At 58.9% G+C, this 57,671-nt stretch carries 47 protein-coding genes, 1 pseudogene and 1 other annotated feature (1 of these 49 running past the window's edge); of the genes and pseudogenes, 24 read left to right on the top strand and 24 right to left on the bottom strand.

Annotated elements, in window-relative coordinates; genetic code table 11:
* The 5 genes from C8J36_RS22870 to C8J36_RS22850 form a co-directional block, all read right to left on the bottom strand.
* A protein-coding gene (locus C8J36_RS22870; protein ID WP_132537600.1) for a type II toxin-antitoxin system Phd/YefM family antitoxin crosses the window boundary here: on the bottom strand, positions 1-128 show its 5' portion. It extends 118 nt beyond the left edge of the window; only the first 128 of its 246 coding nucleotides appear in the window; it begins with the start codon at positions 126-128; its stop codon lies beyond the left edge, outside the window.
* A gap of 168 nt (positions 129-296) precedes the next feature.
* Positions 297-1,250: a zincin-like metallopeptidase domain-containing protein gene (locus C8J36_RS22865; protein ID WP_132537599.1), complete on the bottom strand. Its 954-nt coding sequence runs from the start codon at positions 1,248-1,250 to the stop codon at positions 297-299.
* Between the two features lie 294 nt (positions 1,251-1,544).
* Entirely contained in the window at positions 1,545-2,126 is a 582-nt protein-coding gene (locus C8J36_RS22860) for a hypothetical protein (protein WP_132537598.1), read from the bottom strand.
* Between the two features lie 626 nt (positions 2,127-2,752).
* Entirely contained in the window at positions 2,753-3,526 is a 774-nt protein-coding gene (locus tag C8J36_RS22855) for a hypothetical protein (RefSeq protein ID WP_207897606.1), read from the bottom strand.
* A gap of 154 nt (positions 3,527-3,680) precedes the next feature.
* A complete protein-coding gene (locus tag C8J36_RS22850) occupies positions 3,681-5,399 on the bottom strand; it encodes a ParB/RepB/Spo0J family partition protein (RefSeq protein WP_245506711.1) in 1,719 nt (572 codons plus the stop codon).
* 329 nt (positions 5,400-5,728) lie between these two features.
* On the opposite strand from C8J36_RS22850, the gene ligD reads away from it, so the two are divergent.
* Positions 5,729-6,772: a non-homologous end-joining DNA ligase gene (ligD, locus tag C8J36_RS22845; protein WP_132537597.1), complete on the top strand. Its 1,044-nt coding sequence runs from the start codon at positions 5,729-5,731 to the stop codon at positions 6,770-6,772.
* 136 nt (positions 6,773-6,908) lie between these two features.
* On the opposite strand, the gene C8J36_RS22840 is transcribed toward ligD, so the two are convergent.
* Positions 6,909-8,240: an FAD-binding oxidoreductase gene (locus C8J36_RS22840; RefSeq protein WP_132537596.1), complete on the bottom strand. Its 1,332-nt coding sequence runs from the start codon at positions 8,238-8,240 to the stop codon at positions 6,909-6,911.
* Positions 8,241-8,367: 127 nt separating this feature from the next.
* On the opposite strand from C8J36_RS22840, the gene C8J36_RS22835 reads away from it, so the two are divergent.
* A complete protein-coding gene (locus C8J36_RS22835) occupies positions 8,368-8,586 on the top strand; it encodes a helix-turn-helix transcriptional regulator (protein ID WP_062593779.1) in 219 nt (72 codons plus the stop codon).
* A gap of 35 nt (positions 8,587-8,621) precedes the next feature.
* Here the strand turns inward: C8J36_RS22835 and C8J36_RS22830 are convergent, their stop codons facing one another.
* A complete protein-coding gene (locus C8J36_RS22830; protein WP_132537595.1) occupies positions 8,622-9,452 on the bottom strand; it encodes a class I SAM-dependent methyltransferase in 831 nt (276 codons plus the stop codon).
* A gap of 249 nt (positions 9,453-9,701) precedes the next feature.
* On the opposite strand from C8J36_RS22830, the gene C8J36_RS22825 reads away from it, so the two are divergent.
* The 7 genes from C8J36_RS22825 (at position 9,702) to C8J36_RS22795 (ending at position 16,239) form a co-directional block, all read left to right on the top strand.
* Positions 9,702-10,418 carry a GntR family transcriptional regulator gene (locus tag C8J36_RS22825; RefSeq protein ID WP_245506710.1) on the top strand — a complete coding sequence of 239 codons (717 nt, stop codon included), beginning with the start codon at positions 9,702-9,704 and terminating at the stop codon, positions 10,416-10,418.
* Positions 10,412-11,554: an ABC transporter ATP-binding protein gene (locus tag C8J36_RS22820; RefSeq protein ID WP_132537594.1), complete on the top strand. Its 1,143-nt coding sequence runs from the start codon at positions 10,412-10,414 to the stop codon at positions 11,552-11,554. The genes C8J36_RS22825 and C8J36_RS22820 overlap by 7 nt, the downstream gene beginning before the upstream one ends.
* A gap of 18 nt (positions 11,555-11,572) precedes the next feature.
* Positions 11,573-12,643, top strand: a complete 1,071-nt coding sequence (locus C8J36_RS22815) for an ABC transporter substrate-binding protein (protein ID WP_132537593.1) — start codon at positions 11,573-11,575, stop codon at positions 12,641-12,643.
* 62 nt (positions 12,644-12,705) lie between these two features.
* Positions 12,706-13,815, top strand: coding sequence for an ABC transporter permease (locus C8J36_RS22810; protein ID WP_245506709.1), 1,110 nt, complete (start codon positions 12,706-12,708; stop codon positions 13,813-13,815).
* Positions 13,812-14,618: an ABC transporter permease gene (locus C8J36_RS22805; protein WP_132537591.1), complete on the top strand. Its 807-nt coding sequence runs from the start codon at positions 13,812-13,814 to the stop codon at positions 14,616-14,618. The genes C8J36_RS22810 and C8J36_RS22805 overlap by 4 nt, the downstream gene beginning before the upstream one ends.
* Complete coding sequence (locus C8J36_RS22800) at positions 14,619-14,843, top strand: hypothetical protein (RefSeq protein WP_132537590.1); 225 nt, start codon at positions 14,619-14,621, stop codon at positions 14,841-14,843.
* A complete protein-coding gene (locus tag C8J36_RS22795; protein WP_132537589.1) occupies positions 14,836-16,239 on the top strand; it encodes an amidase in 1,404 nt (467 codons plus the stop codon). Before C8J36_RS22800 ends, C8J36_RS22795 begins: the two co-directional genes overlap by 8 nt.
* Positions 16,240-16,247: 8 nt before the next feature.
* On the opposite strand, the gene C8J36_RS22790 is transcribed toward C8J36_RS22795, so the two are convergent.
* Positions 16,248-16,478: a helix-turn-helix transcriptional regulator gene (locus tag C8J36_RS22790; protein WP_132537588.1), complete on the bottom strand. Its 231-nt coding sequence runs from the start codon at positions 16,476-16,478 to the stop codon at positions 16,248-16,250.
* Between the two features lie 130 nt (positions 16,479-16,608).
* Between C8J36_RS22790 and C8J36_RS22785 the strand changes: the two genes are divergently transcribed.
* Positions 16,609-17,262 carry a hypothetical protein gene (locus C8J36_RS22785; protein ID WP_132537587.1) on the top strand — a complete coding sequence of 218 codons (654 nt, stop codon included), beginning with the start codon at positions 16,609-16,611 and terminating at the stop codon, positions 17,260-17,262.
* A 95-nt stretch (positions 17,263-17,357) separates the two neighbouring features.
* Here C8J36_RS22785 and C8J36_RS22780 read toward each other — a convergent pair whose 3' ends face one another.
* Complete coding sequence (locus C8J36_RS22780) at positions 17,358-18,080, bottom strand: GntR family transcriptional regulator (protein WP_132537586.1); 723 nt, start codon at positions 18,078-18,080, stop codon at positions 17,358-17,360.
* A 33-nt stretch (positions 18,081-18,113) separates the two neighbouring features.
* Positions 18,114-19,271 carry a Xaa-Pro peptidase family protein gene (locus C8J36_RS22775; RefSeq protein WP_132537585.1) on the bottom strand — a complete coding sequence of 386 codons (1,158 nt, stop codon included), beginning with the start codon at positions 19,269-19,271 and terminating at the stop codon, positions 18,114-18,116.
* 205 nt (positions 19,272-19,476) lie between these two features.
* On the opposite strand from C8J36_RS22775, the gene C8J36_RS22770 reads away from it, so the two are divergent.
* Positions 19,477-20,172 (top strand): GntR family transcriptional regulator, encoded by a 696-nt coding sequence (locus C8J36_RS22770; protein WP_132537584.1) that lies wholly within the window; start codon positions 19,477-19,479, stop codon positions 20,170-20,172.
* A gap of 92 nt (positions 20,173-20,264) precedes the next feature.
* On the opposite strand, the gene C8J36_RS22765 is transcribed toward C8J36_RS22770, so the two are convergent.
* The 4 genes from C8J36_RS22765 to C8J36_RS22750 all read right to left on the bottom strand — a co-directional run bounded on the left by C8J36_RS22765 (position 20,265) and on the right by C8J36_RS22750 (position 28,421).
* A complete protein-coding gene (locus C8J36_RS22765) occupies positions 20,265-25,367 on the bottom strand; it encodes a helicase-related protein (RefSeq protein WP_132537583.1) in 5,103 nt (1,700 codons plus the stop codon).
* A gap of 100 nt (positions 25,368-25,467) precedes the next feature.
* Positions 25,468-26,070 carry a DUF1419 domain-containing protein gene (locus C8J36_RS22760; protein ID WP_132537582.1) on the bottom strand — a complete coding sequence of 201 codons (603 nt, stop codon included), beginning with the start codon at positions 26,068-26,070 and terminating at the stop codon, positions 25,468-25,470.
* Positions 26,071-26,267: 197 nt separating this feature from the next.
* Entirely contained in the window at positions 26,268-27,164 is an 897-nt protein-coding gene (locus tag C8J36_RS22755) for a DUF3991 and TOPRIM domain-containing protein (RefSeq protein WP_132537581.1), read from the bottom strand.
* 519 nt (positions 27,165-27,683) lie between these two features.
* A complete protein-coding gene (locus tag C8J36_RS22750) occupies positions 27,684-28,421 on the bottom strand; it encodes a GGDEF domain-containing protein (protein WP_132537580.1) in 738 nt (245 codons plus the stop codon).
* A 243-nt stretch (positions 28,422-28,664) separates the two neighbouring features.
* On the opposite strand from C8J36_RS22750, the gene C8J36_RS22745 reads away from it, so the two are divergent.
* Positions 28,665-29,483 (top strand): alpha/beta hydrolase, encoded by an 819-nt coding sequence (locus C8J36_RS22745; protein WP_132537579.1) that lies wholly within the window; start codon positions 28,665-28,667, stop codon positions 29,481-29,483.
* A 644-nt stretch (positions 29,484-30,127) separates the two neighbouring features.
* Here the strand turns inward: C8J36_RS22745 and C8J36_RS22735 are convergent.
* Together C8J36_RS22735 and C8J36_RS22730 are read right to left on the bottom strand one after the other, a co-directional pair.
* On the bottom strand, positions 30,128-30,850 hold the full coding sequence (locus tag C8J36_RS22735; RefSeq protein ID WP_132537577.1) for a hypothetical protein: 723 nt from the start codon (positions 30,848-30,850) through the stop codon (positions 30,128-30,130).
* 104 nt (positions 30,851-30,954) lie between these two features.
* Positions 30,955-31,737, bottom strand: a complete 783-nt coding sequence (locus C8J36_RS22730) for a transcriptional regulator (RefSeq protein ID WP_132537576.1) — start codon at positions 31,735-31,737, stop codon at positions 30,955-30,957.
* A gap of 479 nt (positions 31,738-32,216) precedes the next feature.
* Between C8J36_RS22730 and C8J36_RS22725 the strand changes: the two genes are divergently transcribed.
* Both C8J36_RS22725 and C8J36_RS22715 read left to right on the top strand, forming a co-directional pair.
* A protein-coding gene (locus C8J36_RS22725; RefSeq protein ID WP_132537575.1) for an IS3 family transposase occupies positions 32,217-33,445 on the top strand; the annotation gives its coding sequence in 2 pieces (ribosomal slippage) (positions 32,217-32,508 and positions 32,508-33,445; 1,230 coding nt in all).
* Positions 32,498-32,614: a sequence feature (AL1L pseudoknot), on the top strand. (Overlaps the previous gene by 117 nt.)
* Before the next feature lie 519 nt (positions 33,446-33,964).
* Entirely contained in the window at positions 33,965-35,536 is a 1,572-nt protein-coding gene (locus tag C8J36_RS22715) for an MBL fold metallo-hydrolase (RefSeq protein ID WP_165915145.1), read from the top strand.
* Positions 35,537-37,797: 2,261 nt separating this feature from the next.
* Here the strand turns inward: C8J36_RS22715 and repC are convergent.
* The 5 genes from repC to C8J36_RS22690 form a co-directional block, all read right to left on the bottom strand.
* The gene (gene repC / locus C8J36_RS22710) at positions 37,798-39,009 is read right to left on the bottom strand and encodes a plasmid replication protein RepC (protein ID WP_132537573.1); all 1,212 of its coding nucleotides are present in this window, start codon (positions 39,007-39,009) and stop codon (positions 37,798-37,800) included.
* Between the two features lie 152 nt (positions 39,010-39,161).
* On the bottom strand, positions 39,162-40,127 hold the full coding sequence (gene repB, locus C8J36_RS22705) for a plasmid partitioning protein RepB (RefSeq protein WP_132537572.1): 966 nt from the start codon (positions 40,125-40,127) through the stop codon (positions 39,162-39,164).
* The gene (repA, locus tag C8J36_RS22700) at positions 40,124-41,338 is read right to left on the bottom strand and encodes a plasmid partitioning protein RepA (RefSeq protein WP_132537571.1); all 1,215 of its coding nucleotides are present in this window, start codon (positions 41,336-41,338) and stop codon (positions 40,124-40,126) included. The genes repB and repA overlap by 4 nt, the downstream gene beginning before the upstream one ends.
* 423 nt (positions 41,339-41,761) lie before the next feature.
* The gene (locus tag C8J36_RS22695) at positions 41,762-43,114 is read right to left on the bottom strand and encodes a HipA domain-containing protein (protein WP_132537570.1); all 1,353 of its coding nucleotides are present in this window, start codon (positions 43,112-43,114) and stop codon (positions 41,762-41,764) included.
* Positions 43,114-43,716, bottom strand: a complete 603-nt coding sequence (locus C8J36_RS22690) for a helix-turn-helix transcriptional regulator (RefSeq protein WP_207897604.1) — start codon at positions 43,714-43,716, stop codon at positions 43,114-43,116. The genes C8J36_RS22695 and C8J36_RS22690 overlap by 1 nt, the downstream gene beginning before the upstream one ends.
* A gap of 637 nt (positions 43,717-44,353) precedes the next feature.
* On the opposite strand from C8J36_RS22690, the gene C8J36_RS22685 reads away from it, so the two are divergent.
* The gene (locus C8J36_RS22685) at positions 44,354-45,385 is read left to right on the top strand and encodes a hypothetical protein (protein WP_132537569.1); all 1,032 of its coding nucleotides are present in this window, start codon (positions 44,354-44,356) and stop codon (positions 45,383-45,385) included.
* Positions 45,369-46,481 (top strand): hypothetical protein, encoded by a 1,113-nt coding sequence (locus C8J36_RS22680; protein ID WP_132537568.1) that lies wholly within the window; start codon positions 45,369-45,371, stop codon positions 46,479-46,481. Before C8J36_RS22685 ends, C8J36_RS22680 begins: the two co-directional genes overlap by 17 nt.
* Before the next feature lie 110 nt (positions 46,482-46,591).
* Here C8J36_RS22680 and C8J36_RS22675 read toward each other — a convergent pair.
* Both C8J36_RS22675 and C8J36_RS22670 read right to left on the bottom strand, forming a co-directional pair.
* A pseudogene (locus C8J36_RS22675) lies at positions 46,592-47,590 on the bottom strand (tyrosine-type recombinase/integrase).
* Positions 47,591-47,656: 66 nt separating this feature from the next.
* The gene (locus tag C8J36_RS22670) at positions 47,657-48,808 is read right to left on the bottom strand and encodes a site-specific integrase (protein WP_132537567.1); all 1,152 of its coding nucleotides are present in this window, start codon (positions 48,806-48,808) and stop codon (positions 47,657-47,659) included.
* A gap of 354 nt (positions 48,809-49,162) precedes the next feature.
* Here C8J36_RS22670 and C8J36_RS22665 point away from each other — a divergent pair, with 354 nt between their 5' ends.
* The 5 genes from C8J36_RS22665 (at position 49,163) to C8J36_RS22650 (ending at position 53,561) form a co-directional block, all read left to right on the top strand.
* Positions 49,163-49,723 (top strand): AAA family ATPase, encoded by a 561-nt coding sequence (locus C8J36_RS22665; RefSeq protein ID WP_281029267.1) that lies wholly within the window; start codon positions 49,163-49,165, stop codon positions 49,721-49,723.
* Between the two features lie 226 nt (positions 49,724-49,949).
* Positions 49,950-51,356, top strand: a complete 1,407-nt coding sequence (locus tag C8J36_RS22660) for a Mu transposase C-terminal domain-containing protein (protein WP_245506708.1) — start codon at positions 49,950-49,952, stop codon at positions 51,354-51,356.
* Positions 51,357-51,388: 32 nt separating this feature from the next.
* On the top strand, positions 51,389-51,586 hold the full coding sequence (locus tag C8J36_RS25485; protein WP_245506707.1) for a hypothetical protein: 198 nt from the start codon (positions 51,389-51,391) through the stop codon (positions 51,584-51,586).
* On the top strand, positions 51,583-52,500 hold the full coding sequence (locus C8J36_RS22655) for a TniB family NTP-binding protein (RefSeq protein WP_207897603.1): 918 nt from the start codon (positions 51,583-51,585) through the stop codon (positions 52,498-52,500). The genes C8J36_RS25485 and C8J36_RS22655 overlap by 4 nt, the downstream gene beginning before the upstream one ends.
* Positions 52,497-53,561 (top strand): TniQ family protein, encoded by a 1,065-nt coding sequence (locus C8J36_RS22650; protein ID WP_132537565.1) that lies wholly within the window; start codon positions 52,497-52,499, stop codon positions 53,559-53,561. Before C8J36_RS22655 ends, C8J36_RS22650 begins: the two co-directional genes overlap by 4 nt.
* Here the strand turns inward: C8J36_RS22650 and C8J36_RS22645 are convergent.
* On the bottom strand, positions 53,548-54,465 hold the full coding sequence (locus tag C8J36_RS22645) for a recombinase family protein (RefSeq protein WP_132537564.1): 918 nt from the start codon (positions 54,463-54,465) through the stop codon (positions 53,548-53,550). The genes C8J36_RS22650 and C8J36_RS22645 overlap by 14 nt on opposite strands.
* Positions 54,466-54,986: 521 nt before the next feature.
* Between C8J36_RS22645 and C8J36_RS22640 the strand changes: the two genes are divergently transcribed.
* From C8J36_RS22640 to C8J36_RS22630, 3 genes are all read left to right on the top strand, one after another.
* Entirely contained in the window at positions 54,987-56,111 is a 1,125-nt protein-coding gene (locus C8J36_RS22640) for an RHE_PE00001 family protein (RefSeq protein WP_132537563.1), read from the top strand.
* A 70-nt stretch (positions 56,112-56,181) separates the two neighbouring features.
* Positions 56,182-56,679, top strand: a complete 498-nt coding sequence (locus C8J36_RS22635) for a hypothetical protein (RefSeq protein ID WP_132537562.1) — start codon at positions 56,182-56,184, stop codon at positions 56,677-56,679.
* Positions 56,680-56,732: 53 nt separating this feature from the next.
* The gene (locus tag C8J36_RS22630; protein WP_132537561.1) at positions 56,733-57,155 is read left to right on the top strand and encodes a hypothetical protein; all 423 of its coding nucleotides are present in this window, start codon (positions 56,733-56,735) and stop codon (positions 57,153-57,155) included.
* Positions 57,156-57,671 lie beyond the last annotated feature (516 nt).

Here is a 57,671-nt window from a genome sequence, read left to right as displayed (position 1 = left end):
TATTGATCTGCCGTCAAAATGACAAGCTTGTCCTTGCCACGCTTCGTCAAGGTCACGGGTTCGATCAACGCTGTCTCAAGGATCTCGCCGGAGGCGCGGTTCATGTCTGAGAAGGTGTACTGTTTCATGGTGTCACTCCATCGAAGTACCTACAATACGTAATCTATGCGATTGCGACAAGCTCCGTCCGCGAGAAGAGATGACATCTTGGCGGAGATGAGCACGGGCAGCGTCCTTGGCTTGCATCGGAACCGCATCCTGACTGTGGCTCAATCCCACGCAGCCAATATTATGGCCTAGGGCGCCTGCCGTCGTGTCTCTGGCTGTAGCTCGTGAAGATAGGCCACCGCGCGCTGCGCTTGCGCTGCCGCCTGCACGATGAAGCGCTTGTCATTGGCAAGCACCTGAAGCCAGGAGGCGAGGTAACTGGCGTGGTCAGGTCGCGGCTCCATTTCCGGGACGATGTGAAGATCGGCCGCGAGGAAGACCGCCCCCAATTCGGCGATCAGCTCTTCTCGGGCGCGTTCGCTACGATCTTTGGCATATCGTGACAGATCACGGTCGAGCCGGTGGGCAGCGCCCACCCAATGGATGCTCTCATGCGCAAGCGTCGCGTAATAACTTTCGACGTCTCGGAACGTCTCGATGGGTGGCATCTGGATCATGTCTGGGCCCGGCGCATAAAATGCCTTCGCCCCACCGTGGCGGATGTTGGCACCGGTGGAGGCAAAGAAGGCGTCGGCCTCAGTGATCCGGCCGACGGGCCGCTCTACGATCTCCTCCCGGCTATCGGCGTAGCGGTCACCGAGACCGTCGATCTGTTCGACATTGAAGACCGTGTAGGCCTTGAGGAAAGCGATATCGCGCTTGATGTCGTGGTCGCCGCTATCCGTCTCGGTCTTGGTGATGCGGTTGGCATAGACCACCATGGAGCCGGTCTCGCCCTTTCGCACAGATGCACCCAGTTCCTGAGCCTGGCGAAACGTCATCCACGTCGATGCAGCATAACCCCTCGCCGTCGCCTCCGACCACAAAAGCAAGACATTGATGCCGGAATAAGGTTCGCCATTGTGGCGCAACGGCCGCGAGACGCGGCCAGCGAGATGGCGGCTGTTCCAGGGCTGGACCCACGGACGCACGCCCTCTTCAAGGGCCGCGATGATTTTGTCTGTGATGCGCGCATAGACATCGGCCCGCGGTTCTTTCTTGCTTGCGTTCCGGCCTTCAACTTCCTTAATCTTCTTTTCCATGATCCTGTCTCCTTCTTCGTCGACCACGCCGATCGCGGTTCGTCACGGCGGTCGAAGAAGCGGCGGCCGGAGGCGGCGCACCCGCTGAGAGCGAGAGCAAATGTTGGGAAATTGTCGATCGGGCCGAAACGAAGTGGAGGACGGCATGGCCGTTGCGATTGACCATCCCCGGCGACGCTAGACCGCTTACCGGGACGAGCCGCGATCGTTGCCTCTCACGTCCGACACAGGAAAAGCCGGCGCGTCAGACGCGCCGGCTTCGCAAAATGAGGAAGGGGCTTTCGCCCCTTCGGATCAGTCGAAGGCCGACATCTGCAGCGATGCGGCCTTCTGGTCGACCGACGGCGCCGCTACCGTGGAACCGGCGCGTTCATAGGGCTTCCAGGTCTCGCCGGTGATGTCCTCGTAGGCCGAGACCGCGCCTTCGGCTGCCATGCGCAGGACGTGGGCTTGCAGGCCCATGTCCGCGGCAAACTCGCGCTTGCGCTGGGCGCGGCTATCGAAGCCGACCGGGCCGTCGAGATCCTCGTTGCGATCGTCGTTGGAGAGTTTAGTGGTGAGGTCGCGCGCCTCGGTGACCGCCCGGCTGTAGAACTGCCCCGCGCCGTAGGCCGAGCCAACGAAGGAGCCGACAATGCGCTGCATATGGATCTGCATGGCCTTTTCGGCGAGGCCCTCTTTCAGCGCGTCGGCGCTGTCGATGAGCTGGCTGCGATGAAGCTCGCGGATACCGTCGCTATCGACGATGGCCAGGCCGAAGCTTTCGCAGATGCGGTTTGCTTGAGGCGCGTCCGGGCACGCGAGGCGGACCATTTCGAGAGTGGTGGCGCGTTGTGCGGCGGGGCGAGATTTCGAGGAGCGGTTGAGCGATGTCATGATCGGTGTCCTTGTGCGTGGTTGAGCGAAGCCCGGGTCTGCCGCTTTCCGGCACTGTCCCTCGGGTGCGGTCGACACGAACCGGGCAAGCGGCCTGGCCCAAGGTCAGGACGATGCGATCGAGCAGGGTGGGGTTGCGGAGGATGCGGACCGCTGGCGGTCTGCAGAAAACGCGGCCACGCCTTGCGCAGCGCGCGTCGTCCTGCCGCCACGCGGCGCGGAACGCGGCCTTTGACCAGGTTGCGACCGGTTCAGACCGCAGTAAACCCGAGGACCGAGCCGGGAGCTGCTCGACGAATTTGCCGATCGCCGGAGGGCATCGCTCGTGATCGCCCGCGGCACCTCCACCGCCCACCGGACAACCAGCAGGCAGCAAGAGGTCCACCAATCAGCCCTTTGCGCAGGCATGCCATCGGGGCCCTTCGACCGGCCCATCATAAAGCGTGCGCCACCCGCGACGCTCGATCGCCGCCGAAACACGCGCCGACCGATGGAAGACAAACCGGCCTTTGGCCAGCAGCGTCCGGAGCCTGCGTTCTCGACGGTCGCCGGCTCGCCTCTGCGCCGGCCGCGGCCCATGGGCTACCCGGACGTCCCGGCCGATCTCTCCGGCTCGACGCGGCACCTCAACGCCCGGTCCAGCCAATGAAACTCGACGGACCGCCGTACCGGCGATCACGGGACTCATCAACGACATAGCCGAACGCTCCGATATCGTAGAACGCCTCGTCGACAAGGTAGCGCCGCTCCTCGTCCGCTGGCGCGCGAACACCGCTCGAGCGCCTCCCACCGAGCATGGCGATGCATTCGACAAAGCCCGGATGATGATGCGACTGAATAGCTGAAATGACCACCCAACGATCAACGTTGTCACGGTCGAAGTCGCTGCGGTCCTTAGCCCGCGACTGGCCGGGCTGCAGCACCTTGCCATGTGCGTCCTCCCAGGCCTGCGGGTAGACATGACGCAGGATGTCGTCGGCGTGGCGCCTCTCGAAATCGGTGAACAGGTCGGGATAGGCAATTGCCACCGCCACCCAGGCGCAGTCCTCCTCGTAGAAGCCGTCTTCGGCACGCAACAACGATGGCACAAGCCTGTTGCGATCCAGGGAAAGCGCGAAGCCGCCATGGCTTGCGGTGCTATGGACAACGATGCCATCGGCATACAGCACGGCGTGTTGCGAAAGACCCCAGGGTGTCGATGCAAGGGTGGCAATCGTCCGGCGTGCGAGATTGGTCAGTTGCCCGACATGGGTCGCCCGTTCCTCGACTGTGCGCCGGAAACCGGTCTCATCGATCGGATCGGCTCTGCCGTCATGGAAATCGGCGATCGTCCAGTCCCCGATTGGACGGGCAAGGCCCCAGGCCTTGACGAGGTGGTGGCCGGTGCCAACTGGGATCATGGCAAAGGCCTCGTCGCCGACCAGAGCGGCGAAAAGACCGTCGCGGGTTTTTCCGTAAAGGGGAGATGTTGCGGACGTTGTCTGCTCCTATCCATGGAAGGAAATGAAAATGCCGCCGGCCAGCCGGCGGCGAATGGGGCATCAGCGGCTGCAGCTATTCGGCCGCATCACGGAATTCGCCGACGCGGGCACCACCGCTCTCGTCGAATTCTTCGGTTTGCGGCACAGCAGGCGTCTCATCCTCGGCGTCGGCTCTGGCCTCGTCTTCCCCCTCAGGGTCCGAAACCACGACTGCAGAACGGGTCGCCCAGGCCAGAACCTCGGCGGCATCTGGTGCGATCGAGGCCGCCGGCAGGACCAGGCGACCATCCGCGAAATGCTCGACCATGGCGGCGCGGGTGTCTTTCACCTTGATGCGGCCTGGAACACCGGCCGCTTCCGCGACGGTTTCCAATGCTGTGCGCGACAGGCACGAGAGGAATTCCTCGGTCGCCATATTGGGCAAGAATTGATCAGCCCCGATCGCATCCCCGGCAATACGGGCGATCAGGCCGCTATCGGATCGATTGCGCCGAAGCGATAGGACTTCGATCAGCACCGAGCGCACAGCTTGCACCAGCGTCTCGCGATCAAAAGAGAGCTTGCCGTCTTCGCCGATCAGCCGGGCGGCATGCGGCCCGCATTTCGCATGACCATAAGGATTGTCCGATGCACCGCTTGCGACCGTGACATTCATGCCGGTGAAGGCGAGAATGAGCAAAGCCATCAGCGTGTCATCCTCGATCGGCGCGCGGGCAAGCGCCTCGTGCAGAGCATCGGTGCGCAAGTCGCCGATCATGTCGAGACCCTTCTGGGTCACATCGGGACGCGATTTCGGCGCCTCGACTTCCTCGACGACAGTCTCGACGCCATCGGCATCCTTGACCAGCCGGGGCTTCTTCACCTCGGGCATGCGGTAGGCAACCGATTGCACCGAGCCGTCGCGCGCGTTGATATACCAGCCGGTCAGGTCACCCTTGCCCGGCTTGCCGTAGACCTGTTGTGCCTTTGCCGGCAGCTTGGCCTGGCCGTATTCATTGGCCTCGATGACCGAACCACGCTTGGGCAGGTTGTTGGCAAGCCATTCCTGCTGCGCACCGAGAAACGCCTCGACATCCGTGGTGTAGCGGCTGTCCTCGTCAGCGGGTGCAAACAGGTCCTCGACCCAGGTGATGCCGTAAGCCAAAGCCAGATCGTCGCCGAAACTTGCATGTTTGGCGAGCATCCGGGTCGTGGTCAGTGCGCGGGCAACCTCCCACCACGACACCTGCGGATCCTGCTTCTTCGGCTTGTACTTCTTCCAGACCTCGGCCTGCTCATCCTGACCGGCGGCAGCGATCGTGCGCAGCTGCTGTTCGTTCGGCATATCGCCCCGCGCCATCTGGTCGAGCATGGCGGGCAGGATGTTGGCCAGAAGCCGCAGCTTGCGGATCTGGCGGCTCGGGAGTGCCAGCGCCATGGCGATCGACTCCTCGGTCCATCCAAGAGCCACCAGCCGTTCGATGGCGCGCCATTGGTCGACAGGGTTCAACGGTTCGCGGGCGATGTTCTCCGCAAAGGACTGCATGGCGCCGAGATCGTCGGAGGGATCAGCCAGCAGCAGCGGGATTTCCGAGAGATCCGCGGCAATCGCCTGTGCGGCGCGGCGGTGACCGAAGACGATGATGTAGCTATTGCCGCCTTCCGGGGCGAGTTTGACGATGGGTGGCTGCACGACGCCGATGGCCCGGATCGATGCGCACAACAGCGCGTCGGACTGGGGTGAGGATTTCGACTGGCGGGATCGGTCAGGATTGTCCTTCAGGCTGCGCGGATCGGCTGTAATCAACTGCATAGGAATGACCTCTTGAGCTTGGGGCGGACGGACTGTCCTTGCCTCCTCATCTTCTTTTCGAAGACATCTCCCGAACCGCAGGACGGGCCGGCGGCTGCAATTGCGCCGGAGCAGACCTGGTTTGCGGGGGAGCGAGGCACACCTGCCTTGCGAAACAAGCTGGCCCGGTCTCGGCGACCGACGCGATTGAGGGAACCGGCAGCCGTCGGACTGTCCTTGCGAACCAGGTTCCTTCCTCCCTCGTCCTCCTCCTGCCCCTCCTTGTTCGTGCCCCTTCCATTTTCCAGCAATGTCACACGATTTTAAGCAATTGCTGCTGAACTCTGGCCATGACAAAGCCGCCGCGCAAAAAATCCCAGCCGCTTTTGCGGGAGACGGACGCTCCGATCCGCTCGCGACCGCGCAAACCCCGCGACCCGGCGCAGCCGCAACTTCCTTTCGACCCGATGCCCGATCGCATCGAACCGTGCCTGGCGCTCTTGAAAGCAAAACCGCCCTCGGGACCGGACTGGATCTATGAGATCAAATGGGACGGCTATCGTATTGCTGTTCACATCGAGCCGAACTCGGTTCGGATCATCACCCGCGGCGGCCATGATTGGACCGACAGGTTTCCGGCAATCGCCGCTGCTGCGCGCAAGCTCGGCGTCGGGACCGCCATTCTCGATGGGGAAGCCGTCGTGCTCGATGCGGAGGGCCGCTCGGACTTTGGGGCGCTGCAGCGGTCACTTGGCGGGCGCGGAGGCAGACAAGCGTCGGGCGATGCGATCCTCTACGCATTCGACCTGTTATATTTCGATGGTTACGACCTGACGAAGATGGAGTTGTCCGGACGCCGTCACCTTCTGGATGACCTGATCGGCGAAAGCGAAGGGGTGATCCGGCTTTCACAGGAGGTCGAAGCCGATGGCGCAGAGCTTCTGGCGGCGGCTTGCAAGTACGGACTGGAAGGCATCATCGCCAAGCATCGCGATCGCCCTTATCGCCCGGGGAGACTTGGCGACTGGCTCAAGATCAAATGCATCCAGAGCGAAAGCTTTGTCATCGTTGGATATGAGCCTTCGGCTGCCGCGCTGGGTGGTATCGGTCGCTTGCTGTTGGCAGCCTATCGCGACGCCGCACTAGTGTATGTCGGCTCTGTTGGAACCGGCTTCAAAGAACGAGAGGCCAATGAGTTACGGCGTATGCTTGAGACGTTGAAGACGAAGCGCCCGCCCGTGACTGTGGAGAAACAGGGTGTTGTCTTCACCCAGCCAACGTTGATTGCGGACATCCAATACCGCGCCTGGACAGACGACGGCAAATTGCGGCACGCTGCCTATAAAGGCCTTCGCGAAGTCCACGACAATGCGGATATCTATAAACTGAGCTGACGGATGCAGTTCGCACGCATAGCACTTCGGTTTCCAATCGGGACGATCCGTTTGGCTGCTTGCAGACACCGCCTTCCCAAGGCCCGCCGCCACGGCTTTCCGGACTTCAGCGAAGTCAGATAGGCCGACATAGCCTTCATACGCCTGTCAGTGGAACGATCCTCGACCCGTCCGTAAACCGAGAGAATCGAAAGGCGAAAGGATCGACGACAGGCTGTGCACCCGTGACAAGATCTGCAGCCAGACGCCCTGCCCCTGGCCCCAATCCAAAACCGTGGCCGCTGAAGCCGGTGGCAACCACAAGACCGCTGATCGCGTCGATGGACGATATGACGGGGACCGCGTCTGGCGTGACGTCGATGTAACCGGCCCATCGCTGCGCGACTTCGGCGCCCTGAAACACCGGGAACGCCTCGGCGAGCCTTGCCATGGCCAGATCAATCATCTTGGTATTCGGGGCGGGATCGAGAATTCTGGTTCGCTCGAATGCGGACGCCTCACCGGCTTTGACGGGCCGCATGTCACGCCATTCGTCAATGAACCGTTTGCCGATGCGGGGCCTCAGGCTTGACCACTCCAAGCGCAGCGCTGGCAGGAACGGCCTCAGAAAGCGAAAGCTGTCGGGGGTGAGATCGTAGACGTTGGACGCCAATGTGGAAACCGTGTAGCCGCCATCGGAACGGCGCCTGACCGAGAAGCCGGGACCCCGAACCGTTATATCTGGTCCTCCCTCGACCGGCTGCGTTCGAGCGACGGAATTGAGGACCTTCAGCTGTGGTAACGTCACCCCTGCCCCGCGCAACAGCAGTCGCGACCATGCGCCACCGGCGACGATGACACACTGTGTAGCGATACGCCCTTGCTCGGTGACCACGCCGCAGACCGATCCGGCACCGGTCTCGATTTCGGTCACCGCGCAGTTCGTCAGGATTGTTGCGCCGATCGCCTTGGCCGCACGTGCAATGGCGGGGGCGGCTTTTTGCGGTTCAGCCCGTCCGTCGGCTGTAGAATAGAGCGCGCCATCATGATTAAGGTTCATATCTGGGACAAGCGCGCGAACACTGGCGTGATCAAGCGCCGTCACCCGATGCTGTGTGCCCTTGATGTGCTCGAGCCAGGCTTCATTTTCGCGTTTGAACGACCGCGAATAAAACGGCACGACGATGCCACACTGGCGATAACCAACATCGGAATTGACGCGCTTGGCCATGCCTTCCCATAGACGGATGGAGGCCGCCATCAGTTCAATTTCCCTGGGATCTCGTCGAGACAGCCGGACCCAGCCCCAATTGCGGCTGGATTGCTCGCCGGCAATGACGCCTTTTTCGCAAAGCGTCACGGAAAGCCCCCTCTCCGCCAGCTCCAATGCAATGGAGGCGCCGATAATGCCGCCGCCAACAATGACGGCATCTGCGGTTTTCGGCTGGGATGGTGATGGATCGACGGTATCCGGGGTAGGTCCAGGCATGGAAGCTAATGTCTCGTGCAATCGCTGAAATGCATCGGGCCGGAGCGAGGCTCAAACCCTCTTTCCCGCAGAGAATACATACTATAGTTGATAACGCAAGACGGATGAACATGCAATCCAATCATTCATGGATATGCGTAAACTTGTTGGAAGGAACTTCGCCCGCATCAGGCGCGAGAAAGGTCTCACCCAGGAACAGGTGGAGACGAGCGCCGGATTCAGCCAGCAATATCTGAGCGATCTGGAACGCGGCAAAAGAAATCCGACGATCGTCACGCTGTTTGAACTGGCGCAGGTTCTGGGCGTCGGGCCAGCCGAACTTCTCGAGCCTGATGACGAGGCATAGCTCCCGGGCGAAGGGTGGACGTGCGAACGCGAACTTCATCCAACAGGGATACCTGTTGGAACCGAGAGATGGAATGAGGCGTAGATATAGCTTGTCGATCGCTCGAAGCGATCATCCATCTTCAACATCTTCATCGCGTTTAGAATGACGCGCTTTTCCTTTTGCGTCGAAAACCGACGCTGGCGCTGAAGCAGCTCCGGCATTTCCTGCGTTGCCAGCCCGAACCCGGTCAGCGTCTCGGCAATTGCGCTATATGTGAACGGGTGCATGACAAAGGATGCGACCCAGGGCCGAGACGCGGCGGTTGCGGTATAGAGGCGGCGAAATGTCCGATCGGTCACGTAGCCGATGCAGCCGGTGCTGATAATCAGATCGGCGTCACGGATCAGTTCTGCTTCGGAATCGCTGATGTCCTGATGTTCCAGATTCGAGGTTACGGCCGCCTCGATCAAGCCAGCGCGCATGGCGTACTCCACGGCGCGTTTTGAAGGATCGAGACCGATGATCGACAGGTCGCCACGTCGCGGCCGATCGGTAAAGTACGCTCTGTGCTTGTCGATGTCGCGGGTCGACAGGACGCCGGTGCGCGGTGCCGCTTCGACATAGAGCTCGTCAAGCGAGATCCGGTGGCTCAGCAGCGAGGCATTGATACCGTAGGAACATCCGACATCGATGATCTTCAGCCGTGTCTTTTGCCTTGCCTGCATGCAGCGCTCGATAAGGGGTTCGAAAACGGACTTGGCCTGCTGCGGAATGATGTAGTCGAGCTGGCGATGGGCCCTGAGATAGCGATCCGGCCAGCGGTTATTATAGGTTGGCGTGAAATCATGTTTCGAGCCGTTGAGATCATGTCGAACCTCTTTCATTGAAACCCCCTCATCGCCATCGACCCCGTGTCCGGCGGTTGCATCGACCCGTGCCAGCCTCGCTGCTTAAGCCGGAGATTGTGCTGTATTCCGGGGATTTTCGCAAAATACATTCGTTCGTGCACAGCCGAAATACACGCTGACCTGGCATCAATCATTGCTGTATACCGGCTTTGGCAACCCGGTACACCGTCTTGACAGTACATATTATAATATGTATTCCTGCCCTACTTTCAGGACGAGGATACGATGAGGACATCAACGCCAGGTCAATCCGATGAAGACACGCCAAGGGCACGCTTCTCGAACCTCCATCGCAATTTGCGCGACCGCATTTGCCTTTTGCGTTACCCGCCCGGAACCGCCATCAGCGAAGCGGAGCTGACGCGAGAATTCGGTATAAGCCGGACGCCCATCCGCCGTGTGCTTCAGATGCTGGAAGTGGAGGGGTTGGTCGAGACGAAGCCAAACGTCGGCTCGATCGTGACGGCGGTCGATCTCAAGGCACTGCGTGATGCTTTCGCGCTGCGCGTGAAGCTGTCCGAACTGCTGGGCGATATGAGCCCGGCTGCGGAGGTAAAGACGGTTGTCGAAAGATTGACCGTTCTTGGATCTGGATGCCGCTCGCTACTGACGAAGCCGGACGTGGCGGCGCTTTGCCTTGTCAGCCACCAGCTGCAGAACGCGCTCCTCGATCTTTCTGGAAATTCGGAATACCGGCTCGTCACCGAGGCGCTCTATTTCAAGACAATCCGCGCCTACTACACGATCCTGCCCGATCTGAACTGGACGATGGAATGCTTGTCGCAAATCGAAGAGATCACAGAAATCATCATCTCCCTTGAGGCACAGGACGTGCGCGCTGTGGGACTGGTACGCCGCAACCACATCGTTCGCACACTGTCACGCATCATGTCGTTCCTGATGGCGGGGTCAATTCATCCACAGGAGGTGGCCGCATGCTGAATGCCGCGGTCAAAAACCGCCCGCCTTCCGGCGCCACGTTCGAACACGCGGTGGTGTTGCAAAATGTCGTCAAGAGCTATGATGGAACGACGCAGGTTGTCAAAGGCGTCGACCTGTCTGTGCGTAGCGGTGAGTTTCTGACCATCCTTGGTCCGTCCGGCTCCGGCAAGACGAGCTTGCTGATGATGCTTGCCGGTTTCGAGCAACCAAGCGATGGCGCCATCATCATTGGTGGCCGCGACGTCTCGCGACAGCCGGCGCATAAGCGCAACATCGGCATGGTGTTCCAGCAATACGCCTTGTTTCCGCATTTGACGGTTGCGCAGAACCTTGCCTTTCCTCTTGAGATGCGCCGAATGGGACGTCGAGAGATCGATGATCGTGTCGGGTGGGCGCTGAACCTGGTGAAACTGGAGGGGCTTGGCGCGCGACGTCCGGCGCAACTGTCCGGCGGGCAGCAACAGCGGATAGCGGTCGCACGCGCACTAATCTTCGAGCCGCAACTGGTGCTGATGGACGAGCCGCTTGGTGCGCTTGACAAGCAGTTGCGCCAGCAGATGCAGGACGAAATCGCCCGTCTGCACCACGAGCTGCGGCCGACGATCATCTACGTCACGCATGATCAGGGTGAAGCAATATCCCTGTCGGATCGCGTTGCGGTGTTCGAGGGTGGAAAGATTTCGCAGATCGATCCGCCTACCGCGCTTTACAATGCACCACGCAATGACTTCGTCGCCGGCTTTATCGGCGAGAACAACCGGATTCCGGCGCGTATCATCAGCCACGGATCGCCATCGAGGCTTGCGGTGTCTGGGCGTGCCATTGTCAGCGCCCTCTCCGTTGATATCGCTCCAACTGAAACGCATGCCTGCATCATGATCCGGCCGGAGCGCCTGCGCCGGGTTGCCGATCTTTGCCAACTTCCCAACACCATCGACGTGGTGGTGAGCGAGGTCAGCTATCACGGCGACAGCTACCGCCTGCGAGCCAGCCTCGATGACGGCATCGACGTCATAACCCGTATCCCCAATGACGGAACGCAAAGCATCCCCGATATCGGTGAGAGCATCCTGCTCGGCTGGAGCACCGAAGATGCCCGCGCCTTTGCGGGAGGAGTATCTGCAACCATACGATAGACAACAAAGGATTCAAACATGAGCATTTCCCGCCTTGCCCGTGCGACCGGCCTCTGTGTACTCGGTCTTGGAATTCCATCGAGCTTTGCTGCCGAGGCTCTTACAATCGCGTCCTTCGGTGGCCAATACACCGCAAGTCAGCGTCAGGCACATTACGAACCTTTCAGTAAGGAGACTGGCGTCGACATCAAGTCGGTCGATTATAATGGCGGTCTTGCAGAGCTCGTTGCGCAGGTGCGCTCGGGGAGCGTCAGCTGGGATGTCGTCGATGTCGAAATGCAGGATCTCGACCGGGGCTGCGCTGACGGGCTTTTCGAGAAAGTCGACATCGATGCACTTCCGGCGGGTGCGGACAAACGTGCCGCAAAAGATGACTTTCTCGACGGGGCGCTTCAACCTTGCGGAGTCGGTTCCGTAGTGTGGTCAAACGTCATTGCGGTGAACGAACCGGCCTTCCAGGATGCAAAGCCACAAACGATCGAGGACTTTTTCGACGTAGAGCGTTTTCCGGGAAAACGGGGCCTGCCGAAACGCCCGAATGCGCTTCTCGAATGGGCGTTGATGGCCGACGGTGTGGCACCGGGCGACGTATACGCCACGCTCTCGTCAGAGGAGGGTGTCGACCGTGCCTTCCGCAAGCTCGATACAATCAAGGATCAGGCCGTGTTTTGGGAAACCGGTGCCCAGATGATCCAGTTGCTCGTCGATGGCGAGGTGGCCATGTCGACCGCTTATAACGGGCGCGTGCAGGGGGCGATCTCGGATGAAGGGAAGCCGCTGCGCATTCTGTGGGACCGGCAGATCTGGAACGCGGACTATTATGCCGTGGTCAAAGGCACGCATGCGAAAAAGGAAGCCGATGCCTTCGTTCGATACGCCACGGGCACAGTGCCACTTGCTGCACAGACCGGTTTTATCGCCTATGGACCCGTACGTCGTTCAGCTGAAGCGCTGATTGATCCAGCAAAGGCGGCAAACCTTCCCACGGCCAAAGCCAACTTCAGACACGCGCTGGCATTCAATTCGAAGTGGTGGACAGATCACGGTGAGGCGATTTCCGAGCGTTATGCGTCCTGGCTCGCCCGATGAGACAGCGTGGTCCACATCGAACGGGGTGGACGCTGGTCCTGCCACTGCTGGTCTTTACACTCGTGACATTCCTCGCGCCTATCGGGTTCATGCTGTGGAAGAGTGTCTACGATCCAGAGGTGGCAGGATTGCTCGGGCAAACCCGCCAGGCGCTCGCCAAATGGCAGACGTCGACGGGACTGCCAGGCCCAGAAGGATTCGACGCTCTGAGCAGGGATCTGCGCGACTTGACCGGCGATGGCCGCGTCAGCCAACTGGCGCTACGGCTAAACCGCGAACGGTCGGGAATGCGCCAACTGATCGAGGTGACGGCTGATGCGATAGCAGAGTACGATCGTCCCTTGTTGGAAATCGATCCTCGATGGGGTGATCCGGACACGTGGGTGTTGCTAAAGCGCATGACCCAGCCATTGACGGCCCGGTATTTTCTCAGCGCCGTCGACCTGCAGCAAACGCCGCAGGGATCGATTGTCCGACAGGATGAAAGCCGTCGCATCTATGTCTATCTCTTCGGTCGAACCATCCTTGTTGCATCGGTGGTGACGGCCGTCTGCATCGTCCTTGGTTATCCGTTCGCCTATGCACTGGCCACTGCGCGGCCGCGAATGCAAAGGCTTCTGTTCTTTATTGTCATGCTGCCCTTCTGGACATCACTTCTGGTGCGCACGACGGCCTGGATCGTGCTGTTACAACGGCGGGGCGTGCTCAACGAGATCCTCGTGGCGATGAACATCGTCAGTGAACGCAGCCGCCTGGAACTGATCTACAATCTCTCCGGTACGCTAATCGTGATGACACATGTGCTGCTGCCGTTTTTCGTGCTTCCGCTTTATGCTGTGATGAAGGGGATACCGAAGCAATATGTCCGCGCTGGTAAGAGCCTGGGGGCCGGCCCGGCCCGGGTTTTCCTGCGCATCTATCTGCCAATGACATTGCCGGGCGTGCTGGCGGGAGCTGCGCTTGTCTTCATTCTTTCGCTTGGCTACTACGTGACGCCCGCTCTGGTCGGCGGCCGTACCGGCCAGCTGATCAGCAACCAGATCGCTTTCCACGTTCAGACAAGCCTGAACTGGGGACTGGCGGCAGCGCTTGGCAGCATACTTCTTGTCATTGTCGTCGTCTTGACGATGCTGCTTTCGCGCGTCACTCAGCGGGGAGTGCTGCAGCGATGAATGTGCTCAGACTTTCGCTAGGCTTCGCCGTCGGCGCAATCAGCCTGTTTCTTATCTTGCCGATACTGGTTGTCATTCCGCTTTCCTTCAATCCCGAACCCTACTTCTCGTTCACCAGAAGCATGCTGCTGCTGCAGCCGGACGGTTGGTCTCTGCGCTGGTATCGGGAGGTTGCCGAGAGTGCGCAATGGCGCCTTGCGTTGAAGAACAGTGTGACGATTGCCATCATCGTCACACCCGTTGCCACCGCTCTTGGAACGGCAGCGGCACTTGGACTGCGCCATCTTGGCGGCTCAGCGCGAACACTGGTCGCCGCGGTGCTTGGCGCACCGCTCATCATCCCCGTCATCATCGTGGCGACCGGCACCTACCTGTTCTTTGCGCCTTTGGGCCTGACACAATCGATGACAGGGATCGTGATCGTTCACGTGGTTCTGGCAGCGCCATTCGTGGTCGTCACCGTCAGCGGGACACTGACCACATTCGACGCGCAACTGTCCCGCGCGGCCGCGACGCTCGGAGCGTCGCCTCTCAGGGCCTTTGCAAGAGTGACACTGCCGCTCATCGCCCCGGGTGTTATTTCAGGTGCGCTTTTTGCCTTTGTGACATCCTTCGACGAGGCCGTCGTGACGCTTTTTCTGGCAAGCTACGATCAGCGCACCGTTCCGCTTCAAATGTGGTCGGGCATCCGCGATCAACTCAGCCCGGCCGTGCTGGTCGTGGCAAGCCTGCTGGTGCTGTTGGTTGCGATCATGATGGTCGTCGCCAATCTCGTTCAGGCGCTGAAGCGCGGAGGTGAATGAATGGTTGGCTCTATCACGGTTGACCTTTTGGAGCGTGTTGCCATCGCTCTTGCGGCGCGCGAGTGGTCGACACCCTATCTCGCCGCCTTGCTGACCGACGAAGGCAGCGGGGTGGTGAGCGGTGCCCAGGAACACTTCACCGCATTGAAGCTCATGTCACAACACACACTGGGCGACATCGCCGTTCCCCCGCGTTTCTGCAACCCGGACGCATTGGATGACTGATTTCCCCTATGGCTCGATTGGTGACTTTCGCTCGAAGGCGTTGAACGATGGGCAGGACGCGGCCACTGACCTGGAACGTCTTCGTCACTACGCCGCAGGGACCAACCCGGCAAACCATGCCTACATCACCATTTCCGGCTCTCTGCCACACGACGGCAAGGAGCAATTGCCGATGGCCGGGCCGCTTGCTGGCGTGCCCTATGCCTGCAAGGACGTCTTTGAGACAAAATCGATGATCACGACGGCAGGGTCGCGGGCCCTTGCAGATTATCAACCGAAGACCGATGCAAAAGCGGTCGAGAGCCTTGAGCGTGCGGGAGCCGTCCTCATCGGCAAGACAAACATGCACGAATTTTGTTATGGCATCACAGGCAAGAATCCAGTCTATGGCACGCCGGTCAATCCGCACGACCCATCGAGGCTTGCCGGTGGGTCCAGCAGCGGATCGGCGGTCAGCGTGGCCACCGGCTCGGCGGTCTTTGCGCTCGGATCCGATACCGGTGGGTCTGTCCGCGTTCCCGCGGCACTTTGCGGTCTTGTCGGTCTAAAGCCGACCTACGGTCTGATCAGCACCAAGGGCATGATCCCATTCTGCTGGACCCTTGATCACGCCGGGATCATGGCGCGCAGCTGCCTGGATACGGCATCGGTCCTTCAAGTTCTGGCGGGGTGGAACGATGCGACGAAAGGCAGGGGAGAGACGCGTCTGGAGCGCCGTCTGCAGGCGCTGTCGACCGAATTTCTCATCGGCAAGCGCATCGGCATTCCGCGGCGATATTTTTTCGATAATCTGGATGATGAGATCGCATCCGCTGTCGAGAAAACGCTGCTGTTCTGTCAGGAACACGGGGCAGAACTGGTCGAGGTCCAGACCCCTGATATGACCCATGTGCGACCAGCGTCGCTCGCGATCCAGCTTGTCGAGGCGCTGTCATGGCACGGGCCGCGGATGGATGAGAATGCGCACATCTACGGAGATGATGTCCGCAACGGACTGGTCCAGGGACAGTTCATCCTGGGCGAGCACTATGTGCAGTCCTTGCGGCTGATGGAGCTCAAGCGCCAAGAATTTGCGGCCTGCTTCAAGTCCATCGACATTATGATCACGCCGACGACGCCGGTGATTGCCCCCGAACTTTCAACCCAATCTGTGAGCGCAGGCGTGGAAGGCGAATTGGTTGGCAATGCGTTGGCCCGCTATACCTGCGTGTTCAATCTGACCGGTCAGCCTGCACTGACAATCCCGTGCGGCCTTCATTCGTCTGGCCTGCCAATGGGATTGCAGATTATCGGAAAACCCTACGAGGACCTCAGCGTGCTGAGTATCGGGCATGTGCTTGAGACGGCCGGTGCGCTTGGCTGGATCCAACCGATAAGCGGAGGACCGTCCGAATGAGCGCGACGTCACGGCATAGGATTCCTGAAACGAACCCCCACCCCGCCACCGTTTTCCGGGATGAACTCGATACCTGCCTCTTCAAGTTTGGTCTTGATGTCTTCTACGGTTTTCGTTCGGAGATTTTCACCTCTCTCCAACCGACTGATCGTTTGCGTAGAAACTCCTGCTGCATTCGCCAAATCTCGGACGCCCCAACCCAACGCTACACGTGCCAATTTGCACTGAATAGCATTCATATCACAACGCCGTTGTGATTATTATTGTGCATGATATCGCAATCCGGTATCCTTTCGAATTAATCGGCCGGGTATGTGTTCGAGCACATTACCCAGCCTGACCACATTCTAGCTGTATGGAGCTTGGATCATGGCTGATTCTGAGACTAACAGAACTTTGCCGCCAATCACTCATCGAAATCTGCTTTCCACCGCGGTAGCATTACTGAGCGCTTATGACGCGAAACCGCGATCAGAGGTCAGTCGCGAAGACCCACAACTGGATGCTGCCCTGCTTTGCTGGCAGGAATGGGCGACTGCGCAGGCGCGGTTGACACAATTGAATGACACGCAATCACGGCTCGAAAAGGCAATGGCGCGGGAGGTCCTCCCCGCTCATGTCATGCTGGAGGTTCTCGAGCGCCCCGCGCCGGTCTTTGCCGAGACTGACGAGGAAATTCATCATTGGATGAAGGGTCCTCACTACAAGAAAGCCCGGCTGAGCGCCAAAACCGAACTGGGGAAGAGACGCGCCGCATGGAATGCCGCCGACATCCGGATCGGATTTACCAAAGCCAAGAGAGCGGAGGAAGCGGCGGCCGATCGCAGCGCCCAACTGTCGGACGAGCTCCTGGACCTTCCCGCGAGCTCTGTCGCCGGCCTCGCCGCCAAACTGCATGTCGTGATCACAGATGGTCAGCCGGGTCCCGACAATGGTGAATTCCCCTGGCCGCAATTACGCTTGATCCTGCTGGATATCGTGCGGCTGCTGAATGCCGGCCCTGCTGTTGCCGATCCGCCGTAAGGCGTGCTTGCAAGCGACAGATTGCTGTCTTCGTTGCGTCGATGCTGGAGATGATCACATCGAACCTATCATGCCGAAATCGCTGCGCGCCTGGCCTAGCGTCCGTTTGAGCCGTGCATGAAGATCCAAGCAATTGCCTTGGCAACCGCATTTGGCAGATCGTCTTTCTGTCTGTGAAAGCAACAGGTGACGATTGCAGCAGCCCCATGTCCGTCGCCGCGCTCCAGGCAATCCAGAAGCGCCAGAAACTTCTCGGACAGCACATAGTCCCGTGTGCTTTCGCGGACTTCCCATGTTCGAACGAAATGGGTTCGATCGCAGATATTGTCGATGATGTCGAACAGCACAGTGCTACCTGACATCTGCGCGATGCCGCGAAGGAGGCTCTCGATGAACGTCGCGGTATCGTCGGGCTTGGCTTGCAGCACATGTGTCGCACGGGCAGCAGACTGAAATCCAAGGGCGGCTGGACGTAAAAGCTGATCCGCTGCAAACGGCCGTGTGCTCGTCGCCAGGCATCGCAGCACGATCGTATGGGTCAGGTCATGGAGCTCCTGCATCTCCTCCAGATGAAGATCGCGCGCATAAAACCCGCGTATCGGCTCGACCCGGACCAGCCGTTCGGCATGCAGGCGGACAAGTGCCTCTCTGACCGGTGTGTTGCTCACGCGCAGCGACGCGCAGAGCCTGGAGATCGACAGGTGGTCTCCGGGACGAAACCGGTAATGGATCAGATCGTCTTTCAATCTTGCGTAGACCACGTCGCGCCGTGATTCAGACAGGCCGCCTTTTCGCGAAAGTGGTTCGATCGGGGTCATCACATGGGTATCTCGATCTTTGAGGCTGGGGTCTCATCTCGATTTCAAAATGCCAATTTCGGAAGGGTATTGTGTCAGATAGTCGAAGCCATCATCCGTCACGACGATGGAATCTCCGATACGCCCGCCAAACTGGCCGGGAACGGTGAGGCCGCCATCGACCGCGAATGTCATGCCGGCGCGAAGTTCCATGCGCTCGCCGCGTTTGATCTCCGGCGCCTCCAGCAAGGAGAGGCCGATCGAGCGGCCTGTGCGATATCCCGGCGAATATCCGGCATCGAGATAGACCGCTTCGGCCGCCGCGTTGATCTCCTCGCAGCGCACGCCGGGGCGAATGGCAGCGAGTGCGGCCCGTTGCGCGGCAATCGCCACCTGATGGACGGCAATTTGATCGTCCCGGGCATCTTCGACATAGAACTCCCGGTCGAAGCCGAGTTTGTATCCACGGAAGGACACCATGCCACAGAAACACAGATAGACAGGGTCTCCGCGTTCCAGGCGTCGGGTGGAAGTCCGCCGATGCACCATGCAGGTGTCGGTGCCCGACTGAAGGATTTGGATGTTCTGGATGATCGGCGAAACGAAACGATCGTCCGGCTCGCGAAGATATTCAGCTGCCTTGCGCGTTCCTGCTACCATGGCCGCAAGTGTGATCTCATACTCGGGAACACCGACAGCGATCGTCTGGCGCGCTGCGTCCATCATCGCCGCGGCCACCTCGCCTGCCTGGCGCATGATGCTGATCTCGTCGGTCGATTTGATCATTCGTTGTGCGCTGATGAGTGGAGCGATATCGACCAGGTCGCTCGACTGAACACGCGTTTTCACATAGGTCGCGACAAGGCTTGGCATTATTCTGGTCTCTATGCCAACGGAAGAAGATGGCCATTGCGTCAAGATCTCCGCCAGAGGCAGGCGCCATTCGTCACCCCCATCGCTCCAGGGCCGGATGTCGCCGATCCATGTCATTCGTGCACACATCTCCGATTCCATCAGGGGCGTCAGGAGGATGGGCTCGCGATCCCGGGGAATGACGAGCAGCGTCGGCCGTCCGAACTCGACGCCGAGGTAGTTCCAATAGCCACCGAAATACGCAACAGAATCGGGATCAGCGATGACGGCAACGGATATATCATGTTCATCGAGCGTTCGTTGAAGCAGCTTCGTACGGGAGGAATAGCATTTGTTCATGGCTGACCTGTATGCACCGGTTGACTTTTGCAAAAAGATAAATCCGAGACAGGCGAGGAGTCAACGTCGTTTTATGAAAACGATTGAAATGATAAAAGTTTGTGCTGTGTACAGCTCTGGACAAACGGGTGTGATGTCGGTAGATTGACAGTGTTACGAGATATGAACATTTGGTGTTCACACTCTAGCCGCGGAGAATGACGTGATGCCCCAGGAAATCGGCGCGAGCGTGCCAGACCCGTCGCATCGTGGTCAGCCAAACGACATCTACAGGATTCTACGCGATCGCATCTGCCTGCTGCACTATCCGCCAGGTTACAAGCTTGCCGAGAGCGAGCTTGCCGAAGAATTCTCGGTGAGCCGGACACCGATCCGCCAGGCCCTGCAACGGTTGGAATATGATGGACTGACCGAGATCCGAAACGGCGTTGGAACGACGGTCCGGCAGGTCGACCGCGCGGCCTTCGACGATATCTTCGCGTTGCGTCTGCGCTTGAGCGAACTGATTGGCGAATTTCCAGCCTATGATGAAGTGCCGCTCGCGCTCGCGACGGTCGATGGCCTCCTGGGACCCGCAAAGCAGGCAAAGGCAGACAACAACAAGGCAGATTTCTGGCGGTTGAACCACCAGCTGCAAAAGGCCACGAGCAAACTTATCGCCAATCACGCCCTGCGCGATACGCATGAACGTTACTATCTGCAGGCATGCCGGATCTGGTACAGTGTCATCGACGATCTGTTCGAGGCGCAGAGTTCCGATTTCATCGTCGAGGTAACCGACATCGGCAGGGCTCTCCAACACGGCGACGTCAGAGCAGTCGGCTACATCCAGCGCAACCACATCTCATACGGCATGCGCCGGATCGTCGAACTGTCCAAGCGGCATCCCGCCCCGACCTGAACTGCCGTGACCCCGCGTCGTTGACGAGGCCGCGACAATACTTGTGACCGGGAAAAGTCCAGCTCGATCAAGACGATCGGATATGCCGCGGTTTACGCGACCTTCCGGTCGTCATCATCCTTCCCGTCGGCGGTTGCCGCAAGATCCCTTTCGATGTCGTCCAGATGGCTCAGTTTGAATTCGAGTTCGGCTTCGAATGAGAAACTCTCTCCCAAACGCGGCGTATAGGAGGCGAGACGCCGTTTCGCATCGGCGAGGCGACTGCGATGATTCTCGCGCTCCTGTTCAAACCCGCCAAGCGCATGTTCGAGCCGGGAGATCGCGCCGATCGGCGTGGTGGTGACGGCCAAATCGATCTCGTAGTCACCACCTGTGCGTTGGAGCAGGGTGTCATAGCGATAACCATCCTTGCCAAACCTCTCGCCATGATAGGCGAGATCGAAGCCGCCGATGGTGGCGATGATGACCTCTTTTTCCTGCTGCAATTGAACCAGCGTCAGGATTTCCTTCATCAGCGCCCGGCCGGCGAGCTTGCGATCGTCAAATTCGGCACTTCCGACCTGCATCATCAATGCATCGCCCTCGGTCGGGACCAAACGGTCGATGTCTTTGCCCACATCCTCGATCCGGCAGCTGGAAAACTCGATATCCCGTTCGGCGTCGCGGATCTGGCGCCGGATCGCATGCTGATCGTCGATATGGGCGGCGCGCAGCCGGTCGAGACGGGCGATCTCGGCCTCCAGCCCGGCCTTCTGCATGAGGCGTTCGTCGCCAGAGGCGATGGCCTTGGCCATGGCAAACTGGTTTGCCTGCCCCCCGCCCATATCCTCTAGTCGGCGGACGCTGGTATCGCCGGACAGGGCCGCCGCAATGAACCGAGCCTTCCGCTCGTTGTTCTGCCACATGGTGGCGTCGAGCGAGCCCAGTGTTGCATAGGCAAAAACATCGACCACGTCATGCTGGTTGCCTTGGCGAATAATGCGGCCCCCACGCTGCTCGATCTGCGATGGAAGCCATGGGACATCGAGGTGATGCAGCGCCTTCAGCCGTGCCTGGACATTGACGCCGGTGCCCATCGTCTCGGAGGACCCGATCAGCACGCGAACCTTGCCGGCATTGAAGTCGTTGAACAGCCGCTGCTTTGCATCCGACTTCTTGTAGTCCTGCATGAAAGCGATTTCGGAAGCCGGCACGCCAAGGCGGATAAGCTCATCGCGGATCCATCGGTAGGCAGAAAAGCCGCGCGTGGCCTCGACATTGATCGTGCCGAGATCGGAGAAGATCAGCTGGCCGGCGCCCGGCCGGTCGAACGGCTTGCCGTCCTTGCGACGATACTCCGCCTCTCCCGTTTCCTGCCAGATCCGGTGGGTGTTCGTGACAAGTGCGTTCAGCTTGTTGGCCGCCTCGTTGCCCATCGCCTGATCGACCAGGCGCAGATCGATCGCCGCATGGCGTCCGTCGGTGATGACCGAGAGCAGAATGTCGTCGCCGGGCTCGGCCGGCCCATCGCGCATCTCGATCGCCTTGATCCGCGCGTCCAGCTGTTTCTGGTAGGACTTGAAGGCAGCGGTTGGCTCGGCGGTAACGATCTGGCGCTTGCCGCCGGAGACCTCCGGCACTTTGACATAGGTCCTGAGATCGACCGGCAGCACGACGTCGGCGAACGACCGGAACATGGCAATCAGTTCCGGCACATTGACGAACTGGCTGAAACGCGTGACCGGCTTGTATTTACCCGACGGCTGCAGTTCGAGTTCGGTCGAGGTGTCGCCGAACGTCGAGGCCCAGGCGTCGAACTCGTGCAGACCACGCTCCGACAATGCTGCCGGATCCATCATACGCTGTACCGAGAACATTTCGCCGAGCGTGTTGGTGATCGGCGTTCCCGACGCCAGCACCAGCGCCCTGCCGGGGTTCTTCGTTTCGATGAAGCGGGATTTGACGAACAGATCCCAGGCACGCTGCGAGCCATTTGGATCGACACCGCGCAACGTCGACATGTTGGTGGCGAACGACAGTTTGCGGAACTCCTGCGCCTCGTCGACGATGATCTGGTCGATCCCAAGCTCAGAGATGGTCAGCAGATCGTCCTTTCGGGTGGCCAGCGCTTCGAGCCGTTCCTTGTGGCCCTCCTTCATGCGCTCGATGCGCTTGCGCGACAGCCGGTCGTCGCGTTCCACCTTGGTGAGAAGCTCCTCGTAAAGCTCTAATTCGTCCTGGATCATCTGTGCTTCAAAGGCCGATGGCACGGATATGAAGCGGAACGCCGAGTGGGTGATGATGATAGCATCCCAGTTGGCGGTGGCTGCCCGTGAAAGGAAACGATGACGCTTTTCTCGGACGAAGTTGGTCTCGTCGGCGACCAGAATGCGAGCATTGGGATAGAGCGCCAGGAACTCACGGGCAGCCTGCGCCAGGCAGTGGCCGGGCACGACCAGCATCGCCTTGTTGATCAGACCGAGCCGACGCTGTTCCATAATGGCGGCCGCCATGGTTAGCGTCTTGCCGGCACCAACGGCATGAGCGAGATAAGTCGCACCACCCGAAATAACGCGCCAGATGCCGCGTTTCTGATGCCTATACAAAGAAAAGGCGCCTGAGGCGCCGGGGAGTTGCAGGTGATCACCATTGAAGGCTCGCGGCGCGATATTGTTGAAGGTGTCGTTATAGACGCGCGCCAGCCGGTCGGTGCGATCTGGATCCGACCAGATCCAGGATTGGAAAGCGGTCTTGATCTTGGCGAGCTTTTCCTTGGCGGCTTCCGTCTCCACCGTGTTCAATACCCGACGTTCGGTCTCGCCGTCGCGCACCGTGTCGAAGATCTGCGGGGTGGACGAGTTCAGGGCGTCGGAGAGAAGCTGGCCGGCATGGCGGCGGTGGGTGCCCCAACCCGTGGTGCCGGATGCCGACCATTCCAACTGCCTCACGTTGACCGTCCAGGTCGCCAGTTCCGGCAGATGATGAATGGAGATGTCCGCCTCCATGGTCTGCTTGACGAAGGCGACAACATCATCGGCCGGGATCCAGGGCGCACCGAGGCGCGCGGTGATATCCGACGGACGGAGGTCGGCGGGTTGGACATGTTCGAGCGCCGAGACATTCCGCTGAAAGGCAGGATCCAGGTCCGCCGCCGCCCGCGCGATTACCAGCTTCGAGCGGACTGCGCCGGACAGATAGGCATCGGACATCAGCCAGGAACCGTTGGACGGATCGCGGAAGATGGATTCACCCAACTCCCCGATCACACCTTCTACGTCGCGATGCAGCAACTCGGCGATATGATCGGTATCGACGTGGCCGCGTTCGTTGAGAACGACTGCGAGCGCATCGAGCGCCGATGTAATGATAGGTGCCGGAGGCGGCGCGATCACCCGCTCGGTAAAAATCGGCCCGGGTTTGGCGGTGTTTGTCTCCAGATCGTAGTCCTCGATCGAGGCGACCAGCCAGCAATCGGGATCGTCGAGGAAAGGCGCGATATTTGGCCGGCGATGGACCTCCCTGACCTCCCCCGTCTCCTGATCCTCCGATGTCGAGACGGAGATGAAGTTGATTGGGCCGAATTCGCGCACGAAACTCGACCAGGCGATGCGCAGCGACACCTGCGCTTTTTGCCAAGGCTGATCGCGCTCCTGAAGCTTGAGGATGAGCCGGACCGCGTCGCGGATCGGGATCAACTTGCGGATGATCAGCGCATGCTTGGCAAAGATGCCGTCGCTGCTGCGGCCCTTCCTGACCTCGACCGGGAGAGCAACCCCGTCCACCACCTGCATCAGCGCCGTGGCCTTGCCGATGAAATAGCTGCCCTCGCGGACCTTGGGATCATCAGGCCGCTCCGCCATCGCATCCGCCACCTCATCCTCAAGGGCGAAGTCGATTGTGGAAGCCTCACCGTCATAGATATCAGCTGGTAGCTGGCTGATCGTGGCGTTCAGGTTCGTTTCAAGATCATCACCAATCGGGAGGCAGGTGTAGGTCTCACCGAACGGACCTGAACCGACCGCATGGCGGCCCAGCACCATGTCGGGATGATCGACGAACCACCTGTTGATACGGATGCTACCGCCCTCGCCTTCCGACTGGACATCCGCGAGATCGACCCATCTGTCGTCTCCAGCCGGCTCGTCGGCGCGGCGCTTTCGGAAGAAGAGGATATCGACGACAACATCCGTGCCGGCGTCAGCGCGGAAACTGCCTTCGGAAAGGCGGATCGCGGCAACGAGATGGGCCATGCCGGCGATGTGTTCACGGGCGCGGGCGTCGGCCTTGTCCATCGTGCCGGACGAGGTGACGAAGGCCGCAAGCCCGCCGGGCTTCAGCCGGTGGATGGACTTGGCGATGAAATAGTCATGCAGCCGCAAGCCGAGAGACCGGAAGGCGGGGTCGCTCTTCACCGTGCGGTCGGAGAAAGGCGGATTGCCGATGGCGAGATCGAAATGATCGGGCAGGTCGGTGCGTGAAAAATCGCCGCAAACGATTTTGGCACGCGGCTGCAGCAGCCGGACGATACGGGCGGTGACAGGATCAAGCTCGATACCGGTGACATGGCTCACCTTGGAGAGAGCATCCGGCATCAGCGCCGCAAAGATACCGACGCCGATACCGGGTTCCAGCACCCGGCCGCCGACAAAACCGATCCGCGCCAAGGCTGCCCAGATGAAGCGGACGATGAATTCCGGCGTGAAATGCGCGTACTGGGTGCAGCGCGCCAGCGAGGCGTAGTTCGCGTCGCCGACCGCGGCCTCAAGATTCGCGCCGAGATCCTCCCAGCCTTTGCGAAAGCCGGTTTCGCCCGGGCGCCGGAACATGCCGTTGGCGAGAGCGGAAGCCCCGAAGCCGGTAAAGCGGATCAGCTTTTCCTGCTCGGATCTTCGGGCCGGCCGGTCCTGGCGCTCGATTTCGCGGGCGGTGAGGATCGCCGTGACATTGTCGGCGGCGCGTCCGCGCCAGGATTCGGCAAGCTGGCGGTTACCCTCCATCCGAAAGTCGATGCGTTCACGCATGCGCGTGCGCTCGGATGCTCGCTCTGGTAGAAGCGACACCGGTGCCGGATCTGGTCTCGAAACCGGCTGAGGCACGAATGCCGGGTTCTGATGCTCCTCGAACGGCGACGGCAAGGCGGTGGCGCCAAGATCGAAGGCGCCCGAGAAGGCGGTGGTGGAAAACAGGTCGAGGGTGAAGGGATCGTCATGGGCCATCGGATGTCAGTCCTTTCGGGAAAAAGGGGCGCAACTCTGCCGGCGGCTGATCGCCACCGGGGATGCGGTGATGATTGGGTTAGGAAAAGCTTGGTGCCGGTCAGGCGGCGGTATCGACCAGATGGCGGAACTGCACAGGCAGCTTGGCGGCGATCTCGGCATCGGTGAGATCGGAAAGCCGTTTCCAGAGCTCGCCTCGAGTGGCGCAAAACACCGTGACGATGCGTTCGCCGACAAAGCCTGGAACGAAGCGCCGGTCGGCATATGCGCGAAACTCGGCCGTGGTTATGCTCCAGATATGCTCGAGCTTTTCGGCCCGGCTCATCGCACGCACGGGGCGGGACTCGCGGGCGACGATCTCGGTGCGCATGCGGCTGATCGATGCAGCGTCGGCCAGATCGCAATAGCTGTGGAACCAGCGGAACCGGTCGTCGATCTTCAGCGCGAAAAAGACGCTTGTCACCTGCGCTGCCTGGAACTCGCGCATGGCGAAATGGTCGCCGCGCAGGAACAAGGGCGGCAGGATGTCGAACATCCGGTCATGGTCGGCTTCCGATATCTCGAACCACTCGCCGGCATAGAGACCACCACTCATGCGTCGCTCCCCGCACGGCGCCTGGTTATGGCGGTTCATCATCGCGTAGAATTCGGCGCGGCTGGCGAGGCCCTCGAAGACCTTGCGCGGTGCTGTCGGAACGGTCATGGCTTTCTCCTGGGGTTGGGGCCGAAGAGCCTTGTCTCCGGACCTTTTGATCACCCTATCCCCGCCGCCGCCTGGCGGATTGCCGGGTCCGGGGCCGCGCAAGCGGGCGAAGCCTTGCCCTTGACGCGGCCAACGCCCATGCGGCAGTTGTCCCCTCCCCTCCCCTCCCTTCCCCTCCCCCTTTCTCCCTCCTCAGCCTACCATTCCCGTCTCTGCGTCAGATCGTCGTTCCAGTCGTTACCGACCGGGCACCGGCGCTGGAAACCGCAATCGGCGTCAACCGCAATCCGCCTCAACGTGTCGGCATAGGCCTCCCCCTGGCTGTTGCGGTCGGTGGCCGCGACCAGCAGATCGAGCCTCTTCGTCAAGGCGACGACGGCGCGTTCTGTTGCCGGCGACCAGCCACCGGCGGTGCTGGCGTAGAGCGTGTCGCGGCGATGACCTTCAAGCGCCGAGAGGCTGAGCGCATCGATGGCCGCTTCGCTGATGCAGAGCCGCAGGCCGACCGGGTTTCCAAACCGGAACAGCACCTTGGCGCCACCGCTCGAATATCCGCGCCAGGACGGTCCCCGCTCCTCCCAGCCGCAGATCGCGCCATCGTCGCCGTGATGAGCAAACCAGGCGCTGCCGGCCGGACCCTGGCGGATCAGACCGGCGGCAAGGGCAAGATCGAGCACCGGAGCGGGAATGGCGCGCGCGCCTGAGAGATAGGCATGCGCCGGCGACCCCTTGCGCAACGGCGGCCGGGCCGCCCATCTTGAAGCGATATCTGTCCTGGGTTGCCGGAGCGGCGGCGAGCTCCAGAAGGTGATATGCGCCGGGGCGATACCGGCCAGCGCTGCGACGGCGGCCAGCGTCGAGGGGAAATCGCCCGGGTGCAGCCAGCCCATCAGGGCAAAGACGTCGCCCTTGCGATCGGAAAGCGGATCGAACCAGCCTTTGCCCTGATGGGTGACTATGATGATTTCGGCACCGCGCCGGTATTTGACGGCACGGCGGGTGCTTTCCTTAAGGTCGAGCGCAAAGCCCGCCTGTTCCAGTCCAACGGCGCAGGAGACCCGCGCCCGTAGGTTTTCGATATCTTCTCTTTGCATTTTCGTTTTCCCTTTCCGCCCTCATGATTGACAGGCAGGATCAGGCAGCCGCGAAGACCGGCGGCGGCAAGGGCGCGGCGAGAGGATGGCAGCGATCGGAGAACAGGCGCGGCGGAGCTTCCCTTGCGGCCGCTGGGCGCAAGTGGCATGTCGCTCAGCCACAGCACCTTGCTTGAGGAAAGACCGCGGCCGCATCGCGCGTCAGGGATGGATGCCCGACAGGGGGAAGACCGCCGGCGGGCTTCCGCTTTGCCCACAGCCCGGCCCGAAGGGCGACGCCAGCTATTGTATTGGGTGCCGGAGGAACCGCAGAACGACTTCCATTTCAGCCGAGGGTTTCGCGAACGTGAACTCTGTCTCGATGTCACAACACCAGGCATGACCGGGGAACGTGTCAGCCCACGGTGCCAGCGAAACCATCAGGCAATGCCCCCGATCCTTCAACATCCAGATGACGCTTTGGATATCTCACCGATGCCTCGGTTGGCTATGTCCAGACGCGGACCTTTGCTACCGTGCTCATGCCACGACCCTGTTTCGGCCGAGGGCTTTCGCCCGATAGAGATTGTCGTCCGCTGCCTTCAGGCACTCCGATGGATCAAAGCCAGGCGGGCAGTAGAGCGCCCCTATACTCGCAGAGATCCGCACTTGCGAACCAGAAGGTGCTTGCAGAACAATACGGGCGACGTCCTCGCGAACCTCCTCGCAACGAGCGAGCATTGCATCGAACGTCAAACCGTTCTGAAACAAACCGAATTCTTCACCTCCAAGACGTCCCGAGAAATCCGACTGGCTTTGGTAGCGGGCAAGGATCTGGCCGGTACGACGAAGGGCTTCGTCGCCGGTCGCATGACCATAGCTGTCATTGATCGTCTTGAAATGATCAAGGTCCAGGAACAGCAGGGCACCGGATGCGCCCTTTTGGCTGGCGACGTTCAGGTCTTCGAGAAACGCGCTCCGCGTGAGCACTCCTGTCAGTCCATCGGTCCGCGATTGAAGGTGAAGTGCCTCATAGGCATCCTCGAGCTTCTGCAAAGCCTCTTTCGTGGCTGCTTCAGCCCGTCGAACTTTCTCTGACTGGGTGAAATGGAGGGCGGAGGCCGGGATCGATATGGCCAGCGGGCAAAAAATGGTCATGAACAGGCCCGCACCCGCCACCTGCCCTCCGAGAAACGGTACAATGCTGAACGAAAGACCCAACGAGGCCACGACCGACAGTAATCCGGTCAAAATTGACTTCTGAACAATCCGACGCATCGATATCACCGCGTGACAATAATACCATCTATGAACCTCATGACTTTAAAGGCGGCTGAAACACTTCGGTAAAAGTCGAGCCATGTGCCCCACAACTGGAAAACTGGTTTCTGAAATTCCACGCGGGGGGTCTCCGCCGGACTGTGGCTTGGAGGGATTATATGGAGCGAGGTTCGGATTGTGGTCACAGACATCGCTTAGGTCCTTCGGCATCACGGTCAGAATGAACGCGGAGCATCGACGATGAACGAAAAAACGATCGAAACATCCCATGGACAGATCGCAGTTTACGACACACCGGGGGACGGAATTCCTGTCCTGATGATCCACGCCAATTCCCACTGCAAGGAGACATTCCATTTCCAGATTGAGGCCCTTGCCGGCACACACCACATCATCGCCATCGACCTGCCCGGCCATGGGCAGTCCTCTGATGCCATCGATCCGCTGCGCACGTACAATTTCAACGGATACGCCGACACCATCTGCGAACTGATTGACGCGCTCAACATCAATCGTTTCGCCTTGCTCGGCCACTCTCTAGGTGGCCATGTCGCCTTGGAACTGATGAGGCTCCTCCCGGAAAAGACCGCCGGTACAATGATATTCGGCACACCGCCGATCCCTCCGGGTCCGGAGGGTGCAGCGCTCGGTTTTCTTCCCAATCCGGAATTCGCCAACACTGGCAAAGAAACCCTGAGTGAGCACGACATCGACATGGTTGTCGCGCTCGCGCTCGGATCAGATGCCGTCCACGACACGTTCTGGAAAACCGCTGTCAGACGAACGGACGGGCGCTCGCGCCAGTTGATGATCGATGCAGCACTTGCCGGAAAACATTCCGATCAGCGTGCCCTCGTGAAGACCTCTCCTGTTCCGCTCGCCATCGTCAACGGCGCCGACGACCCGCTGATCAATCTCGATTACATCGACAGCCTGACATTCGCGAACCTCTGGGAGAGCGGTCCGGTTCGTGTGGAAAATGCCGCACATGGTGTCCATTGGCAAAGGCACAAGGAGTTCAACGTCCTGCTGGATGGCTTCCTCAGCACAATCGTTTAAAGGTGGAATGGGCGCAGCTTCAGCGAATTCATTCTGCCCGCCCCTCGCGTCCGGCATTGCTTTGCATCAAGGCCATCAGCATCGGACCGACGGAAAACTCGCCTCTCTCCACCCGTCATGTCAGATCGCGCAGATCACCGCTGGCCGGATTGCTCTGTCCTCCCCTCTCGAGAATGCAAGCCATGGCGGCCGCGCCATTCCAGTCCACGGCTTCGCAGGCAGACTGTTTTGCATCCGCGCGAGCCCCGGGCATCGATTGTACGGCCACGGCGACCGACGTCAGGTCACGCCGGTTCGCCCCACCCCTACTCCCATACATCGCGATATCAGGGCACGCCTTCAGCACCATCTCAAGCGTGCGGGCTTTTCTCAGCTCACTCGACGGTTAGCTGGCGAGACCATTGTCATAGAAGAGAACGGGCCGGCTATTGGAGCCGCAATCGGATCCATGAGACGCTTCGGGCGTGACCCCTGACCCCTGTCGGCGCCTCAGGCAAGATAAGTCAACCCTGCTGCGGAACTTGGTACCAGTATCTTGTCTCACGATGGTGGGAGCATACGGGACGGCTGGATCGTACTGGTGATGGGCCGACAAATTATTCACGTGCCAGCCCGTTTACAGCGGCCGCCACCGCAAATCCCGGCTACGGTTTAAACCGCTCCAGCATGGCCTTGAGTTGAGCATTCTGCAGCTTGAGTTTGCCGACGAGTGCGCGGCGCAACAGCTTTATCTCGTCATCGAGGCTGAGGGCCCGAGGGGTGACTGGGAGGGGATTTGCACGCTTGCGCCCAGCGGCAGCCGGCTCGGTCCTGTTATTCTGTCGCCTTGGCGCCCGAGCTTTCGACGCAGGCGCGGCCGCCTCGGGTTCGGGCGGCGCCGCGACACCATCTCCGGCAGCTATAGCGGCGGAATAAGCAGCATCCCTCGCCTGTTCCGCCACAACCCCGTCGGGACGCTCGACGGCAATGGTCGGTTCGCCCATATCATCGGCTGTCACGCCGATAAGTGCCGGCGGGCTCACATATGATGCGTCGTCAGCAACCGCATCAGGTTCGGGCGTTGCCGCGACACTATCTCCACCAGCGATAAAGGAAGCGATAACAGCGGGATAAGCAGCATCCGTCGCCTGCTCCGCGACAAACGCCGCCGGAAGCTCGATGGCAGAGGCCGGTTCGACTCTATCTTCGGCAATCACACCGGCAAGCGGCGGTTGGCTCAGGGAGACTGGATGATCAGTGACCGCCTCGGCAGCGCGCGCCGTCTCGGCCTCCTCTCCCCCGCCGGTGTCAGGGGGCGGCAGGCTCTGTGGCGGAGCCTGGTGCCGTCTCGACGTCAGGCGGGTAACGTAATTCCATAGCGATGCCATGATGATTGACCTTGCGTTCTACCCGCTTGGACATTAGCGAACGCGAACCGGGCGGCCGCCGCGACCGCGGCGATGCAACGGTCGCGGCTCGCTTGCCTGCACCGTCAAGCGAGATTGAGGCGCTTTCGCAGATCTGCATTTTCGGTGCGCAGCTTTTCAGAAAGCTGTTTGCGAAGGCTGCGGTTTTCGTCTTCGAGCCGCAGGAGCTCCGCCATGTCGTCAATCGCGTCCGCGACTGCTGCGACGTCGGCGACGGTCGCGCGCTTTTCACTGGCTGACGCCTTAGCTTCGGCAACAGCCGGTGCAGCGGCCGACTTGGGTTTTCGGCCACGCCTGGGCTTGCTAGCGGTCGCGTCATTAGTGTCGGTTTGGGCGCTGACCGCCTTCTTTGCCCGCGGCTTGCGCTGCTTGACCGGCGGCGCTGTTACCGCGGCGGGCTCTGGCGCACCTGCATCCGGATGGACGTCGGTGCCCGAATTCACATTCGTGTCGGCGGTCTTATCCGCGTCCGTGTCCGTCACGGTCTCGATTTCGTCGGGCATGTGGCTCTCCTGTGTCACCAATCCATTGTTCGGCTGCGGGATGACCGGTGTCAACACCGGCATCTGCAAACTGTCTTGCGCCAAGGCCGAATTGCAACTCGAGGCTTCCTCTTGCGCGACGCTTGAGAAAAGTCCGCCATCATGCGCCTGACGCGCCACGGACTTCAGATCGAGGTTTCCCCATATCGACTGCGGCTTGCGTTCAGATTTGCGGCGCCCGGATTTATATTCGACGGTGAAGCTGGGGGTAGTTCTTTTCACGCGATGACACCTCAATATCTGAAGCCGCTGTACCAGCGATCCGGTGATGATCGCAAGACCGCGCGAAAAGCGCGCATTTAGCACTGGGCGCTGCTCCTGTAATTATTGTTGTCACGGCCGTTCGCGGAAACCGGTCCGGCCCCCTGCGCACAGTTGGTTGAGGCGGCCGCCTATTTCCGGGGACGCGCCAAAGGCGAGGCCGCTGCCAGGAAGCCCGTCGTCAATGTCAGCAACTCACAAAGACAAGAACAACCGCCTTATTCGACATCACCTTCGAGATGGGCTGTCCGGTGCCTGAGCTCGTGAACGAGCCTTGACTGCGAGGCACGCGACATCGTTCGCGACGTTCTTCAGTTCGCGTTGCACAAAGGCTTCATGCCTCAAAAGGCTAGCAGTTCTTCTTTTGTTCTCCCTCTCGCAAAGAGGTGGCTCGGCAACAGAACAACTCACAGAAAGTGAAGACACAGACTTTGCCCACTCCCCTCTCCGGCTCAAACTGCTTGCAGGCTGTGAACCGCACCGGGTTTGCCGGAGGCTCCAACTTCTGAGAAAGTGGAGCCATTATGAGCAAGACAACGAACAAGTTTTCACCTGAAGTCCGTCAACGTGCCATTCGTATGGTGCTGGACCACGAAGCCGAGCACTCTTCGCGGTGGGCTGCCGTTTCATCTATTGCGGCCAAGATCGGCTGCTCGGCCGCCACGCTGTATGAATGGGTGAAGAAGACCGAGGTCGACACCGGCAAACGAGCAGGCCTGCCGAGCGACGCGGCCGAGAAGATGAAGGCTCTGGAGCGTGAGAACCGCGAGCTTCGTCAAGCCAACGAGATATTGCGCAAGGCGTCTGCTTATTTCGCCCAGGCGGAGCTCGACCGCCCCTTCAAGCGATGATCTCGTTCATCGACGAACACCGTGGCGTGTTCGGGGTCGAGCCGATCTGCAACCTACTGCCGATTGCCCCATCAACCTATTACGAGAACGTCGCCAAGCGACTGGACGTGGATCGCCTGTCGATCCGTGCCCGCAGCGATATCAGCCTGAAGATCGAGATACGTCGTGTCTTCGAACATAACTTCCGCGTCTATGGCGTTCGCAAGGTCTGGCGGCAATTGAAGCGTGAAGGCTTCGATGTCGCCCGCTGCACGGTCGCCAGACTTATGAGGTCGATGAGCCTGCAGGGGATTATTCGAGGAAAGCCGGTCCGCACGACATTCCCGGACAAGACGGCTCCGAGCCCGCTTGACCGCGTGAACCGCCAGTTCAAAGCCCCTGCACCAAACAGGCTGTGGGTTTCGTATTTTACCTATGTCGCCACTTGGCAGGGCTTTGTCTACGTGGCCTTCGTGATCGACGTCTTCGCCCGTCGCATTGTCGGATGGCGGGCGAGCCGGACGGCACATGCAGGCTTTGTCCTCGATGCCCTCGAGCAGGCTCTTCATGATCGGCGTCCCGCTCATGGCGGCGGCCTCGTGCATCACTCGGATCGCGGTGTTCAATACGTGTCCATTCGCTATTCCGAGCGGTTGGCAGAAGCAGGTATCGAGCCATCTGTCGGAAGCGTCGGCGACAGCTACGACAACGCCCTCGCAGAAACGATCAACGGTCTTTACAAGGCCGAGGTCATTCATCGGCGTGGACCATGGAGGAGCTTCGAAGCGGTCGAGTTCGCTACCTTGGAATGGGTAGACTGGTTCAACCACCGACGCCTCCTCGAGCCCATCGGCAATACACCGCCAGCCGAAGCCGAGGATCAGTATTACGCCATGCTGGACGCAGCAGACATGGCTGCGTAACTTAAACGAAATGGCCTCCGGCAAACCCGGTGCGGTTCACTGCTGAGATTTTGATGCCAACCTCATTGTTCGGTAACTAAACTGAAACAAGGAATGGTGAATACGGTTTGTTTTCAGATATTTACAACGGTTGACCACGGTCAACCGCAAGCGCCTGAACAGATAGCTTGCGGGGGCGCATCCCTGCAATCGAAGCGCCGGCCGCCGCATTGGACCGTCCTAAGCAACCCGCCGTGCGATACCTATAAGCTCATCGGACATGGTCAGCTTTCGATCTTCTGCCAAACGTCTAAATGCTGCCTGATATGTGGGAACCTTGCCTTTCCAGACACGCTCAACACTTTTCGAACCTACCTCGAAAGCGAATAGGTAAGTCTGGAATTGATCGGCTTACTGGCGAAAACACCTCACGTCCACCGGCAGGATCCGATCGCCGTTGTGTAATCGGCGCGGATATACACGCCTGAAGAACCTGCCGGGCCGAGACGTTGGCGCCGTACCTTCTCAACATCGCTCTTCGTGGCGTTCGATATGATCTGTTCGTGGCTTATGAAAGCTATATGGTCGATTAATACGAAAATCGTTACTCCGAGGCTCGGCTGGCACTGCCAGCATCGCCGCAAAAGAGGGCGCGCGCCCTTAGCGCAGATGCTGAACTGGAAGGCCTGCGGAATGTCTCAAACGGGAAAGAACATCGATGCAGCGCGCCAAGATTATCCGAACTCAGCATCCCGTTGGCCATGGTGGTTTCACTCCGGACTAATTTCGACCGTCGAGGTGTCTGCAGACGGCGTGGCATTTTCAGACGCGCCAGATCTCGCGCGTTTTGCCTATGTATACGATTGCGGATCGGAACGGAGCGATGCCTTCAATGCTGAGCTTGCGCTCTACCGGTCGGCGTGCAGCGCAGTGACGGACATCCTTCTCGTTTCTCATCTGCATGCCGATCATATCAACGGCATCGGTCGGCTACAGGCCATGGCGCCGGCCAAGACGGTCGTCGTTCCCTATCTGGACGTCTTGGAAAGATTGCTCTTTGTCCTCTCCGATTTCGAACAGGGCACTGCGTCCAGGTCGTCACTCGACTATTTCGCGGATCCGGCCGAGTGGTGGCTTGGGAAAGGTGCGGTGCGGGTGATCTTTCTTCAGCCGGGCAGGCCTGACGATATTCCCCCTTCCCGCGATGCAGGCCCGGACGTTCCCATCGATCGCCCTGATGGCGGCCGTCGGCTGCGTCTCGATGAGCACCCCGAAAAGCAACCGGCAAGCCGCTTGGTGACTTACTTGAAAGCTGCCGAAGGAACGTCCGAGGATGGACCGAAGAAATCGGACACAACGATTCGGGAAACCGAAGAGGGTGCGCTGATCGCAGCTTCGGGATCCTATTTTCAACTTGAGTGGCAGGACATGCGGAGCGACATTTGGCGCCAAGGCGACTGGATTCTTTCGCCTTACGTCCATCCAGTGGAGGATCCGGCCCGCAAGCGGTTCTTCAAAGAGATCAAGAAAGCGATCGACTTTCGTGGAAACGATGGTGCAAAGCTTGCAAAAGCGCTGCTGGAAAAGTTGCGCTCGGTAAGGGACGCCAAGAAGCTCGTCGAGATCTATAATCGCCATTTTGCAGGTGGTCACAACGCCATTTCAATGTCGCTCTATTCTGGACCATTGTCCCGCACCTCCAACCAGGCTCACTTGGGGAGCAGAACAAAAGCGTGGCAGTCATCTTTGGAAGCGCCAGCATCAGGTCATTGGTTTTGGACATCAGAGGGTATCGGTTGGCTCGGGACTGGAGACGCAGCGCTGCGGCAAGACAAATGGCGCGAGCCGTGGCAGACCTTCTTCAAGCATCTGGATGACCGCATCTCAGTCCTCACCCTGCCCCATCACGGTTCGACCAATAATTTTAACCGCGGTGTGCTCGACTTTCCTCGGCTAGAATTCGCTCTCGCGACGACCGTCGAGGCGCGCAATCGCGTTGCCCGTCTGAGGGAGACTCTGGGAACGGTCGAGGCGCACGGAATTTGTGCGATGATTGTCGATGACCAGAGGCTGAGCCGCTTCACAATCACCTGCGAACGGAACATGTATTGACTGGGCTCTACTACCACACAAAATCCTTTCTATGCACTGCGTGACAAACATCCAATCCGAAAAGAATTTGGTTTTCCGATAGTTAGGTCTGTTGACCGTGGTCAACGACTTAATGGCCGTCAACCGGGAGTTTTTGCCGGAAGCTGATTGAGCGGTCTCCTAAATGACCGTGATTGACGCGGGTCCAACAGTGTCGGCATTCGCGTTTGGATGGGTTACCTGCCCGAGACAGCGGCGCAAGAACTAGCGGTGCGCGTGGTTTCTGAGTCCTATCTCTAATGGAAGGCCTTAAGACGTCAGACCAACTGGTCCGCCCGCAAGAACCGAGACCATGATCTCAACTCATCGGCGACGACTATGTCAAAGACACCTAGTTGAGAGAGAGCGATCAAGCGATCTTCCTGAATATTCCTTCCGCCATCGCTGTAACGGTTCAAACTCTGCCGGCGCGTGAGCGGCACCTACCAAAGCGCTGAAACCTTGATCGATACTCCAAGCAGCAACATCTTACGACAAGCAGACTCTAACATAGAATTCAATCGCACCAAGTTCTCGGCAAAGCGGACAAAAACTTCAAGAGGGAACCAGAAGATGGATATTTCATAAGAGACCCTCAGCAGCCCGAGGAACGTGATCCGCGTCAGATCGATGCCGGTCTGAACACTTTCGGTTTGGAGAAAGCAAGCACGGACAAAGCAGAGGATCTATGAATTTTGCTCGCGGCCATGGTAGCGATCCTATGGGCGGGCTCAGGGGTGTACCGCATACGACTGGTCATTGATCGTGCGGCTAGGGTATCTTCCGAAGCGCGGCTGCGGTCTGGGTCTGCAACTCATGGCATGACCAGAAGACACGCCGCGTACGCGCAAAAGCGTTGGCGTCTATGTCGTCACGTTCGGCGTTAAACGCCAGAGTTCCACCGTCGGAATGGCTATAAGGAGTTTGGACGAATTGAAGGGCGTCCACTCAGCCTTTTCTCCCTATGGCTTAAAACCACTTGAGGGATTCCCGGACCGCTGACCCTGTGCCGCACGAACAAAGTATTCGCAACGGTTTAGTTCGAAATGCTTGAACGCAGAACTGCAACTGCGAAAGGCCCAGAGCTCTGTAAGCGATGTGACCATCTGGACTACGAGGCAGATTGGGCTCCGTAGAAAGCCTGATGATAAACGAAGACACTTTGCCGAGCGTCGGTTCCAAAATCTGGAGACTGGAATACTCTGGAGGAACACCAGGCAAGCTCAGCGAAAAATCGGATTGAACCCGAAGCAGAGTAAATGGAAGGATCGCCTAGAACGACACAACCGTCCGCGCCAAGCACCTTGATCTGGTCAAGACCGGCTTCTATCAACGAACGCCGTCAGTCGGGCCGTACGGCGCCTGCCCCAGGCCATACATTCTGACTTCCTTGCCATCCATTTGTACGCGAGAGAGGGCGACATGGCCAACAATCTCACCCGCCCGTTCTGCCACCAAGGGAACTATTATAGCGCCTCCCTCCCTCAGGCCATAGCAATGACTCCCTCCGAGCCATTGCTATGGCCCGCGCCGTCGAACGTGGCGGTGACGAGCAACCGGATCTCCCCAATGTCGTGGGGTTTTTCTGCTCTTATGATCCTCAAAATTGTATAACAAACACCCATCGCGTCACCAGCGCGAAACGGTTTGGGCCGGATGTTCCCCTAGGGGGATGCCGCCACGTCGGATAAATCCCTGACAACAGTTCATCAATCCGGCTCTGTTTTTGGCCGCCATCGTAAGTCGATGGACCGACGGCATTGGGTTTTGAGGTTTCGATGAGGAAGGCGACGGGTAGTTCGGGTCCCGGCTACAGTACCTGGTCCGAAAAGGGGCTCGTTCTTGCGACTGAGGCCATTGAGCGGCTGAAGGGTCGCTCGACGCTTGTGTCGTTTATCCATCACGATGGTTCGGACAGGATCTGCTCTAGTAGAGCGTTGGTGGGTGATCCCGTCTTTCAAACAGATGTGTCGATGCCGATAATTCACGAACGCCCGCCTCATTGACGACATGACGCTATTTCATTGAGATCGGAGCGGATGCCGTCATTCCGCAACCTGTTTGAGCCGGCTGGCGGCTAGCGGATCGGCAAATTTCAAGCCGGAATTTCCCTCCGATGCGGGACAGATGGTCGTTGGCAGACCAAGTGGGTTCCCACGGTTGGCGTCTGAAGCCAGGCCGGGCAGGGACCAAAGTTCCCTTCATGGCCACCAGGTGGAAGCGCCAAAACCTGCTCCGCGTCTTCATCCCGCCCTCTGTTGCACAGGCGCATTCGCCTTCAGCAGAGCCATGACCATCGGGCCGAGAGAAAATTCGGCCTGGTCCGATCGCCGTGTGAGATCCCGCAGATATCCACCAGCCGAATTGATCAGGTTTGCTCGCTCCAGGATGCATGCCATGGCGACGGCCGCATTCTCGGGCCCCATGATCTCGCAGGCATCCTGATAGGCCGACGGGCTGACGCCCAGCATCGACCTGATCACCACCGCAGCGGACATCAGGTCGCGCCAGTTGCCGATGGCTCCACCCGGTCCGTAGTCGGATACCTGGGGGCATGCCTTTAGCACGATGGATAACGGGAATGCCTTCAGCGGCTCTTTCAACTTTCGTGTTTTGCTCGGCCTTTCGCCCTGCTCTTTGTCAGAGCTAGGTTCAAATTCAATAATGGAGTCTGGATTTGAAATCTTTATGTGACGCCCGTTTTGGTCATCATTGGTGCTATTATTTGCAGATATTTCATGAGTTTCCAATCGGTTGAGGATCTCTTCCTTCAGCGTTTCCATGGTGTCGAGGATGCCCGTCAGGTCGCCGAGCGTCGGCGTCCGAGGAATCCGGCCGACTATCCCGATGTAAAGCTCCTCGACAGCCTGCCAATCACCGGCAACGCCCTCTTCGATCGCGGCCGTGATAAGCTTGCGCGTGTCGCGCCTGCAAATGGTGAGTCTTTCTCTGACCTTTTTGAACGCTTCCCGCGAGGCCATGACTCGCTGGGCAAGCAGCGCAAGTTCCTCGGAGCGTGCGAGGAGGGGGGAAAGATCAAACCCAAAGGCGTCTTGGATATCGCCAGATCCCGCTTTTCTCGAAAAGCGCTTGCCGTTCGCGCTATCCTTGCGGACAATCAGCCCGGCATCGACGAGTGCGCTTAGATGGCGACGCAAGGTGGAGCCCGGCATGCTGTGCGCTCGCAGCGACAACTGCACGTTTGATGGGAACACGATGAGTTGCGCGTCCTGCCGCAGATCTTTTTCAGGATAAAAGCTCAACAGCGCATCAAGAACAGCAAGGCTGTTCGACTGCAGCTGAAGCAATTCCTTAGCCGCCGAGGCGTCCCGGAAGACTTTCCATTTGTCGGCCGTTTTGCCTGCAGCAATATCGCAGACTGCCTGCTGTCGCCTGACGAGGGCGAGTGTCATCGGCCGGCGCCCAAAAGGCGTCGTCACAGTTCCTGTTTGCATCGTTTTTACCTTTTAACAGGCAAAAGAAATTCGTTCGCCGAAACGGCGCCTAGACTCTTGACGATAAATCCCGGAAATGCGATTCTACTGGTGCTTAGACAGATAGGGGCTTCCGAGGCGGCGACGTTTTGGGAGCTCTTTTCTTTTGCGGGTTACAGTTCCTTTTTCTGTTCGTTCTTCGCACGGCGCTCTTCGAAAAGAGCAACCGCATCATTGAGCAGGAAAGCCGCGAACTCGGCCGCTTCCTTCCTGTCGATTGTGATCTCGAGTTTTGTCTTGCTGTGCTTGACGTGACCCAGTCGCTGTCCTGAAGCGGTCGACAGAACGTCGGGCAGTCCACGGGCAACCCGGCGCGGCTTCAGGGCTATAAGCAGAGCTTTGAACCGATCCGTCGAATTCATAGCCTGCATGTCTTGCGACTGCGCCAGTCCGACTGGATCTTGGGCGGCATCCTTCTGCACCAACTCTACAAGTTCTTGCCAACTGCGGCGGCCAATCCCAGGGGCAGGTCCAATCGCGTCGATCAGATCCGGCGAGAGCGTCTCGGCGACCGACAACATGCGCGATAGCTCAGTTTTATCGACCGAAATCGCAGAGGTGATGATATCGCGGGGAAATCGCTCTTTCAGTCGTTGCGCAAAACGAGCTCTCTCGATGTAGGAAAGATCCTCGCGCTCGTTGTTTTCCTGACCCTGGGCGATCACCAATTCTTCATCCGACAAGGTTCGAACGATTGCTTTGACCGGTAGACCGAGTTCCTGGATCGCGCACAGACGACGATGTCCAAAAGCGACTTGGTACTGTCCCGGTTTTTCAGGGTGAGGTCGAACGAGGATCGGTACCTGCTGCCCTTGTTCTCGGATCGCTGAAAGCAGCCCATCGATCTCGCCTGCCATACGGTCCCGAACGAAGGACGGCTCGACCAGGGTCGTGTCCAGGTCGACCACCGCCTGCCCCTCGGCAAGACGCCGCTCGATGTCGTCGGCTCTAGCCTGGCGGGCTTTTTCCTCACGCACCGTGCTGGCGACCTGTCCGACGAGCTTATTGTCGGAGGCGGTCGTCTTCACCGGCAAATCGGCATCGACCTGGATCAGGTTCAAAAGGTTCTTCCGGCTCATGTTGGTCTTCCCCAAGCTTTCTTGATCAGGGTTTCAATCTCATCGTTGACGCTGTTCATCGACTCAATCGCGCGGTCGTATGTGGTCCGCGTGAACTGACCCCGCTCAACTTCGTAGAGCGTCTGGTTGGTGAGGCCGGCATCGGACACTGCCGTCGACTTCAACATCGGAAAGTTCAGCACGTGCGCTCCGAAAATCGAACGGAGATAGCCCACCATCTGGTTCTGCGGACCGTCTGAAGGCTCAAACCGCGTGATGAGGTAGCGCAACCAGGCAAAATCAACATTGCCGCCTGCTGCGGCAACTTCTCTCAACAAATCGGCGACCATTGCAAGGAACTGGTTCATCGACATGACATCCAGCATCTGCGGATGGACTGTCACGAGCACGGATGTCGCAGCAGTGAGGGCGGAAAGAGTGAGATATCCGAGCTGCGGGGGGCAATCGATGATGACGATATCGTATTCGGAGCTGACACCGTCGATAGCGTCGCTGAGCCGCTGGAAAAACATCACATCGCCGGCTTGGCGCGTCATCAAAGCCCGCGGTGTATCGTGCTCAAACTCCATGAGCTCGAGATTACCCGGAATGAGATCCAGCCCAGGAATATATGTCTTGCGAATGATGTCTCTGGTTGGACGGCGGGCGTCGTCATACCGTATCGCACCGTACATCGTTTCATTCTCATGAACGTCAAGCTCTGGCTGGTGGCCATAGAGGGCAGACATGCTTGCTTGCGGATCGAGGTCCACTGCCAGAACACGATAGCCGCGCAATGCCAGATACTGCGCAAGATGGACCGAGGTCGTAGTTTTGCCAGAACCTCCCTTGAAGTTCATGACCGAAATAACCTGCAGCTCTTCGCCATCGCGGCGATGGGGCAGATACCGGCGATCGGCCCTGCCGACCTTATCGAGATGCCGGCGGATCTTGTCGATATCCTCGACCGAATAAGAGCGCCGGCCACCCGGTGTCGTGCTCACCTCGAGGTCGTCGATGTCGTTCGATACCTGACGGAGATAAACCTCCTTCACCCCAACGAGTTTGGCGGCCTCGGATGGCTGAAAATGGCGAATGCCCTTTTGCGCTGTCGGGGGAAATGTGCTCACATGATGGGCTTGGAGCTGAACAGCAAGCGCCGATGAATGCCTGTCGATAAGGCTTACTAGGGTCTCACGCAATGGCGCTTTCGCTTCAGCCTTCGTCTTCATATTCGACCCAAAGTTCAATAACAGCGGTTGATTGCGGCAAAACCTATTTTGAACCGCTGTTACAACTAGCCTCGATTCTGGCTGTCGGGCAAGCTCTTTAAGGTTAACAAAACCTTACCAGCACGCAGGCCGCACTTAGACGGCGTCCGAAACATATAGAGAATGCAAGGTGCTAGCCCCTTTTGCCGAGAGAACTCGCTTGCAAAAATAAGAGTCGATAAGATTCGGTTTGAGGTCACTATACAGGCTATCGCGATGAATTATGCGACTCAGACGAACAGAATCGGCTGATAGGCTCCTAGGAATTGAGCAACTGCGATGGTTTAGCGACACGTCCCGCACTCGATTTTTGTCCTGATGTCACCGGCTAGAAAACCAACAACCGGTTTATCGAACCTGCACGTCACGCTAGGGCGGGTAGCCTTAACTTAACAGCCAGCCGCCGGCCCGACCTATATACGCATCGCGTTCCTTGGCCGGACCGGGAACTTCAATATTCAACGCACCGAGAAGCGTTCGCATGTTGGAAGCAATCAGATCGGCGAGCGGCTTTTGACCATTCCTTCCAAGACGATCCAAGTGCCCGGCAATGTTGTTTGCGATCTCGGTGGCATACCGCTTGGAAAGACGTTGGCGCGCCGCGGCACTCGAAACGCCAATAGTCTGGAGAAAGAGACCAAAGTCCTCCCGACCTATCTCGTCCAAAGTCGTGGCATTACCAATCTTGTAGGCGAGTTCGTCCGTGAGCGTGTTGTCAAGGCGGGTAGGGAGGATATCGTACCGGGGTGACGTTCGGATACGCCCGCCTTGCTCATGGAGAAGTGCGAAGTTCTTTGCGTGGGCATCCACATTCCCGACGAAGAGGTCGAAAAGCGTCGCTTGAATGAACAGTTCTCTTTCTGCAGCGGGATCGGCTGTCGCATCGAGAATCCGCCGGACAGCCTCGACATCGAAACGCCGACCGGGAACTCCTCGTCGTTCGTACTTCAGCGCCGAAGGCAGACCAAGCGCCTGTGCAAAGTCTTCCTGGTGGATCCGCACGACGCGGCCGTTTCTATCGAGCGCGCGATCGAACCGCGTGACCAGAAGTACGTCAACGCCAGCAAAGGGGAGCAGAGACACATCCGCAGTCGAAAATCCGATCGCTTGCGATAACTGCATCGCCTCATATTCGAGAGACCCATCTCGGATATGGTCCTGGTCGGGAACTTTCAGAATGTGCGTCGTCGGTGCGCCAGACCCGGGTACGGGTTCTGCGAGCGATCCATCCGGCAAGACGGTAAGAGCGATTTTGCTCTGCATGCCGGCAAGAGGGGAGGGGTCATCCGTACCGGCAGGCAATCGCCGTCGCTTGTGGAGCGACTCAACGATCGCGTTCAGTCGATCGTTCTCGATGCGCTGGTAGTCTGTCTGATAATCGCCGGGCACCTTCGTTGGAGGTGAGCCCGCAGGTAGAACCGAAAGCGCACCGGCGCAATCCTTGCCGAGATGAAACAAAAGGCCAGCAATATCGTCGCGGCCGATACCTTCGCGGGCCATGATGTCGGAGAGCGCACCATCACGCTCCTGCAGCAGGTTGTCAAAGAAGGGTCGGGCAACGGCCTCCTCAAACGGCGCTGGCGTCAGGGGCAGTGAGAGAGACAGAGAAACTGCCCCTGGCTGCTCCACATACGCTTCGCTATAGGCAAATGCTAGACCGCCGCGTTGATCCCGGACGAGCACGCCCACCGGATCGACTGAACTGTCCAGACGGACATCAAGAATAAGATCATCCATTACAGTGACCGGTCGCGCGCGATGAGGGATATCCCGGCCGCGCGAGCGACCTGAAGAACTTTTGCAAATTCCAGCGTCGGCTTGCCGTTTTCCAGTTCAGAGACAAACCGGCGTCCAACTCCTGCGAGATCCGCAAAATCCTGCTGCGACAGTTTTCGGCGTCCGCGTAAGCGACGGATCATTCGCCCGAGATCTCCGATGTTATCAAGTTGGACGTCGGCTTGTGTGAATGCCTCTGAATGCGTTTTTGGCATGGCGGCGGAGGCATGGGTCGCTGGATGACCAGAGAAATCAGTCAAGGGCTTCGGCAAGGAAGCCCTTATCTTTGCGGAAATGTCTGGGAGGTTCAGATCGATCTTCGTCAAACTTTCTGTCAGTCTGGCCGCGAAATCCGAATGCTGCGTCAATCGCCTGGCAATGTCGGAGGCAGATTCCATCGACTTCGCGAAGTCGTTGTTCGCAGTCAAACTCTTATTAAGATCCTTCAGTGCTTTTGAAGGCGCGTCGATCGCGGCGAGCGTGCGGGCTATTTCGGTGGCAGGGTTGGCCTGGTTGAACAACTTCTGGAAATCGCTGAGGGACTCGATTGGCTTCTTTGTCAACGTCAAATCCTTCTTTGCACCCGAGCGGGAACATATCAATTTAGTTGGCGCGATACAAGCCGTCTGACCCCTTACGGGAGCAGAAAGATATCTTGATACTGCACGGTGTCAGATAACGGAACGCGGTCCCTCCAGCTCGTTGCCGGCTCCGTACGGGAGCAATAGATAGCGCACTTCCGGGATATCAAAACGAAGGTGCCTAAAGCTGATCTCAAATCAGATTTCAACCGACGAAGAAGTCTACCGTGAACCTGTTACGACGTCGGTGATTTCCTGGAAGGAAAGGCGCCTGTGAGCGAACGCGACAGCGTCCGCTCCAGCCTTCGATCTCCAGAGCCCCTTCAGCCCAGGGCCGATTAAACGTGTTAGAACCATCCAAAGAGCCTTCCCCAGTAGAGAACCGCAATCAGCGTCAGCAGTACGGTTTCAATCAACGTGTCGTTCATATTATAGCTCCAAACTGTCGCGGCCACATCGACCGGTATGATCAGAGGTAGTGAAATCGCCGTAAGATCGGAAATCCGCATTTTTGCGCCAAGGTAGCGCTTGTGATAATCCCATACACGTCTGTTGCGCAAAATTGCGCATTTGGCGCAACCTCCAAAAGCTGCTTTGACGAGCGCAAAGGAGTTTAACAATGGCCGACTGTCTACCGGATGCCGAGGCAATCAAGCGGGCGATCAGCGAAGCTATTCATGAACGACATCTATTTGTTGATCGTCACGACGCTGCCCGTGCTGTCTTCTCCAAGTGGCGGCAAGTCCACACTGACCCATGCGACAGTTGGCGCCATGGCACCGGCAAGAAAGCGAACGCCTTGCCGCCTGATCCCGATCAAACGAACCCTTACAGTAGTTTTCAGCGCTATATGACCGGCAGAGCGCCGCAAAACCTGCGTGGCTGGGAAATGGTGGCGGATCTGTTGGAAAAGCGGGTCGAGGAGATCCTCCATCCCGGTGGGCGAATGGAGACGATGGTGGCTGCCTCTATAAAGCCATTCGGTGCGGTCATGTCGCCTGGAGATCTTCCGCTCGCCAACCTCGCGACCGTCGAGGTGATCAGGCCGCAGCCGCGCCAAGGCGCCAACGCTGTCTCGGCCGATAGTGAGAGAAGACAGGCAATCGCGCTGACGGCGCGGGCAATCTTCAACACCATCAGACGAGAAGAATTCTGCGCCCCAGACGGATCACTTATTGCTGTCGCTGATATGGAGCTGAGGCATGCCTATCTGATTGTCCGCGTATCGGATCCAAGTGTAGCTGTTCTGAGCGGCATCGGGACAGAAGGAAAGGTCGTGTTCCAGTCAATCGAAATTTCGTATCTCGGCACGGAGAGCGAACTTGTGGTGTTCGAGGTGGCGCCAACGGACAAAACTAAGACACTAGCGGGAACCGTCCAGCGGCTCGAGGATCTGGTCGAACTTCAAGGCCGCTTTACCGATCAGGACTACATCGGAGCAGCGATCGACAAGAACGGCATCCAGCTCGTCAACGTTGAATTCGAAGGCAATATTGCGAAAAGCGATGAGCGGCCAATTTCGCTCGCTCTCAAACAACAACTTCTGGCTCGCGGCATTCAGTTGACCAACGCCGGTTCGTCGACAGACGAGCGGCGAGTGACAGCGCGGCGTTATTTCATGAGGTCGGTCATCGATGAACCTGAGCTCTGACATTGTCTTGCAGCTTTCGACAATCGATGACTTGGCCATCGACGATCCCTTCTTGCTGCTCGATGCAATCGGCGAGGATCCGTCAACGTTCTTCGATCATGGCCGGTGGGAAGGCCTCGATTTTTCAGACTACGACATGCGGATGGTACACTTTGATGGCGCCATCCTGACGGGCTGCATTTTCCGTCAGGGGGATATTTCGGACGAGACACGGAAGGCCTGTCTCGTTTTTTCAGGCAACCGTTTCGTCGAGGTCAAGAGCAAGCAGGTCTATGTTTCATACCCGAGGGAGGGGGGCGCGTCTTCAGACCAGCCCATGTCACCGAGCGAAGTAGCCGAGCGCATCTCTGTTTACCATCGCCAGATCCAGACCGCACGATCATTTGAGGAAGCGCTCCAAGTCATCGCCGCAATGGATGAACGTGGTATCCAAGCGCGCGTGGGGACATTCACCGAAGCAGTGCATCGCGCTGACGGCCTCGACGATATCATTAAGCTGATGAGTGAGAGTACGCGCCGCAATATAGAGCTAAGTGAGAGTTTCTTCGCTTATGCACTGAAAAAGTGCGCGTCCGTCGACGACATGCACCGCATTCTTTCTGAGATGGATGCCCGATCGTTACGACCCACAGCAAAGACGTTCGAGAAGGCGCTGGAGACGGCTAGGTTTGATCCTGAAGTAGCGCGCATTGTTTCTGTCATGCGCGAACGGTTCATCGTTCCCCAAAGCCAGGCCTTCAATGCCTTTGTCCGCAGGACGAAATTGTTTCAAGATCTTCGCGAGCTCTTCGGCAAACTCCGCGTGCTCGGCATTAGTATCAACAATGAAATGTTGGAATGGGCCCTAAGACAATCCCACTCCGTCGAGGACATGGCAGAGATCGTCGAGCAACTCGCGGCAAGGAACGCCCCACTGGACAGGCCCTATCTTCGTTATCGGTACAAGGAAGCGCAGATAGAGACTTTATTCGAGCTTCTCGACAGGGCGCGCTATGAAGGCAACGACGCTGTAATCCGCCTATTGGAGGAAACACTTCGATATAACGATCGACCGAGCCTCGCTCAACATGAAGGCGTGGTGGCCCTGCGGTTATAGAGAACCAATCAACGCAGAATTGAAGCTTTCGCTGCTCGCACTGAGCGATTAATGCACTGTCGGACGCTTTTTAGAACATCGCGAATTACAGATCTCGGCGCAGGCTCGTTTCACAACATTCGAGCGGCTCGTCCACTTCGGCGGATTGTGTTATTGTGGTAACTTGAGGCCTGTTGCACCCCAACTATGGCGGGATTGATCAATCGCTTCAATCAATGGGATGTTGCGGATGGTTGCTTTCCGTCAGGAAGCCCGATCGCAGTCCGTGTGCGGAAAAATCCACAGGGTCCAAACCTGCCATCTCGGCCCGCTGCTTGAGAATGGCATTGACCGACTGCGGATCTATCGCCCGCTTCGAGACCGCCCCCCAACGCCCGATCGCGCGAAACACACTGCCCTTGTCAGTTTTTGCAGCCACCATTCAGGCATCCAGGCATCCAGCGCCTCGACGGCCCGCCGGGCGGTGGAGATAGACGACGTCGTGCTCTTCACCCGTGGCGGTTCTCATGCGGCGAGATGGATAGCAAGCGAGGGTAGGGGAGGCCGTTCGTCCTCTCGATCGGTGCCTCAGGCTCAGCTGCTTGACACGCAGGCTGGAAATCTCGCTGCGCCGGCGGCCGCCGGAGGCAAAGGCGACCATCAGGATCGTGCGGTCGCGAGGCTGTCGTGTCGGTGGCGCAGGTCGCCAACAGTTTCGCCACAATGTCGCCGGTGATCGCCTTGGCGCTTTTCCTACGGCGAGTCCGGGGAAGGCGCGCACTGGGAGCCGAAGAGCGGATTTAGGGGCAGGGGGAGGAAAAGGCGCCAACATGACCACGCCATTCGGTCAGCGTCGACTAGTGTGCCAGCCGACGGCGCACGGTCGCCGGCGCATGGGAGGCCGACCGATTTCAGGAACTTTGGCTCCGACGCTTTTCATCGACCTCGACCGGCATGCCGTGGTCGGCTCCGGTCTCGCGGTGTTGCGGGTCCCAAAGGTGATGCGAAACGAATTTGAGCAGCAGCGTTTCTGGCGCTGGCCAAGGCAGGGATTTTTTTGTGGCAGCGCGGCCCAAGGCTTCGAGATAGGCGTGATCCGAGGTGAGCGCGCGAAGAGTGTTGGCGCCCATCTCGGCCCAAAAGCTGTTTCGGCAGCATTTGAAAGATACGGCCGCGTCTCACTATGGAATAATCAGTTACAGCAAAAGGCGGGCAGCCCGTCCTGTTCGCCTGCTTGCGTTGTTGTAATAACTAGAGGCCTGCTGGACCGATCTATGTCGGGACTGCTCCATGGCTTCTGGCAAAGGAACGCCGCGATTGGCGGCCTCTGTCAGATAACCCGACCGCAGCCCGTGCGCCGAAAACTCGCCAGGCTCCAGCCCGGCCAGCGCCGCCCGCTGCTTGACGATCTGGTTGATCGCACTTGGCTCCAGCGCCCGCTTCGAAACATTGCCCCAGCGATCGATCTTGCGAAAAACGCTCCCCGTTTCGATTCTTCCAACCTTAAGCCAGGCGTTGAGCGCATCGACGGGCCGGCCCGTCAGGTAGACAACTTCATCGTGTTCCGAGCCAGACGTTTTGGTGCGACCCAGATGTATGGCGAGAGAGGGGAGGGGAGGGCCGCCTTCGACGGTGATCGGTGGCTCCACCGTGAGCTGCTCCCTGCGCAAACCGGCAATCTCACTGCGACGGCGGCCGCCGGAGGCAAAGGCGACCATCAGGATTGCCCGGTCGCGGATATCGCGCAGGCTGTCGGTACCACAGGTAGCCAACAATTTTGCCAGGACGTCGCCGGTGACCGCCTTGGCGCTCTTGCGTTTCCTTGGCCGCGGCGTCGCCCGCACCGCAAGACGGATCGCGGACTTCAGCGAAGGGGAGGAGAAGACACCGGTCAGCCCGCGCCATTTTGTCAGCGTCGACCAACTGGCAATCCGCCGCCGCACTGTGTCGGGCGCATGCGGTCCGGAGGATCGAAGGAAGCGCTGTTCGCGCAGGCTCTGCTCGACGGTGGCCGGCATGCCGTGGAGCGCATCGATGGCGCGCTGTTCAGGCTGCCAGAGATGGTGGGCGACGAATTTCAGAGCCAAGGCTTCGGGCGCCGGCCAGGGGAGGGAGCCTCCGGTTGCGGCAAGCGACCAGGCCTGTAGATAGGCGAGGTCGGAGGTGAGGGCGCGCAGGGTGTTTTCGCCCATGCCTTCGTTGACCAGATGGCGCAGCGTTTCGATGTCCTGGTCGGTCAACAATTCGGCCAGTTCGTCGCGCCGGTCGATTGGCAGCACGCTGGCAATGGTGTCGAGTTCGTCGGCACGGCGATCGACGGCGGTCTTGGTAATGGACAGCTTGGCCACAGAGGAACTCCGGATCAGCGGTTTGCGACGGCCGAGCGGCCGCGGATTTACCGGATTCTTTCTTGTCGATCAGCGAGGTGCACCGGAATCGATTTCGTTCTAATGATAGCTGTTTTGGTCTTCCAAGATCAGTGGAATCTACTGAGTTGGCCGGAATGCGCCAAAAGGCGACATAGCGGCTGTCGCAATATTGCCTAGACTTGCTCGTTCCGGCGTTCTAGTTTGGCGCTCGGCTAGCTTGAAACAGTATCAGGCTCAGCCCTTTTTGCATCGTCTGCCGCATTGGATGCGGTCACGGATGCGCTTCATCCTCGAATTTAATGTAATCTCACCGCGCACGCGGGAGGAGTTTCTATGGATAACGCCGAACATATGTTCGTCGTGACCGGTGGCCCCGGTTCCGGCAAAAGTAGTCTGATCAAAGCGATGGCCAAGCGCGGCTTTCGCATTATGCCCGAGGCAGGCCGAGCCATCATACAAAATCAGGTCAGGATTGACGGACCAGCTCTGCCGTGGGCGGATCGAGCTATATTCGCTGAACTCATGTTGGGTTGGGAGATGCGTTCTTACCACGAGGCTGTTGCAAGTGATGTGCCTGTACTGATGGATCGAGGGATACCTGATGTTGTCGGCTATCTCACGCTCTGCAATCTTCCTGTTCCGGCTCATATCGAGGCGGCGGCGGAAATCTATCCCTACAACAAGCAGGTTTTCCTCGCACCGTATTGGGACGCCATTTTCACGCAGGACACCGAGCGCAAGCAGGATCGGCAAGAAGCCGAAGCGACCGGCATCGTCATGGCTGAAACCTATACCCGACTTGGCTATCAGATTGTCGAGCTTCCACTAGTTGGGATTGAGCAGCGTGCCGACTTTATGGCGGATAGATTACGGGCAATGTCGCGCAACTCCTGAATTCTGTAACAGAAGCAGGAAATCTTCGTCGCTAAACTCACTCGCAAAAGTCGGCAAATCACGACCGATTTTTGCGACGAGCAATGACTGGTTTGGGCTAAAAGCAGCCGCCATCGGTAGAACGGCTTTCGAGACCAGGCGTCTTTCAACTGTCATTCTTGGGGAGCATCCTTCGATCTGCAGTAATTGATCGTTGCCATGCCGACAGCTCGGCGAGGAGGCATCAATGGCGCAGGCACCCAACAGGACGCTCATCAGCGATACGGCTTGGCAGAAGGCCGTGGCCCGCGAGGCCGTCATTCGGCCCATCGCTTTCGAAAAGAAGTTGACCGGCCCGGAGAGATCTGCCGCGTGCAGGGAGTTGGGCCTCAAGCCAACAAGATTCTATCAACTGCTCGCGCAGTTCCGGCGAAAACCGGTGACCAGCTCATTGCTGGATGAAACTCCTGGCCCAGAGAAGGGGAGGCGGCTCCTGTCATCGGAACAGGAAGATGCCGTCACCTGCGCTATCCAAGAGATCTATTGCCGCCGCGAGCGGCCGACGATCACCGCCGTTCATGATCATGTTCGGGTCATCTGCCGTCAGCGAAACCTGGCTGCACCGTCTTGGAAGGCCGTGAAGGTTCGCATTGATCGCTCCGACCAGAGAAAGCTGGCCAAAGCCCGAGAGGGTGCCACGGTCGCCTGTCAGCAATACAAACCCGTTACCGATGAGTATTCAGTCGGGCACGCATTGGAAGTCGTGCAGATCGATCACACGTTAGTCGATCTCTTCGTCGTTGACGCTGTAAATCGCCAACCATTGCAGCGTCCCTGGCTGACGTTAGCGATCGATGTCGCCAGCCGTATGGTGGCCGGCTTCTACCTGAGCCTTGAGAATCCATCTTCAACATCCGTGGCTTTGGCCATCCGGCACATGGTGTTGCCGAAGGCTTCGTGGCTCGCCGAGCGAAACGTGGTCGGCGACTGGCCCGTCCATGGATTGCCCGCCGCCATTCATCTCGACAATGCTCGGGAGTTTCGGGGAAAAGCGCTGGCCTGGGGTGCGGCCGAACATGGCATCAATCTTATCCATCGACCAGTTGCTCGCCCACATTACGGCGGTCATATCGAGCGGCTTATCGGTACGATGATGGGCGCCGTTCACTTTCTGCCCGGTTCAACATCGAGCGATATTGGCTCCCGTGGCGACTACGATCCGCAAAAGCATGCAGTCATGACCTTTGACGAGCTGGAGCGGTGGCTGACGCTTGAGATCGTCGGCCGCTATCACGCCGATATCCACCGTGCGCTGAAGATTCCGCCTTGGCTGGCTTGGGAAGATGCCGTTCTCGCGCGTGGTGAGCCTTTACGGCTTCCCTACGACGAACACCGTTTCGTCCTGGATTTCCTACCATTTGAGGAACGTGTCATTCGCCGAGACGGACTCCACCTGTTCGGCCTCAAATATTGGGACGATGTATTGAGCCCATGGACCGGTGCGCCGGACAAGATGCGGGTCCGTTACGATCCCCGGGACATTCCTGCGTGTTCGTCGACGGGCCAAATGGCGAAAGCTGGCCGGTTCGGTTTGCAGACCTTGGCCGGCCACGGATCACGCTCGGTGAACACCGGCAGGCCGTGGCCGCTTTGAGGGCTCGTGGTCTGCAATCGGTCGATGAGCACTTGATCTTCGATACCATCGAAGCCCAGCGACAGATTGTCGAGGTGGCAGGTCGCCAAACACGGAGCATCCGCCGGGGAACCGAGAGACGGTCGCGAGCGCTGGCGGCCACCGACCGGCAGCATGTGGAAACAATAGATGATGCCAACGAAGACGATTTCTCCGATCTGGCACCATTGTCGGTGGAGGAATGGTCATGACGGAGTACCCCCATCTCCTACCAGCCTATCGCCAGTATGCCGAGATGGGGACCGAGGAACGGGTCGCCTGGATCCGTGCCGATCGTTGGCTGGAAACAGCCGATGCGGGGGCTGCGCTGGCGCGGCTTGAGGATCTGCTCTCCTATCCGCCGCGGGATCGAATGCCCTGTCTGCTCCTCTATGGCGATACCGGCATGGGAAAAACGAAAATCATCCGAAAGTTTCTTCGCGATCACCAGCCCATCTTCGATCGTGGAACCGGGGTGACGAACATGCCGGTCGTGGCAATGCAAATGCCGGCCGAACCGGTCGAACGCGATGTCTACGGCGAACTCCTCAATGCAATGAGTGCACCGGGTCCAAGCGGAGACGCGACCTTCCGACTGAAGACCACTTGCCGGACCCTGATGCGCAGGATGGCGGTTCGGATGCTGATCATTGATGAGATCCATGCCATGCTGACCGGCACATATAGGCAGCAACGGGTCTTCCTCAACGTCATCCGATTTCTGGCGAATGATCTCAAAGTCCCGTTGATCTGCGCCGGGACCGATCTCGCCCGACAGGCGTTGTTGACGGATGCTCAGCTCGCGGAGAGGTTCGAGGCAATTCACCTGAAGCGCTGGTCCAATACAGAGGAGCTCGCACAGTTGCTGGCAAGTCTCGGCAGCATTCTGCCTTTGCGCGAGCCATCCCAGCTTGGAACCGCAGCAGTGCGCCGCAAGGTGCTGGAGATGACCGACGGCGTTACGGTTCGAATATTTCGCCTGATCGAGACGGTTGCGGTCGAAGCCGTCCGAAATGGGAATGAGAGGATCACCTTAGAGAGCTTGGACGCTGACAACCTTGTCCTACCTTTGGTCGCGATGGCGCGGCGCACTGAAGGGCGCCTGCGCCGACATGCCAACCCGTGAGAGCGGTGCGGCTGCTGGCAATTGCCCCACGGCCCTTTGAGGACGAACTTCTCAGCTGTTGGCGTTGGCGGGTAGCGAGCCATTATTGCAGCTCGCCCCGGCAGATCGAGAACTGGATACGTGGCGTTTCAGAAGTCTCGAAGCCGCATCTCTTCGGTCACGACGTCCCTACCGAACAATCCGCAACCCGATTATGGGCGCTTGCCTGTCGCCTGCGGCAAGGCGATCTCGAGCGACTATCTCTGCAGAATACCGGGCGCAGTAGGGCGTCATTCGTCAGCGACCCTGCACATCGAGGCGTTTGTCCGACATGCCTGGATGAGGATGCCGAAGAGGGGAGGGATCACTATTGCCGACGGTCCTGGGCATGTGTGGAAGCAGTGGTCTGCCAACGGCACAAGATTGGCCTCGAGATTAACTGCGGTGGCTGTTTCCGCACTGGTCCGTTTCAGTTTCGGTCTACACCTGCCGGGCTTGCCAGACTGTTTTGCCGTGAATGCGATGCGATTATTTCGGCGAGGAGGTTTCAGCGCCGCAATCAAACCGACTTGCTGCAGGTCGCTTCTTTGATCGGCGAGGCCATCGACAAGGGCGGGACGGAGTTCGAACGCATTAAAACGGCAAGCAGATTCCTCTGGTCGTCGCGGCCGGAAGGGATGCCATACATCGCCCTGCTGGGTTTATCACTGCCTCATGGTCAATTGCCATCAGTCACAGCAGGCGCGACGCCGATGGCCAGCCTTCCACCAGCATGGCGAGCCGTGACCATTGCGGCCATCGCAGACCTCATCGTTCAGCGGGCGTCCAAAACGGCTCTGCTTTCTCCCTCGGTCCGTGAAGCCTTTCGACAATTCGAGCGCGGGCCGGTCCTGGAGGATCATCAGTTACCTCCGCCAGCGCGGGCGGCGTCAGTCCTAAATCTCCGTTCGGAAACCGAGTACCGGCAGTTGGCCCGCAGTATTGTCGAAAGCGACGGATGGAAATCTCTGCCGTCCAAAGCAGGGCGCGCAAAAAACAGGGCAATCGGCAAGCTGATGCTCCGCGCCCTCAATGGCGGATGAGGCCAAACCGATGAGCCTCATCCAGCAGGTGGCGAACAGAGGAAGGCTGCCATTTCCGCCCACCGCGCGCCGGCCGCTCACCCATCTGATCTAGTTGGGCGGCAATGTCGCGCAGCGACAGGCCGGGATCAGCAATGGCAATGGCCGCAACAAGCTTCATCAGATGATCTTCCGGGGCGCGCCGTGGCGAGCGCGCCAAAAGCTCAGGCTCTGCCAGCTTCTCGCGGACCATCCGGTGCACCGCGCGGCGCAGGCGTTCCACCGTCCAGTCATGGCCCCGGCGATTGAGAACTCGGACGACATTGTCCCAGCTGTGCTGGGGGCGAAGTTGCCGGACCATGGGCAACCAAGTTTGGGCGGAAGAGATCAGCTCGTCGAGATAGAGTTTTTCACGTGCCTTCGAGACCGCCTTAATCGCTTCTGGTCGCCGCTCTCGAAGTCCGGGATTACCCGGCAGCTTGCCACGAGCTTTTGCCGCCTTAATGCCAGCTCTGGTTCGTTCGGCGATCAAAGCCCGTTCGAGCTGCGCGACGGCCCCGAGAACCTGAAGAGAAAACATCCCCTGCGGTGTGGACGTGTCGATCGGATCGCGGATCGATCGGAAATGCACGCCGCGCTCTTCAAGATCCTCTATCACCTGCAACAGGTGGCTGACCGAACGGGCGAGGCGATCCAGTCGGACGACGACAAGCACATCGCCAGCGACGAGGTCGCCGAGCAGTCTGGTCAACACGGGCCGAGCCCGTGAAGCACCGGATCCATGCTCCTGAAAAATCCGCTCGCAGCCGGCGGCGCGCAGCTCGTCCATCTGCGCATCATGGACCTGATCGTCGGTCGAAACGCGGGCATAGCCGACCAAACGTTTGGGGGCCAGCGCTGGATTGGCGGCCTGTCGTTTTGCCATGGTTTTCTCGCGCAATTTTCAGGTGCTTTGTACAGATAAGGAATGTATGAGAAAATGACCAGTTGCAAGCGTCGTTTATGACCTAAATACAGCCCCGCCAGACTCGAAATCCGATGTCGGACAGGCCTACGGCCGCAACCGGCGTAAAACGCGCTTTAGTGGCCATATATGGAGGAAATGCCGAAAACTGGGGCGTTCGAGGAGAGAGGAGGAGTGAGTAGCGTTGACGGAGGCAGGGATTGCGGAGAAATCCGTGCTCACTCTAGAGGAGAGGACTGCTTGCCCCGATCTTGTATCCACCGCTGTTCCACCGATCCTCGCAGAAATCTGCCCGAAAGGCCGGAAAACCGAGCGTTTCCGCTCATCCAGGCCGACTGACAAAGGTGATTTGGGAGGCATATCAATCTACCATCGATAAACGTTTGTTATCGATGGTTAGATCGCCAACCGCTGATCATACCATGTGAGGAACCGTAACATTCAGATGGAGTTCCTGTCAGAAATCATTTACCATAATTTCAATGGCTTACGATCTCGCAAAAATCAGCATGACCGCCTTGATGCGGCCGGCCTTCGACGCCGGTATCGCACTCACGCGTCTGGACGAGCGCATCGCCCGCTCACCGGTCGGTCAGGGATGGATCGAGCGCACCCAGTTCACCGACGCCTGCGCCTCGCTGTGGATCGACGGCGAACTCGTTCACCTGGAAGACCTCGTCCTCCACGACGCCACCCGCGATATCCGCACCCCCACCCACGAACTGACCATCGCCCGCGACGTGCTGCGCACCCGCCGGCGCATTGTATCGCACGCACCAGATTGGGTGTTGTCGGCAGTGGGTATCCGAACTTTGCGACAGACGTCGGACATCAACCCGGCCGGCGCTGAGGCGGTGCATCCGGGCGGCGTCATTCGGCCTGCGGTCGCCATCGATCCGGAGGGGGAGGATGGTGATGACGCGGAGAGTGTACCTGGCGTCGACTATGCCGCCATCGATGCGGTACTTGCCCGATCGGAGGCCGCGATCGAGAAAGCAACCCGGCCCGGCCACGGCGGCGGCCAAGACAAAGATCCGATGATCTACGATCTCGACTGGGACGAAGACGCGCGGCTGGACGAATGGCGTGCAGTGTTGCGCCAGGCCGAAAATCTGCCGGCGGTGCTGCAGGCGATCGTCGCCCTCGATGCGTGGAATGAGCTTGCCGTCCTGCAGCACGCGCCATGGCTCGGCCGACTGTTGGCCGCCTCCATCCTCCGCCAGGCCGGCATCACGTCGGGCACCCATCTGGCCGCCATCAATCTGGGCATGAAAACCATTCCGGTCGATCGGCGCCGGCATCGCGATTGGGAAACTCGGCTGCTGGCCATCGCCCACGGCCTGGCCGTGGCTGCCGAGATAGGGCTGAAGGAACATGACCGGCTGACGCTGGCGAAGACGATGATGGACCGAAAACTGGAGGGGCGACGAACGTCTTCAAAATTGCCGGAGCTTGTCGAGCTGGTGATGGCAAAACCGCTGGTGTCGGCCGGGATGGTGGCGAAGACGCTCGACGTCACGCCGCAGGCGGCGCGGCGGATTGTTTTGGAACTCGGCCTGCGGGAGATGACGGGGCGGGGGAGGTTTCGGGCGTGGGGGGTGCTGTAGTGGAAGGGTCGTCAGATAAATACTACACTTTCAACCACAATGTCTTAGCACCGAGAACTAGGGATTTGCCATGACACAAGATTCGTGGGGAAAAGTGGTTGCTACCCTTTCGGCGCAAATGGATGCGGCCCCGACCCAGTTCTTTTCCACGTTTTCTCGCTTCGAGTGGGCCTTTGGGCAGGAGGGAGAGACATTCACCCTTAAGCCGCCTAGCCCTGGCATCAGTTGGGACAAGGTCGGTCAGGCGTTTGGCGGCAAGTTTTACCAACTCGTTAAAGCCGATGTGGAGGCGTCTCGCATTATCGCTGATCCTCCAAAAGCGATTGAAAACTTAACCGGCCTCGGTCTTCGGTTTAACGCTACGCCTCCGCGTTGCGGCGACGCCTCAGCCGTTTTTCATGCGCTCGCGCGTATCCGCAACAACTTTTTTCATGGTTGGAAAACCGGCCTCGAGGCGGATGATCGGCAGCACATTGCCGACGGCAATGCGGTCCTCCGGATCGCCTACGAATTTTGCGACAATCACCCCCAGCTTCAAACAGTCTCGCACCACCTTATGTATATATGATCAGCGGTTTGAGAGATCGTGTAAGCTATGATCTCCGACTTAGGAGGTGGTGCGTGACTACCATGGACAATCACTACGAAATCATGGGCCGCATTTTGGCCCACTTGATCAAGGTCGGACTTCGTCGCGTCGAATTCACAGAGGATGACGCTTATAAGATATTGTCCAACGGAATCGAGACCGACGAGGATCTTCCCGTGATTTTTGCCGACATCTTGAGGTGGATGCTCGAGGAAAACCTAATTCGCAGCGGTAGAATACACTTAATGATGGACAGCAGCTACATATTCCAGGACGTGCAGCTAACGTCGAGAGGCATAGCCGCTGTACAGGCCAAACCCACTGATCCTAGCCTTGGTGAAAGTGTCGAAGAGACCGTGGCGGGCAACAATGAACTTGACGCTTCGACCTACACAAAAATCGGTTCTTTTGTCGGCGGTTTGATGGGAGGTTTTACGCAGGCCTTGTCGGGCTGAGACCGGATCCCAATACTAGTTTTTTAGCTGACCTAAGACCCATCTTCCCTCCAGTTTTCAGTAGAATCTGGGGTTCCATCTGACCTCCATGCGGCCAATTTTTCCATAGCCATTTTCATTGCGAATTCACCGGGCGTAGTGTTGCCCAGTGAAGAGTGTGGTCTGTTTCGATCTAGTCCTCCTTTCATGCTGTGATGAGCCGGGGGGGGGCGGTGTCAACGCAATTCTTGTGAGGAAATGGATCAAGAATACCCTTCAGGTACGTCCTCTACAGCGCCCAGGCGACGCTGGCCGAAGCCAAAAAGCCGCGGTCGGTAATCGCCTGTCTGGATCGCGTTGCATGGGCCGATCTGGTGCCCTGCGGAGCCTGTCGTGGCCGCAGGGTGAACCACCCTGAATAGCCCCGAGATTTGTAGACACCTTCTTTCCTAAATTGAGGCAAGAAGAGCATCATGAGCAAATCGAATTTCAGCGAAGAGTTTAAGCGGGACGCGGTTCGTCAGATCACGGAACGGG

Source organism: Rhizobium sp. PP-F2F-G48, assembly GCF_004342335.1.
GTDB lineage: Bacteria > Pseudomonadota > Alphaproteobacteria > Rhizobiales > Rhizobiaceae > Ferranicluibacter.
Note: the sequence above shows the minus strand (reverse complement) of the source record. Positions and strands in the feature narration are given on the sequence as shown.

What these genes read in the sequence shown, in the direction of transcription:
- C8J36_RS22795 (WP_132537589.1), top strand. Translation starts at nt 14,836, where the DNA reads ATGACTGATTTCCCCTATGGCTCGATTGGTGACTTTCGCTCGAAGGCG.
- repA (WP_132537571.1), bottom strand. Translation starts at nt 41,338, where the DNA reads ATGAAGACGAAGGCTGAAGCGAAAGCGCCATTGCGTGAGACCCTAGTA.
- C8J36_RS22805 (WP_132537591.1), top strand. Translation starts at nt 13,812, where the DNA reads ATGAATGTGCTCAGACTTTCGCTAGGCTTCGCCGTCGGCGCAATCAGC.
- repC (WP_132537573.1), bottom strand. Translation starts at nt 39,009, where the DNA reads ATGCAAACAGGAACTGTGACGACGCCTTTTGGGCGCCGGCCGATGACA.
- C8J36_RS22655 (WP_207897603.1), top strand. Translation starts at nt 51,583, where the DNA reads ATGACGGAGTACCCCCATCTCCTACCAGCCTATCGCCAGTATGCCGAG.
- C8J36_RS22830 (WP_132537595.1), bottom strand. Translation starts at nt 9,452, where the DNA reads ATGAAAGAGGTTCGACATGATCTCAACGGCTCGAAACATGATTTCACG.
- C8J36_RS22815 (WP_132537593.1), top strand. Translation starts at nt 11,573, where the DNA reads ATGAGCATTTCCCGCCTTGCCCGTGCGACCGGCCTCTGTGTACTCGGT.
- C8J36_RS22765 (WP_132537583.1), bottom strand. Translation starts at nt 25,367, where the DNA reads ATGGCCCATGACGATCCCTTCACCCTCGACCTGTTTTCCACCACCGCC.
- C8J36_RS22640 (WP_132537563.1), top strand. Translation starts at nt 54,987, where the DNA reads ATGGCTTACGATCTCGCAAAAATCAGCATGACCGCCTTGATGCGGCCG.
- C8J36_RS22645 (WP_132537564.1), bottom strand. Translation starts at nt 54,465, where the DNA reads ATGGCAAAACGACAGGCCGCCAATCCAGCGCTGGCCCCCAAACGTTTG.
- C8J36_RS22695 (WP_132537570.1), bottom strand. Translation starts at nt 43,114, where the DNA reads ATGGATGATCTTATTCTTGATGTCCGTCTGGACAGTTCAGTCGATCCG.
- C8J36_RS22635 (WP_132537562.1), top strand. Translation starts at nt 56,182, where the DNA reads ATGACACAAGATTCGTGGGGAAAAGTGGTTGCTACCCTTTCGGCGCAA.
- C8J36_RS22825 (WP_245506710.1), top strand. Translation starts at nt 9,702, where the DNA reads ATGAGGACATCAACGCCAGGTCAATCCGATGAAGACACGCCAAGGGCA.
- C8J36_RS22780 (WP_132537586.1), bottom strand. Translation starts at nt 18,080, where the DNA reads ATGACCCCGATCGAACCACTTTCGCGAAAAGGCGGCCTGTCTGAATCA.
- C8J36_RS22840 (WP_132537596.1), bottom strand. Translation starts at nt 8,240, where the DNA reads ATGCCTGGACCTACCCCGGATACCGTCGATCCATCACCATCCCAGCCG.
- C8J36_RS22660 (WP_245506708.1), top strand. Translation starts at nt 49,950, where the DNA reads ATGGCGCAGGCACCCAACAGGACGCTCATCAGCGATACGGCTTGGCAG.
- C8J36_RS22860 (WP_132537598.1), bottom strand. Translation starts at nt 2,126, where the DNA reads ATGACATCGCTCAACCGCTCCTCGAAATCTCGCCCCGCCGCACAACGC.
- C8J36_RS22755 (WP_132537581.1), bottom strand. Translation starts at nt 27,164, where the DNA reads ATGCAAAGAGAAGATATCGAAAACCTACGGGCGCGGGTCTCCTGCGCC.
- C8J36_RS22820 (WP_132537594.1), top strand. Translation starts at nt 10,412, where the DNA reads ATGCTGAATGCCGCGGTCAAAAACCGCCCGCCTTCCGGCGCCACGTTC.
- C8J36_RS22745 (WP_132537579.1), top strand. Translation starts at nt 28,665, where the DNA reads ATGAACGAAAAAACGATCGAAACATCCCATGGACAGATCGCAGTTTAC.
- C8J36_RS22785 (WP_132537587.1), top strand. Translation starts at nt 16,609, where the DNA reads ATGGCTGATTCTGAGACTAACAGAACTTTGCCGCCAATCACTCATCGA.
- repB (WP_132537572.1), bottom strand. Translation starts at nt 40,127, where the DNA reads ATGAGCCGGAAGAACCTTTTGAACCTGATCCAGGTCGATGCCGATTTG.
- C8J36_RS22665 (WP_281029267.1), top strand. Translation starts at nt 49,163, where the DNA reads ATGGATAACGCCGAACATATGTTCGTCGTGACCGGTGGCCCCGGTTCC.
- C8J36_RS22685 (WP_132537569.1), top strand. Translation starts at nt 44,354, where the DNA reads ATGGCCGACTGTCTACCGGATGCCGAGGCAATCAAGCGGGCGATCAGC.
- C8J36_RS22770 (WP_132537584.1), top strand. Translation starts at nt 19,477, where the DNA reads ATGCCCCAGGAAATCGGCGCGAGCGTGCCAGACCCGTCGCATCGTGGT.
- C8J36_RS22775 (WP_132537585.1), bottom strand. Translation starts at nt 19,271, where the DNA reads ATGAACAAATGCTATTCCTCCCGTACGAAGCTGCTTCAACGAACGCTC.
- C8J36_RS22855 (WP_207897606.1), bottom strand. Translation starts at nt 3,526, where the DNA reads ATGATCCCAGTTGGCACCGGCCACCACCTCGTCAAGGCCTGGGGCCTT.
- C8J36_RS22680 (WP_132537568.1), top strand. Translation starts at nt 45,369, where the DNA reads ATGAACCTGAGCTCTGACATTGTCTTGCAGCTTTCGACAATCGATGAC.
- C8J36_RS22835 (WP_062593779.1), top strand. Translation starts at nt 8,368, where the DNA reads ATGGATATGCGTAAACTTGTTGGAAGGAACTTCGCCCGCATCAGGCGC.
- C8J36_RS22750 (WP_132537580.1), bottom strand. Translation starts at nt 28,421, where the DNA reads ATGCGTCGGATTGTTCAGAAGTCAATTTTGACCGGATTACTGTCGGTC.
- C8J36_RS22760 (WP_132537582.1), bottom strand. Translation starts at nt 26,070, where the DNA reads ATGACCGTTCCGACAGCACCGCGCAAGGTCTTCGAGGGCCTCGCCAGC.
- C8J36_RS22800 (WP_132537590.1), top strand. Translation starts at nt 14,619, where the DNA reads ATGGTTGGCTCTATCACGGTTGACCTTTTGGAGCGTGTTGCCATCGCT.
- C8J36_RS22790 (WP_132537588.1), bottom strand. Translation starts at nt 16,478, where the DNA reads ATGAATGCTATTCAGTGCAAATTGGCACGTGTAGCGTTGGGTTGGGGC.
- C8J36_RS22735 (WP_132537577.1), bottom strand. Translation starts at nt 30,850, where the DNA reads ATGGCATCGCTATGGAATTACGTTACCCGCCTGACGTCGAGACGGCAC.
- ligD (WP_132537597.1), top strand. Translation starts at nt 5,729, where the DNA reads ATGACAAAGCCGCCGCGCAAAAAATCCCAGCCGCTTTTGCGGGAGACG.
- C8J36_RS22850 (WP_245506711.1), bottom strand. Translation starts at nt 5,399, where the DNA reads ATGCAGTTGATTACAGCCGATCCGCGCAGCCTGAAGGACAATCCTGAC.
- C8J36_RS22865 (WP_132537599.1), bottom strand. Translation starts at nt 1,250, where the DNA reads ATGGAAAAGAAGATTAAGGAAGTTGAAGGCCGGAACGCAAGCAAGAAA.